This window comes from Bacillus sp. EKM206B (assembly GCF_011066015.1).
Classification (GTDB): Bacteria; Bacillota; Bacilli; order Bacillales; family Bacillaceae; genus Bacillus; species Bacillus velezensis.
This window is the reverse complement of record NZ_JAAMNL010000009.1, coordinates 1-56,467: the sequence shown is the minus strand read 5'-3', so window position 1 is coordinate 56,467 and position 56,467 is coordinate 1. Positions and strand designations below refer to the sequence as shown.

The 56,467-nt window shown below is 45.6% G+C and carries 63 protein-coding genes and 2 pseudogenes (1 of these 65 cut by a window edge); 25 read left to right on the top strand and 40 right to left on the bottom strand.

Annotation, left to right across the window (positions count from 1 at the left end; all coding sequences use genetic code 11):
* From G9F50_RS15820 to G9F50_RS15765, 12 genes are all read right to left on the bottom strand, one after another.
* Positions 1-385, bottom strand: the start of a protein-coding gene (locus tag G9F50_RS15820) for a phage major capsid protein (RefSeq protein WP_007407274.1). It extends 551 nt beyond the left edge of the window; only the first 385 of its 936 coding nucleotides appear in the window; the start codon lies at positions 383-385; its stop codon lies off the left edge, out of view.
* A gap of 26 nt (positions 386-411) precedes the next feature.
* Positions 412-1,257 (bottom strand): XkdF-like putative serine protease domain-containing protein, encoded by an 846-nt coding sequence (locus tag G9F50_RS15815; RefSeq protein ID WP_060561810.1) that lies wholly within the window; start codon positions 1,255-1,257, stop codon positions 412-414.
* A 19-nt stretch (positions 1,258-1,276) separates the two neighbouring features.
* Positions 1,277-2,668 carry a phage portal protein gene (locus G9F50_RS15810; RefSeq protein ID WP_094031916.1) on the bottom strand — a complete coding sequence of 464 codons (1,392 nt, stop codon included), beginning with the start codon at positions 2,666-2,668 and terminating at the stop codon, positions 1,277-1,279.
* Between the two features lie 48 nt (positions 2,669-2,716).
* Complete coding sequence (locus G9F50_RS15805) at positions 2,717-4,015, bottom strand: PBSX family phage terminase large subunit (RefSeq protein WP_060561811.1); 1,299 nt, start codon at positions 4,013-4,015, stop codon at positions 2,717-2,719.
* The gene (locus G9F50_RS15800; protein ID WP_007407278.1) at positions 4,012-4,809 is read right to left on the bottom strand and encodes a terminase small subunit; all 798 of its coding nucleotides are present in this window, start codon (positions 4,807-4,809) and stop codon (positions 4,012-4,014) included. Before G9F50_RS15800 ends, G9F50_RS15805 begins: the two co-directional genes overlap by 4 nt.
* A 112-nt stretch (positions 4,810-4,921) precedes the next feature.
* Positions 4,922-5,434: a sigma-70 family RNA polymerase sigma factor gene (locus G9F50_RS15795; RefSeq protein WP_012117362.1), complete on the bottom strand. Its 513-nt coding sequence runs from the start codon at positions 5,432-5,434 to the stop codon at positions 4,922-4,924.
* Between the two features lie 106 nt (positions 5,435-5,540).
* On the bottom strand, positions 5,541-5,744 hold the full coding sequence (locus tag G9F50_RS15790) for an XtrA/YqaO family protein (RefSeq protein WP_007407280.1): 204 nt from the start codon (positions 5,742-5,744) through the stop codon (positions 5,541-5,543).
* Positions 5,734-6,075, bottom strand: a complete 342-nt coding sequence (locus tag G9F50_RS15785; RefSeq protein WP_060561812.1) for a hypothetical protein — start codon at positions 6,073-6,075, stop codon at positions 5,734-5,736. The genes G9F50_RS15790 and G9F50_RS15785 overlap by 11 nt, the downstream gene beginning before the upstream one ends.
* A 97-nt stretch (positions 6,076-6,172) precedes the next feature.
* Positions 6,173-6,340, bottom strand: a complete 168-nt coding sequence (locus G9F50_RS15780) for a hypothetical protein (RefSeq protein ID WP_003154863.1) — start codon at positions 6,338-6,340, stop codon at positions 6,173-6,175.
* Entirely contained in the window at positions 6,340-7,140 is an 801-nt protein-coding gene (locus G9F50_RS15775) for an ATP-binding protein (RefSeq protein WP_060561813.1), read from the bottom strand. Before G9F50_RS15775 ends, G9F50_RS15780 begins: the two co-directional genes overlap by 1 nt.
* Positions 7,040-7,867 carry a hypothetical protein gene (locus tag G9F50_RS15770; RefSeq protein ID WP_060561814.1) on the bottom strand — a complete coding sequence of 276 codons (828 nt, stop codon included), beginning with the start codon at positions 7,865-7,867 and terminating at the stop codon, positions 7,040-7,042. The genes G9F50_RS15775 and G9F50_RS15770 overlap by 101 nt, the downstream gene beginning before the upstream one ends.
* Positions 7,857-8,036 carry a hypothetical protein gene (locus G9F50_RS15765; protein WP_007407285.1) on the bottom strand — a complete coding sequence of 60 codons (180 nt, stop codon included), beginning with the start codon at positions 8,034-8,036 and terminating at the stop codon, positions 7,857-7,859. Before G9F50_RS15765 ends, G9F50_RS15770 begins: the two co-directional genes overlap by 11 nt.
* Positions 8,037-8,226: 190 nt before the next feature.
* Between G9F50_RS15765 and xre the strand changes: the two genes are divergently transcribed.
* Positions 8,227-8,565, top strand: a complete 339-nt coding sequence (gene xre / locus G9F50_RS15760; RefSeq protein WP_060561815.1) for an HTH-type transcriptional regulator Xre — start codon at positions 8,227-8,229, stop codon at positions 8,563-8,565.
* Positions 8,566-8,713: 148 nt separating this feature from the next.
* The gene (locus G9F50_RS15755; RefSeq protein WP_007610775.1) at positions 8,714-9,304 is read left to right on the top strand and encodes an ImmA/IrrE family metallo-endopeptidase; all 591 of its coding nucleotides are present in this window, start codon (positions 8,714-8,716) and stop codon (positions 9,302-9,304) included.
* A 118-nt stretch (positions 9,305-9,422) separates the two neighbouring features.
* On the opposite strand, the gene G9F50_RS15750 is transcribed toward G9F50_RS15755, so the two are convergent.
* Positions 9,423-10,028, bottom strand: a complete 606-nt coding sequence (locus tag G9F50_RS15750) for a poly-gamma-glutamate hydrolase family protein (RefSeq protein WP_047935636.1) — start codon at positions 10,026-10,028, stop codon at positions 9,423-9,425.
* A 109-nt stretch (positions 10,029-10,137) separates the two neighbouring features.
* On the opposite strand from G9F50_RS15750, the gene G9F50_RS15745 reads away from it, so the two are divergent.
* Complete coding sequence (locus G9F50_RS15745) at positions 10,138-10,515, top strand: PH domain-containing protein (protein ID WP_007610770.1); 378 nt, start codon at positions 10,138-10,140, stop codon at positions 10,513-10,515.
* A 37-nt stretch (positions 10,516-10,552) separates the two neighbouring features.
* Here the strand turns inward: G9F50_RS15745 and G9F50_RS15740 are convergent, their stop codons facing one another.
* The 3 genes from G9F50_RS15740 to G9F50_RS15730 form a co-directional block, all read right to left on the bottom strand.
* Positions 10,553-11,506 carry an N-acetylmuramoyl-L-alanine amidase gene (locus tag G9F50_RS15740; protein WP_003154880.1) on the bottom strand — a complete coding sequence of 318 codons (954 nt, stop codon included), beginning with the start codon at positions 11,504-11,506 and terminating at the stop codon, positions 10,553-10,555.
* Positions 11,507-11,648: 142 nt separating this feature from the next.
* Positions 11,649-11,783 (bottom strand): PhrA family phosphatase inhibitor, encoded by a 135-nt coding sequence (locus G9F50_RS15735; RefSeq protein ID WP_003154881.1) that lies wholly within the window; start codon positions 11,781-11,783, stop codon positions 11,649-11,651.
* On the bottom strand, positions 11,773-12,909 hold the full coding sequence (locus G9F50_RS15730) for a Rap family tetratricopeptide repeat protein (protein WP_087920760.1): 1,137 nt from the start codon (positions 12,907-12,909) through the stop codon (positions 11,773-11,775). The genes G9F50_RS15735 and G9F50_RS15730 overlap by 11 nt, the downstream gene beginning before the upstream one ends.
* Before the next feature lie 205 nt (positions 12,910-13,114).
* Here G9F50_RS15730 and G9F50_RS15725 point away from each other — a divergent pair, with 205 nt between their 5' ends.
* Together G9F50_RS15725 and G9F50_RS15720 are read left to right on the top strand one after the other, a co-directional pair.
* The gene (locus G9F50_RS15725; RefSeq protein ID WP_025284602.1) at positions 13,115-13,582 is read left to right on the top strand and encodes a DinB family protein; all 468 of its coding nucleotides are present in this window, start codon (positions 13,115-13,117) and stop codon (positions 13,580-13,582) included.
* A 144-nt stretch (positions 13,583-13,726) separates the two neighbouring features.
* Positions 13,727-14,491, top strand: a complete 765-nt coding sequence (locus G9F50_RS15720) for a sulfite exporter TauE/SafE family protein (RefSeq protein ID WP_007610763.1) — start codon at positions 13,727-13,729, stop codon at positions 14,489-14,491.
* A 72-nt stretch (positions 14,492-14,563) separates the two neighbouring features.
* Here the strand turns inward: G9F50_RS15720 and G9F50_RS15715 are convergent, their stop codons facing one another.
* From G9F50_RS15715 to G9F50_RS15665, 12 genes and pseudogenes are all read right to left on the bottom strand, one after another.
* The gene (locus G9F50_RS15715; RefSeq protein WP_060561816.1) at positions 14,564-14,755 is read right to left on the bottom strand and encodes a hypothetical protein; all 192 of its coding nucleotides are present in this window, start codon (positions 14,753-14,755) and stop codon (positions 14,564-14,566) included.
* A gap of 89 nt (positions 14,756-14,844) precedes the next feature.
* Entirely contained in the window at positions 14,845-14,991 is a 147-nt protein-coding gene (locus G9F50_RS20475) for an ATP-binding cassette domain-containing protein (protein WP_231945421.1), read from the bottom strand.
* 112 nt (positions 14,992-15,103) lie between these two features.
* Complete coding sequence (locus G9F50_RS15705) at positions 15,104-16,462, bottom strand: sensor histidine kinase (RefSeq protein ID WP_060561817.1); 1,359 nt, start codon at positions 16,460-16,462, stop codon at positions 15,104-15,106.
* Positions 16,459-17,130, bottom strand: coding sequence for a response regulator transcription factor (locus tag G9F50_RS15700; RefSeq protein ID WP_060561818.1), 672 nt, complete (start codon positions 17,128-17,130; stop codon positions 16,459-16,461). The genes G9F50_RS15705 and G9F50_RS15700 overlap by 4 nt, the downstream gene beginning before the upstream one ends.
* A gap of 183 nt (positions 17,131-17,313) precedes the next feature.
* On the bottom strand, positions 17,314-18,807 hold the full coding sequence (locus G9F50_RS20635) for a UxaA family hydrolase (protein WP_060561845.1): 1,494 nt from the start codon (positions 18,805-18,807) through the stop codon (positions 17,314-17,316).
* A gap of 9 nt (positions 18,808-18,816) precedes the next feature.
* Positions 18,817-20,250 (bottom strand): annotated as a pseudogene (locus tag G9F50_RS20630) (tagaturonate reductase); the annotation flags it as partial.
* A 75-nt stretch (positions 20,251-20,325) separates the two neighbouring features.
* Positions 20,326-21,324 (bottom strand): LacI family DNA-binding transcriptional regulator, encoded by a 999-nt coding sequence (locus tag G9F50_RS15690; RefSeq protein WP_043021273.1) that lies wholly within the window; start codon positions 21,322-21,324, stop codon positions 20,326-20,328.
* Positions 21,325-21,394: 70 nt separating this feature from the next.
* Positions 21,395-22,786, bottom strand: a complete 1,392-nt coding sequence (locus tag G9F50_RS15685) for an MFS transporter (protein WP_014417510.1) — start codon at positions 22,784-22,786, stop codon at positions 21,395-21,397.
* A gap of 23 nt (positions 22,787-22,809) precedes the next feature.
* Positions 22,810-24,207 (bottom strand): glucuronate isomerase, encoded by a 1,398-nt coding sequence (gene uxaC / locus G9F50_RS15680; RefSeq protein ID WP_101536280.1) that lies wholly within the window; start codon positions 24,205-24,207, stop codon positions 22,810-22,812.
* Between the two features lie 185 nt (positions 24,208-24,392).
* Positions 24,393-25,571 (bottom strand): NAD(P)/FAD-dependent oxidoreductase, encoded by a 1,179-nt coding sequence (locus tag G9F50_RS15675; RefSeq protein WP_003154907.1) that lies wholly within the window; start codon positions 25,569-25,571, stop codon positions 24,393-24,395.
* A gap of 39 nt (positions 25,572-25,610) precedes the next feature.
* Positions 25,611-26,027, bottom strand: coding sequence for a DUF1641 domain-containing protein (locus tag G9F50_RS15670; RefSeq protein WP_003154908.1), 417 nt, complete (start codon positions 26,025-26,027; stop codon positions 25,611-25,613).
* A 386-nt stretch (positions 26,028-26,413) separates the two neighbouring features.
* A complete protein-coding gene (locus G9F50_RS15665; protein WP_060561819.1) occupies positions 26,414-26,911 on the bottom strand; it encodes a cupin domain-containing protein in 498 nt (165 codons plus the stop codon).
* Between the two features lie 129 nt (positions 26,912-27,040).
* On the opposite strand from G9F50_RS15665, the gene G9F50_RS15660 reads away from it, so the two are divergent.
* The 3 genes from G9F50_RS15660 to G9F50_RS15650 are packed head-to-tail and all read left to right on the top strand — an operon-like array spanning position 27,041 to position 29,551.
* Positions 27,041-28,024, top strand: coding sequence for a DMT family transporter (locus G9F50_RS15660; protein ID WP_033574552.1), 984 nt, complete (start codon positions 27,041-27,043; stop codon positions 28,022-28,024).
* A 26-nt stretch (positions 28,025-28,050) separates the two neighbouring features.
* On the top strand, positions 28,051-28,788 hold the full coding sequence (locus tag G9F50_RS15655; RefSeq protein WP_060561820.1) for an ABC transporter ATP-binding protein: 738 nt from the start codon (positions 28,051-28,053) through the stop codon (positions 28,786-28,788).
* A gap of 1 nt (position 28,789) precedes the next feature.
* On the top strand, positions 28,790-29,551 hold the full coding sequence (locus tag G9F50_RS15650; protein ID WP_060561821.1) for an ABC transporter permease: 762 nt from the start codon (positions 28,790-28,792) through the stop codon (positions 29,549-29,551).
* A 24-nt stretch (positions 29,552-29,575) separates the two neighbouring features.
* Here the strand turns inward: G9F50_RS15650 and G9F50_RS15645 are convergent, their stop codons facing one another.
* Positions 29,576-30,394, bottom strand: a complete 819-nt coding sequence (locus tag G9F50_RS15645) for a uroporphyrinogen-III synthase (protein ID WP_060561822.1) — start codon at positions 30,392-30,394, stop codon at positions 29,576-29,578.
* Between the two features lie 175 nt (positions 30,395-30,569).
* On the opposite strand from G9F50_RS15645, the gene G9F50_RS15640 reads away from it, so the two are divergent.
* A complete protein-coding gene (locus G9F50_RS15640) occupies positions 30,570-30,755 on the top strand; it encodes a DUF8096 family protein (protein WP_003154919.1) in 186 nt (61 codons plus the stop codon).
* A gap of 42 nt (positions 30,756-30,797) precedes the next feature.
* Here G9F50_RS15640 and G9F50_RS15635 read toward each other — a convergent pair whose 3' ends face one another.
* The 4 genes from G9F50_RS15635 to fdhF form a co-directional block, all read right to left on the bottom strand.
* On the bottom strand, positions 30,798-31,982 hold the full coding sequence (locus tag G9F50_RS15635; RefSeq protein ID WP_060561823.1) for a macrolide family glycosyltransferase: 1,185 nt from the start codon (positions 31,980-31,982) through the stop codon (positions 30,798-30,800).
* On the bottom strand, positions 31,979-33,199 hold the full coding sequence (locus G9F50_RS15630; RefSeq protein ID WP_060561824.1) for a cytochrome P450: 1,221 nt from the start codon (positions 33,197-33,199) through the stop codon (positions 31,979-31,981). The genes G9F50_RS15635 and G9F50_RS15630 overlap by 4 nt, the downstream gene beginning before the upstream one ends.
* Positions 33,200-33,406: 207 nt before the next feature.
* Entirely contained in the window at positions 33,407-33,949 is a 543-nt protein-coding gene (locus tag G9F50_RS15625) for a helical membrane plugin domain-containing protein (protein WP_012117344.1), read from the bottom strand.
* Positions 33,942-36,899 carry a formate dehydrogenase subunit alpha gene (gene fdhF / locus G9F50_RS15620; RefSeq protein ID WP_060561825.1) on the bottom strand — a complete coding sequence of 986 codons (2,958 nt, stop codon included), beginning with the start codon at positions 36,897-36,899 and terminating at the stop codon, positions 33,942-33,944. Before fdhF ends, G9F50_RS15625 begins: the two co-directional genes overlap by 8 nt.
* A 124-nt stretch (positions 36,900-37,023) precedes the next feature.
* Between fdhF and G9F50_RS15615 the strand changes: the two genes are divergently transcribed.
* The 4 genes from G9F50_RS15615 to G9F50_RS20835 all read left to right on the top strand — a co-directional run bounded on the left by G9F50_RS15615 (position 37,024) and on the right by G9F50_RS20835 (position 38,563).
* Entirely contained in the window at positions 37,024-37,593 is a 570-nt protein-coding gene (locus G9F50_RS15615) for a YjgB family protein (protein WP_015417262.1), read from the top strand.
* 97 nt (positions 37,594-37,690) lie between these two features.
* Positions 37,691-38,092, top strand: coding sequence for a ribosomal maturation YjgA family protein (locus G9F50_RS15610; RefSeq protein ID WP_020955665.1), 402 nt, complete (start codon positions 37,691-37,693; stop codon positions 38,090-38,092).
* Positions 38,093-38,135: 43 nt separating this feature from the next.
* A complete protein-coding gene (locus tag G9F50_RS15605; protein ID WP_012117340.1) occupies positions 38,136-38,309 on the top strand; it encodes a YjfB family protein in 174 nt (57 codons plus the stop codon).
* A gap of 113 nt (positions 38,310-38,422) precedes the next feature.
* A complete protein-coding gene (locus G9F50_RS20835; protein ID WP_373859653.1) occupies positions 38,423-38,563 on the top strand; it encodes a hypothetical protein in 141 nt (46 codons plus the stop codon).
* A gap of 283 nt (positions 38,564-38,846) precedes the next feature.
* On the opposite strand, the pseudogene G9F50_RS20830 reads toward G9F50_RS20835, so the two are convergent.
* A pseudogene (locus tag G9F50_RS20830) lies at positions 38,847-39,243 on the bottom strand (MgtC/SapB family protein); the annotation flags it as partial.
* A gap of 361 nt (positions 39,244-39,604) precedes the next feature.
* Here G9F50_RS20830 and G9F50_RS15595 point away from each other — a divergent pair.
* Both G9F50_RS15595 and G9F50_RS15590 read left to right on the top strand, forming a co-directional pair.
* Complete coding sequence (locus G9F50_RS15595; protein ID WP_060561826.1) at positions 39,605-40,030, top strand: MarR family winged helix-turn-helix transcriptional regulator; 426 nt, start codon at positions 39,605-39,607, stop codon at positions 40,028-40,030.
* On the top strand, positions 40,014-40,361 hold the full coding sequence (locus G9F50_RS15590; protein ID WP_060561827.1) for a DUF3147 family protein: 348 nt from the start codon (positions 40,014-40,016) through the stop codon (positions 40,359-40,361). The genes G9F50_RS15595 and G9F50_RS15590 overlap by 17 nt, the downstream gene beginning before the upstream one ends.
* Before the next feature lie 194 nt (positions 40,362-40,555).
* Here the strand turns inward: G9F50_RS15590 and G9F50_RS15585 are convergent, their stop codons facing one another.
* Positions 40,556-41,239, bottom strand: a complete 684-nt coding sequence (locus tag G9F50_RS15585; protein WP_015417259.1) for an HAD family hydrolase — start codon at positions 41,237-41,239, stop codon at positions 40,556-40,558.
* A 17-nt stretch (positions 41,240-41,256) separates the two neighbouring features.
* On the bottom strand, positions 41,257-42,018 hold the full coding sequence (locus tag G9F50_RS15580) for a DeoR/GlpR family DNA-binding transcription regulator (RefSeq protein WP_022553515.1): 762 nt from the start codon (positions 42,016-42,018) through the stop codon (positions 41,257-41,259).
* Positions 42,019-42,270: 252 nt separating this feature from the next.
* Between G9F50_RS15580 and lacG the strand changes: the two genes are divergently transcribed.
* The 9 genes from lacG to G9F50_RS15535 all read left to right on the top strand — a co-directional run bounded on the left by lacG (position 42,271) and on the right by G9F50_RS15535 (position 52,917).
* Positions 42,271-43,671 carry a 6-phospho-beta-galactosidase gene (gene lacG / locus G9F50_RS15575; RefSeq protein ID WP_060561828.1) on the top strand — a complete coding sequence of 467 codons (1,401 nt, stop codon included), beginning with the start codon at positions 42,271-42,273 and terminating at the stop codon, positions 43,669-43,671.
* Positions 43,672-43,734: 63 nt separating this feature from the next.
* Entirely contained in the window at positions 43,735-44,049 is a 315-nt protein-coding gene (locus G9F50_RS15570) for a PTS sugar transporter subunit IIA (protein WP_007407323.1), read from the top strand.
* A gap of 11 nt (positions 44,050-44,060) precedes the next feature.
* Complete coding sequence (locus G9F50_RS15565) at positions 44,061-45,758, top strand: PTS lactose transporter subunit IIBC (RefSeq protein ID WP_060561829.1); 1,698 nt, start codon at positions 44,061-44,063, stop codon at positions 45,756-45,758.
* A gap of 15 nt (positions 45,759-45,773) precedes the next feature.
* Positions 45,774-46,943: a galactokinase gene (locus tag G9F50_RS15560; RefSeq protein ID WP_060561830.1), complete on the top strand. Its 1,170-nt coding sequence runs from the start codon at positions 45,774-45,776 to the stop codon at positions 46,941-46,943.
* 3 nt (positions 46,944-46,946) lie between these two features.
* Positions 46,947-47,939, top strand: coding sequence for a UDP-glucose 4-epimerase GalE (gene galE / locus G9F50_RS15555; RefSeq protein WP_060561831.1), 993 nt, complete (start codon positions 46,947-46,949; stop codon positions 47,937-47,939).
* Position 47,940: 1 nt separating this feature from the next.
* Positions 47,941-49,440 (top strand): UDP-glucose--hexose-1-phosphate uridylyltransferase, encoded by a 1,500-nt coding sequence (gene galT / locus G9F50_RS15550; RefSeq protein ID WP_060561832.1) that lies wholly within the window; start codon positions 47,941-47,943, stop codon positions 49,438-49,440.
* A gap of 50 nt (positions 49,441-49,490) precedes the next feature.
* Positions 49,491-50,603: a glycoside hydrolase family 53 protein gene (locus G9F50_RS15545; RefSeq protein WP_060561833.1), complete on the top strand. Its 1,113-nt coding sequence runs from the start codon at positions 49,491-49,493 to the stop codon at positions 50,601-50,603.
* A 285-nt stretch (positions 50,604-50,888) separates the two neighbouring features.
* Positions 50,889-51,362, top strand: coding sequence for a MarR family transcriptional regulator (locus tag G9F50_RS15540; RefSeq protein ID WP_007407329.1), 474 nt, complete (start codon positions 50,889-50,891; stop codon positions 51,360-51,362).
* A 142-nt stretch (positions 51,363-51,504) separates the two neighbouring features.
* Entirely contained in the window at positions 51,505-52,917 is a 1,413-nt protein-coding gene (locus G9F50_RS15535; protein WP_060561834.1) for an MDR family MFS transporter, read from the top strand.
* Positions 52,918-53,016: 99 nt separating this feature from the next.
* Here G9F50_RS15535 and G9F50_RS15530 read toward each other — a convergent pair whose 3' ends face one another.
* The 4 genes from G9F50_RS15530 to G9F50_RS15515 form a co-directional block, all read right to left on the bottom strand.
* Positions 53,017-53,298 carry a putative quinol monooxygenase gene (locus G9F50_RS15530; RefSeq protein WP_007407331.1) on the bottom strand — a complete coding sequence of 94 codons (282 nt, stop codon included), beginning with the start codon at positions 53,296-53,298 and terminating at the stop codon, positions 53,017-53,019.
* 122 nt (positions 53,299-53,420) lie between these two features.
* Positions 53,421-54,341 (bottom strand): class A beta-lactamase, encoded by a 921-nt coding sequence (bla, locus tag G9F50_RS15525; protein WP_101536281.1) that lies wholly within the window; start codon positions 54,339-54,341, stop codon positions 53,421-53,423.
* A 339-nt stretch (positions 54,342-54,680) separates the two neighbouring features.
* Positions 54,681-55,067, bottom strand: a complete 387-nt coding sequence (locus G9F50_RS15520; protein WP_060561836.1) for a VOC family protein — start codon at positions 55,065-55,067, stop codon at positions 54,681-54,683.
* Positions 55,068-55,357: 290 nt separating this feature from the next.
* A complete protein-coding gene (locus G9F50_RS15515; protein WP_038457666.1) occupies positions 55,358-55,720 on the bottom strand; it encodes a hypothetical protein in 363 nt (120 codons plus the stop codon).
* A 517-nt stretch (positions 55,721-56,237) separates the two neighbouring features.
* Here G9F50_RS15515 and G9F50_RS15510 point away from each other — a divergent pair.
* Positions 56,238-56,467, top strand: a 230-nt coding sequence (locus G9F50_RS15510; protein WP_260397911.1) for a T7SS effector LXG polymorphic toxin, incomplete at its 3' end; no start/stop codon positions are given.

Below are 56,467 nucleotides of genomic sequence, written 5' to 3'. Positions count from 1 at the left end.
CCGCCCGCTCCGCCAAAATCTGCATGATCGTCTGCTGCAGGCCGTCTTTTTCAATATTATTTTCAAGCGTGTCATAGGTGATATTAATTTCCGCAATGACTTCTTTCGTATTCAGCTGCACCGTACTTGTTGCCGGGACGGTCAGCTGATCGTCAGTTAAGGCTTTTCCTTCCTCAGCGGCACGCAGAATACGCTGGCCGAAACCGATTTTTTCAAATTTCTGCGAGTCATTTTCCATTTGAATCACACGCGATTCGCTGAAAATGGTCGGCGTGTTCTGCACCATGCGGATAAATGCTGAAGCTTGTGCGGGGTTCATTAAACCGCCGCTTTTTAAAGCGGAAAGTGACATTTCCGCCTTTCTGATGATATCTTGATTTCTCACTCTACAGTTCCTCCTTCTGACTGGGCTTAAAGCAGTCCGCTCCAAATGGATTTTTTAACAGGCTCTTGGCCGCCCGTCTCTTCTTCCGGCTGCTTTGATGCGCCTCTTACTTTTTCAAGCGCTTCAATGCGTTTAATAATCGGCGCGAGCATGTCCTCAACAAGCGTTTTCAGCTTTTCTTCATCAGACGGCGCAGCCGCCCCGTCTTTGTCTTCCGTGTTTTGGTCCAAGCTGTCAAGCCGCTTTAAAAGCGGGTGCAGCGCGTGTTCAATCGATTCTCTTACGTCTTCTTTTCTCATCTTGTTCAAGTCCTCTCCCTTGCGGTTTCTTGATTTGCGGTCACGGTCGAGAAATTGCTTGACCGCACCGAATAAGCCGGCTTGCTTTTCTGCCGGCTCTTCGTAAACGTCAGCGGTTCCCGCCATGCTGTAGCCCGTAATGATACCGGCTTTAATCTGATCCCATACTTCATCGGAAGCTTTGGTGACAAGCACCCAAGATCCTTTCCGGATCACAGCATTCCCGATTTCAAAGTCATCCGGGGCGACGTACGACTCCACCACCTCGCCGGTCCCGCCTTCAAAATTATGATTAGTATCGATGTTGCGGGCGTCCGCCAAAAAACCGTGAGCGGCCTTTTCAATTTCTTCAGCCGTCATATAATCGCCATGGGCATCCGGGACATCCGGCTCGTAAACGATGCCGTAAACAAGTTTCTGCTCATCCGATTCGCTTTTTGTAAACACCTTCACCTTTTTTTCAAATGACGGAAGGCCTCCGGCTGATTTTGTAAAAAAGAATTCCGTTTGGTTCGCCGCCTTATCGACATAGCTCACAAAACTGATGACGGCATTTCTCAATTCTCTCGGCACGAGATGTTTTCACCCCCTTTCAGGATTGCTCCTTTTTCCCTTTCAGCACCGGCCGGCTGTAGTACTCTTCAGGCCACTCCTCAAGCGTCTTGCCGAGCACTCTTCCGGCCAGATCACGGAGGTCATTAGGAGAGACCGCGCCGGCGGAAATAAATGGCGTAAGCACCTTCGCAATTTCAAGCGGATCGCGAAAATCAGGCCCCTTCAATGTGAGCTGTACATCGTGGAGACCTAGTTCAGGCAAAAATAACGTGTTGAGCTTATTAATCAGCGTTTTCCGCTCCGGCTGAAACACCTGCTCCTCCGTTATTTTCCGTGCCGTATCGGCGGTGGCTTTGTTGTATTCCTGCGCCTCGCCCGTATAAAGCGGCGGGAGACGGAAAGCGGAACGGAGTTTATTTCTGCTTTTGTCGTCATATTCAAGAAACAGCGCATCATCCTGCAGAATTTCCGCAAGTGATTTAATTTCCACAGACACGGGCGTAATGTCTTCGCCTCCGTGAAGGTCTTTTTCCTTCGCAATGCCTTCCGCCTCAATCAGCAGAAATTTGTGGGCATTTTCCACCCCTTCCAGGTCATTCATATAATCCTGGAGTTCTTTGTACGATGCTTCTGACAGCATGCCGTTTTCAACCGTAATGGCGGCCGGCACGTGACGGCCCTGCTTGAAATACATAAAATTCAGTTCTTCCGCTTTCCGGGCGCCGTACAGATTGACGATATTGCCGACCCAGCGCGGAATTCCGTAAGTGCCGCTGCCGATTTTTAAGTGAATGGCTTCATTTGCCCGGTATTCTTCAGACAGGGTCTTTACGTATTCGCCGGTTCTCATGTCCATCATGCGGGGATCGCCGTATTCCTTAAAAAACACTTTCCGACCGTTCAGCATCTGAACATATTTACGGAACCGTTTTTGCCTTTTAATCGTTTTGGATGCGCCATTTTCTTCATAAGAAAATGTAACTTCAACGGGATCAGTCACACCGCAGACGCGCATATGTTTCACATCCAGATATTCAATCCCCGCCGGTTTTCCCGCCCCGTCCCGAAGCACTTCGAGAAAACCGTTGCCCGTTTTTTCACGGTCTTCTATCGCATATCCGAGGATCGTCTCGGCCGATTCATCAAAATGAAGACATTTGTAAAAGCTCTCCAGCTTCATCCAGTTTTTTTCGGCCCGGGCCTTTTTTGACGGGGAGCAATCTGGGCTATTTACATCAAAGGTGTATTCCACATCAAACCCAAAACCCGTAATATTGACCCGATACGCGTCAATACACTGCTGAAGAATCGTCGAGTATTCGGCGATTGTTTTCAGTTCAATGAGATTATAGGGCGGTGAAATGATGTCTTCGCCGTACAGATCGGCAAATTGATCTTCGTTCATCTGCCTTGCCTGCGGCGCGGCCATTTTTGATTTAAAGACGGTGGCTCTAACGTTTTGATAGTTCGGCAACGCCTACCTCCTCCTTTCCCGATTCGGACGTCTCCGTTTTTGTGATGCATCTTTCAAATCCGCCGCGTCATAGTCATCCAGCGCATACCAAATGGCTGAAAGTGTGTGGGGATCAATTGAAAACTCATCTTCCGACAGAACGCCGTTTTTGTTTTTTGCGTACGTTAAGTTCTGCAATTCGCGGATCGTATGTTGACAGCTGTCTGAGCAATAGATGTGTTTGAACCGTTTCAGTTTTTTTGTATACTGAAGTCTTGAGCCCGGAAACTTTTTGGCCGCAACCATGCAAAAGCCCTGCCTGCGAAAATATTGGATGCTTTTCGGCTCAGCCGAATCCGCTTTGATCAGCTCTTTTTGATCCGCCAATTCCTGAAGCTCCTCAGCTGTCTGATCATCGGTCATTTTGTTTTTGTAATACTCCCAGAAAATATAAAGCTCTTTTTGATCCGGATCGACGGCAAGCCGGATGACCGCATTGTATGACTCTTCGAAACCGAAATCCATGCCGGTCCGAAACAGGGGGCGTCTGATGGAAGCAATCCGCTCCGTTACTTCGTTGTGCTCCATGACCTGAAACTGCGGAAACACGCGGATGCCATTGACGCCGAACTGTCCTTTGCGGGCGATCCGGTATAAATCGGGATCGTAATGCCGTAAACTGTCCAGCTGCTTAATATAGCTTTTCGGCAAAAACAGATTATCGTACGCTGTGGAGTGGTGGTAATACGTATCTCCCTTAACGACGGTGCCTTTTTCATACAGCGTCTGATCATCCAATACGAAGCGTTTTTTTTGTTCATCACGAAAAAAATGCCGGTACGTCCAATTGGAGGTGCCGACGGGATTTGTGGTGCATATCATATGAAGCGAAAGCTCGGGATGGCGCAGACGGCCGATCAGCTCCTTAAAGCCTTCATACTTCACTTCAGAGCATTCTTCAATCCAAATCAGTGAAATATGATGAATGGATTTCAATTTGGCCGGGTTGTCCATCCCTTTAAACATAATCCGGCTTCCGTTTGAAAATCTCAGCTGCATCGGTGAAGACACGGCCTTTACGGCATGTCCCAGCTCAAGCTCCCCGATAATATCTTCAAACAAGGCAAAAGTAGAATCTCTGTGCGTATCGAAAACTTCCCGCACGACAAGCGCCGTCCGCTTTTCACGAAGCAGCTTCAGGATGATTTTCAGCGCGGTATGATAGCTTTTTGACGAGCCGTAGCCTCCGACGAGAAATTGGTACGTTTCATTCCAATTGAACAAATAATCTTCAAAGCGCGGGTTGACCGCTTTTTCAATCATGACCGTTCCTCTTTCCGCGTAATGACAATGTCAATCGGCTTTTGGCTGTCTTCTGTTTTTTCCATCTTCTGCTGTGCCAGCTTTAATTTTTCATTTTCGATTTTTTGTTTAAATTGATCAGGGAAAAGGTCAAAGTACAAGGACAGCTTTTCAAGAGCCTTCATCTTGTCGGCAAGCTTTATTGCAATGCCCTCTTTTCCGAGTTTTGCTTCTGTGACGATGGTTCCGTCCAGAAGGTGCGAATCTTTAACGTCAACGTAGCTGATTTCCTGCATAATCGGCTTATCATTTTCGTCAAAGAGCGGCCCTGATTTTCCGAAGGCCTGAACCTCTTTTTTTCCGAAGGTTACATAATCGGTAATGTCGGCGAAAGCGATTTTCACATAGACTTGAAGAACGTCCATCGCTTCGACAAACACTTTATTGACCATTTCCTTTTTCATGCGGCTGATTTCTTTGGCGACTTTTTCGTTTTTTAACAGCCTGCTTCCCGTCACATGCGCGCTTTCCGGTGAATAGCCGGCTTTTATCGCAGATTGGGTGGCGTTAAAGCTTTTCACATAATAAAGACAAAACAGCCGCTGGCGTTCGTTTAACTCATCACCTTCGCCCGGGTTGTTTTTTCCGCCGCTTTCCGCGTTCTTATGAAGCGCCTCGTCCCAGCGCCCTTCTTTTTTCCATCTGCCGATCGTTCTTGCGGATACGCCTGATTTGCCGGCAAGGGCGCGATTTGTGATGCGGCCTTTATGAGACTGATAGATTGTAAATGCCTGTTTTCTTTTTGCGTTTTTCATGCTACGGCATCACCGCCACCTCCGACATGATTGTCTATAATAAAAAGCGGCTTCTAATCGGGCCGCTTTTTGTGATCGTCTGTTCACTTCTAGGTGGCAAACGTATGACAACTTATGAAGCAGGCGATTGATTTCTTTGTTCCTGCTGTTTTTGTATTTTTAGAAGCGCCCGTTTGACCGTCGTCTGTACGGTTGATTTCTTTACATTCAGCAAGGCGGCAATCCGTTCATATGAAAAGCATTCCGCTTTGTGGAGCAGCAGCATTTCTTTTTCTCTATCCGTTAAAACGGCTAATGCGTCCCGCAGTCTGATTCTGTCTTCTTCAGTCACATTTGCGGAAGGTTCAAACATCAGCGCCTGCGAATAGGTTTCTATGATTCTCGGATCTTTAATCAGCATTCTCTGATAAGCGTCTCTGCGGTCTATCGCTCTTCTTATGCCGGGCTGCCGGCCTTTTTCAAGCCATTCGATGACATATTCCACATCTGTAATGATCGTTCTGATGATTTTTTTATCTTTCAGTTCTTCTGAAGTAAGCACCGTTTCATCGGCTTCCTCCAGCTGCTTGTACCACTTTTTCGTCTCTTTCAGCGTGCGTTTATATTCAAATAGTAAGTCTTCCATGCAGATCCTCCTCTTTTGCGGAACAAAAAAAGGACACCAACCAATGCGCAGCATGTACGCGATTGATCAGTGTCCGCAGGCTTTCCGTCTTGGACGTATTCTGTTTTTAATTCAATTTAAAGCCGATTTCATATTCGACCCGGGCCAGATCCCCTTTTCGCGTTTCGACAAGCGTTTTGCCGTGCTCCGGCGCTTCGGCGAGCCATGCTTCCTTCTTCAGTCCGTCTACAATGATGACCCGCACCTTGCCTTCTTCCAGCTGGCTTTGTAATGTTGTATGTTCAATGTCAGTCAGTTTTTTAGGATTCATGTTTTACGTCCTCCGTCTTTTTCAGGATGTTTACTTCATGTATGAGGTTTCCGAGCTCATTTATGAACGCTTCTTTTTCTTCAGAACTTTCTCCCCGGAGCAGGCGGAGAGCCGTTTCGGCCGCCTCAAAAAGTTCCGGAGCTTTTGCCATCAATGCCGCGTTGATCTGCTGAGAGTATGAACTTAAGTTGAAAACGGCCGCGATGAGCCTTCCGTTTGAATAAGGGAACTTCTCTTTATCCGCTTCGCTGTAAGCGGAATAAATGTAAATGGGTTTTTCTTCTCCGCTGTGTACGGCCCGCCATGGAGCGGGGCTGTGTTTTTCTTGCAATGGTTATCCTCACTTTCCATCAGCCTCATGCCATGCTTCAATTTGCTTTTCTATCCGTTTCGCCCTGAACAGCAGGCAAAAAAGCCATTTGATATATTTATACACGTGCATCAAGCCTCGCTTTTGCGTCTTGAACCATTCGTTCGAGACGTTTAATGACCGGCGTTAAATCAGTGCCTGTTTTGCAGTTCGGGCAAGGGTGAAAGACAGCGCCGAAACCCGTTTCCGTCACAATGACCTTCTTCGGCCCGCACAGCTTACACATTATCTCGCCCCCTCTAATCTGTGGTTTACGTCAAATGAATTGCCATTAATGATGACTAAATAATCGCTGCACATCTCATAAATTCTTGTGCCTAAGGCTTCATCAACCTGCACCAGTCCGTCACAGGCCAGCTCGCTCGAGATAAGAACCGGCTTATGATTTAAATAGCGGTAATTCACGACGGCGTACATTTGTTCAATCTGCCAATCGGTCGCCCGGGGTTTTCCGTTCAGCGGTTTGAACAGATCGTCGATAAAAAGCACATCCGCCTGTTTCATACGGCCAAGCTTTGCATCAAACAGATCAAAATCATTTTTTAAATCCGTAAAGCCCTCCACAAAAGGAAAATACAGCACGGGTGTCTGCTTCTGTCTCATGACATAATTGCTGAGAGCGGTCAAAAGATGGGTTTTTCCCGACCCCGGACGCCCTAAAAGGGCAATGCTGTTTTTCCGGCAGTTTTTAATCTTGTCGAAGTTTTCAACATATTCAAGGGCGCACTCATATGCGTCGACGACTGCCTGAGGCTTGCCCCGCGTGATAAATCCTTTGAAATCCAGCTTCCGAAAGGCGCCTGTAATCTCACTTGCGCTGAGGATGCGCTCTGCTTTTCGTTCGGCGGCGCAGCGGCACTTAACCCACACATCCAATCCCAGCTGGTTTTTGAGATAACCGCCCTGATCTTTACAGAGCGGACAGTCAAAGCGGCTTTCGTCTGATTCTTCCGGTCTGTCCGCCAGTAATGGACGTTTTCCGTTTTTCAGGTCGGCCAGTATCTGCTCGATCGTTCGTTTTGTCATGTATCGTATTCCTCTCTTTTTTTGTTGTGATTGTCCTTCCCGCAATTCGTGCATTCAGGCGGTCTTCCATATACTTGGCGCAATAGCTGAAAGCCTTGATCGTTTCAGCTGAAGATGTGCGCCGCTGTTCAAAAGCGGTAAAGCATTCGCCGAGCCATTTGATTGCTTCTTGTGCTGACGCACCGAGGGAAACAATACGGGCGATGGCCTGATAATCCCGGGGCGACGGGTATACGCTCCGCCCCTCCTGTGCAGACCTTAATCTGATAAAATGGGCGGCAATGTCGTTAATCGTTTCTTCAGCAGTATGATTTTTTGTTATATCTATTTCTCTCCGGACATTTTTGTCCCGGTGATCCGCCGATATTGTCCGGTCAGTTGCTTCCGGGCGGGTCAATGTCTTTTTCGGCGTGAATCTTTTCGAGTGCTTTACGGAGACGATGAGTCCGTAAGGGGCGCGGACGGTTTTGATATATTCATGCTGTTCCAAAACCTCAAGCCACCGTCTGACGGTTTTTTCGCTGACGGCAAATACATCGGCCATCTCTCTTGCTTTTACGGGCTTATGACCAAGGACGATCCCCCACTTTACACCGTCTTTTACGTGTTCCTTTGTCGTTGTGCTGATGAACCATAAAAACAGCCAAATGGCGGACCCGATTTTGTCATAATGTTCTGAATTCAATAATCCGGAATAGATGAAAAACGGGTAGCTTTTACGACTCATAAGGGACGTCTCCGTTTGTCTTCAGACCTATATAGCGTTCATACTGCAATCGGTTATCAAATCGGAATACCGGTAGTCCGCAAGCGGTAAAAGATATCGAACCGCCTGCTTTTCCTAAACATCTCTGGTCAGCCGGATTGCTGCTGAAACGGATGATTATCGGCTGCATCTCTCACCCTCCCGATCAATTTCTTATCGTATTTTGATACATTTCGTATCCCTACGATGTTGATTATATACGATACCTTTCGTATCATCAAGACCTTTTTGATACTTTTTTTATCATCCCTTTATTTTGATACATTTTGTATCTATAATCATAAGTAACTTAGGGTGTTGAAAAAAGAGAGGTCATTCGGATGATAGGCGGAAGATTAAAGAGTCTCAGAGGAAAGAAAACGCAGGAAGAAGTCGCAAATCATATCGGTGTCTCGCGCGCCAGATATTCTCATTATGAAAACGGCCGATCTGAACCCGATTACGACACGCTGCAAAAGCTTGCGGATTATTTCAAAGTGTCGACTGATTATTTGTTAACCGGAAAAGAACCTTCAGATGAAGACATGTTTGCCGATCCCGACCTGCAGATCGCATATCGGGACATGCAGGACTTTTCTCCGGAAAGCAAGCAGCAGGCAATTGAATTCATTAATTATTTAAAAGAAAAAGAGAAAAACCGCAGGCCGAAAAATAAATAATCCGCTCTTTTCCTTTAAACTGCTTAACGTTCAGCCGATATAAAAGCTGAATGTTTATTTTTAAAAGAAAAGGGAATTGATTCAAAGTCCGATCAGGGCTTTTCTTTCTCGCTTAAAAAAGAACATATGTTCGAAAGGGTGTATTCAATTGGGCGATTTTTTAACACATCTTGAGGAATACGTCAAAAACTTATATTGCCGCATGGGAATGACCGCCCCTCTCCATATTGATATGCAGATGATTGCCAAGGAGCTTGACATTTGGATTCATTTTGAAGATACGCACAGTATGATGCTGAAGCGGGACGGCATGTACAGCATCGTCTTGAATCAAAAAAAGTCACCCGAAGAGCAATGGCAGGATTTTGCGCACGAACTGTGCCATGTGCTGAAGCATACCGGCAACCATTTTCATATGAACAAGCTGTTCAGGGAACTGCAGGAATTTCAGGCCAACCATTTTATGTACCACTTCTGTGTGCCGACCTTTATGCTGTTAAACATGGAGCTTCCCCAACGGAGAAGCCACGCCGTCATTTTAATCGCTGCCGCTTTCCGGGTGACGGCATCATTTGCGGAAAAAAGGCTGGAGCTGTTTGAACGGCGTAAAGCAGGTATTCAATTTCAGAAGCGGCTCGCTTGTCTGTTATCCGACAAGCGGCCGAATGTGTATTATGAAAGCGGACAGACACACTTGCATGCCGCTGAAGAAAAAACGCCGTATTTTATTGAAAATTAGCGATACTCTGCCGGCTTGGAACGCAGCCGGCAGAATGTCATCATTCTCACCGTGCTGCCCGCCACGCACTTCTTGCGCCGCATAGCAGCTCCAGAAAATATAAGAACGGGCCCCCTGTTCATTTATCATAAAAACCGGCCTTCACGGCCTCTACATACCGAAAAAACAGATCGGTTGGCGTATATTTTTCTCCCCGGCAGCCAAAATTGCTGAACAGCGCGTGTCTCTGCGCCGTGCTCACTTCCAATTGCAGCCCCATTTTCCTTTTTGTCCGATTGACAATGTTGCGGGGATTTACACCTGCCAGCCGATCATTCTTCTCTGTCAGCTCGGCATCAAACCCCGCTTCACGCAGCAGATCACAAATCAGTCTTGCTTTTTCCAGATCCGCGCCCCCGACGAGTGTATTTGCCTTTTTCAGATCATGATACCCATGAAAAGCCAATCCGTAATGATGGGCAGTCACTTTTTCTAAAGCCAGGGGTTCGTCAAAGCGTGTGCTTGTCAAGTGGAGAGAACGGTTATCGCACCGCTTCGTTCCTTCAAATAAATAAATTGAGCTTTGGTCAGAAAATGCCCGCACCAGCTCACTGACACCCGGCTCAATCCTGCCGCCGTGGGGAGCGAGGACGATACATTTACTTCCCTCTTTTTCTTCATAAATAATTCTGTATTCCGATTCAGCAGCAGAAAGGGCTGCGAAATTGTCATATCTATCTTTCATGTGTAGCATGCTCTCCTTTTCCAGTCAGCACCAGTTTACTCTACTCATCTGGGAATGGAAACCTTTTTATAGTATGATTTGATAGAATACGTATCAGGGGGGATATATCATGGGGTTCATCAATGGATTGCTGGGCAATGCGTCGACAATATCGACGGCTGAAGCAAAAGCAGAACTGGCTCGTATTCTGCTGGAAGGTGAGAATGTCAATGCCGCATTTAAGCTTGTCCGAGATATCATTGTCTTTACGGATAAGCGTCTTATTCTTGTTGATAAACAGGGACTCACAGGGAAGAAAACGGAGATTCAATCCATTCCGTACAAGAGCATTTCCAGATTCAGCGTAGAAACCGCCGGCCGCTTTGACCTTGATTCAGAGCTGAAAATTTGGATTTCAGGCGCGGAACTTCCCGCTGTCTCAAAGCAGTTTAAAAAAGATGAAAGCATTTATGATATTCAAAAGGCCCTTGCCGCAGTTTGTATGTAAGAAGAAACGGAAGCCCGGGGGGCTTCCGTTTTATTGATTACAGTTTTTCTTCAATTTTCGCCTTCGTTTTCGGGCCGTAAATTCCGTCTGCCGTTAATCCGCTGACGGATTGAAAACGTTTTACGGCATTTGCCGTTTTCGGACCGTAAACGCCGTCCGCCCCATGATTTTTTGCTCCTTTATCGGGATAAAAATAAAGAGCGGATAAAGCGTTTTGCACTTGTTTTACGTTTGTCCCTTTCGTCAGCGGTTTCGTCACTTTGATCACACCGGATGGAAGCGGATAGGAAGACACAGCCTGACTTTTTGAAGAAGAACCCGTCTGAGCGAGCTTGATCACTTGTCCGACTGTAATGTGATTCGGATCTGTGATATGGTTGATGCTTTGCAGCGATTTTACGCTGACACCGTGCGATGCGGCGATTTCCGATAAGGTGTCGCCTTTTTTCACATGGTATTCAGACGCGGAAGAAGAAATAGAGGCTTTTTTCGCCGGCATACTTCCGCTTAATTTCTTTTCAATCTTCGCCTTCACTTCATCCCAGCGGCCTTCAGACAAAATGCGGTGCGGGCAGTACTTTCCGTTCCAGTCCTGATGCTTTCTGATTCTGTCAATCCCCCAGCCCCGTTCTTTCAAAAGCTGCGCCGCGAACGCAATCGCCAGTTCTTCTGCGGCTCTGTACCGTTCGCCGCCTGACTTACTGTAACAGATTTCTATAGCAATCGACTTTCGGTTTCCGGTACCGTTCGTGCCGTCTCCCGAATGCCAGGCATTCCGGTCCAACGGAATTCCCTGGATCACTTCTTTGTCATCAACCGCAAAATGATAGCTCGTTGATTCGCTGTTTCCCGTCATATAGCTGATTTCATTAGCGGCGGATGCGTCGTTTGCCGTGTTATGAATGGTAATATACTCCGGCGTCATCGGATTCGGACATTTTAACGCATATTTATCAGCCGATACGAGCCGTTTTTTCACTTCAATCCCCACTCTTCATCTCTCCTTATGCCTTTTTCATCAATAGGTGGCATTCGTAGGACAGATAACTTGAGCATATAGACCCTGCATTCGGATAAAAATGGAATGGATACGCATGCAAAAAATAAGACCCTTCCAAAGAAGGGTCTTTATGTTATGTTTGGTTGCGCGCGGCAATATGGAATGTGCCGTCCGCTTGGTTTTCCAAATGGCTTTCATGGCCGATCACCTGTGTAAAGCTGAACCCGACAGCAACAAGCAGCAATCCTGACAACAGTTTAGATTTCATATAGACAATCTCCTCTCTGGATTTGTTTTTGGGCGTGCACCATTTTTTCATAAAACGTGAGCGCTTTTTCAGGCTGTCCGTGTTTCATGTAAAATTTGGCAGCGTCATGCGCCAATTCTTCCACATACGGATACAGCATGTGTTCTTCCAGAAAATCAAACGTGTGCCTGACGGATGCGTTATCCATTTCCTTGCCGTATAACGCATGTAAAAATTGGAACAGATTCACAAACAATTCATCATTGTATTCGCGGGCGATACTGAGCCCGAGGCGGTATTGCTTCTCTGCTTCGGCTGTAGTGTTCTGTTTATAAAGAACCTGTGTTAATGAGTAAATAGAATGCGGAAGATTATCGAACTTTTCTGACCTGCAAATGGAAACGGATGTCTCAAAATATTCGGCTGCTTTAGAGAGGTCTCCCATTTTTTCGTAACAGTTTCCGAGATTATATAAGGCTGAACTGATAAGACGGGGATTGCCTTCTTGTTTTGCAAGATCTAAAGCAAGTTCTAAGTGGGGCAATGCTCTTTCTGGATACTGCATGTCATCATAATTCCCTGCAATAACGAATTCACATTGGATTCTGCGGACGTTGTACGTCTCATACGATTGGTACGTTTCAAGGGCTTGAACGGCATAACTCATGGAGACGTAGGTTTGTTTCAGGTTGTAAAATATCTCGGCCATTTTAAAAGCAAACTCAGCTTTCTCGATGTCATCAGAAACGAGTGCAAGGTTTTTTTCAGCCCGTTTGTAATACATCATGGCGTTTAGGAACATTTTCTGTTTAAATTCGTACATTCCTCGAAAAAAATTAAAGTAGTAATCAAGCAGTCCTGTCAGTTTATACTGGTTGCCTTCAATGTCTTCCAATAATTCTGAAAACTCAGGCTGAGAAGGGTCCTCCTTTAAGGGCTTGATGTAATCCAGCATGACACGGTGTCTGAATTCCATTAATGAATAATACAGCAGCAGATCCTGATCTTCTTCCATATCCTCGATCTCTCTCTCTACTTCACGTTTGACGCGCTCCGCCTCAAGGACGTGAAACTGCCGGATATGGGTATACCATTCATTAATTTTGAGCCCGACAAAAGAGGACGGAATAGTCTGCTTCATCCTCAATAAATCCCCCCTTTTGGAATGACCGAGATATGTCATATTTTATCATATTTGCTAGAAAAAGAAGAACGCAAAAAGACCGCAATTGTCGAATTTCGGATATCCGCAACGATTTATCTCCGTCACAAGCTTATTGCTTGTTTCTTCCGTGCCGTTGATATAGCATATCCTTGCAGCTTTTTATTCTGTATTAAATGGGGGTTTTCACATGACAGCACAAAATCAATTGGTCAGCCACTTTCTGTCACATCGAAACGTGACGATTGAGCTGGCGGAAAAAATCAGCCGCGAACATTACGATTACAAGCCGGCAGAGACATCAATGTCCGCTCAGGAACTTGTAAAACACATGGTTTATTCTTTTCTTATGTTTGCAAACGTCATTAACGACGGAAACGCATCAGCCATCCAGAACAAACCGAAAGAAGAAGCAGAAACAGACCTCGTCAAACTGGCTGAAACGTGTACTGAAAAAACGACAGACATCCTGTCACAGCTGACAGAAGAGCAGCTGAACCGCGAAATTGACCTGACCGCCTCTTTCGGCAGAAAAGTGACCGGCGCGGCTCTCCTTCAGCTTGCCATGGAGCATGAAATTCATCATAAAGGCAATCTTTTCGTGTATGTCAGAGAAATGGGCCACACGGAACTTCCGTTTTATCAGCAAAAATCATAATCCGGCCATCCGCCGGTCTGCGACATAACAGCAGGCTGGCGGATTTTTTGTTCTGTATAAAATTTTCCGAAAATTTAATTGATTACCGCCTCTTAATCATATATAATCTGATAAAAATAGTAGGATTATTCAGGAGGCACACAGATGACAGTAAGCATTGTGTTTATGGGTTTCTTTGTCGGAACGCTTGTCGGATTGACGGGTGTGGGAGGAGCGGCGCTTTTGACTCCTTTACTGATCGTTTTGGGGATCAACCCCTCAATCGCCGTCGGCACTGACCTTTTATATAACTCCATCACCAAACTGTTCGGTGTCGTTTCTCATTGGAAGCAGCGCACCGTTCAATTTAAACTTGTCGGTTACTTGGCGCTCGGAAGCATTCCCAGCGCAACAGCCGCCATCGGTGTTCTTCACTTGTTTCCCGCTTTTCACCAGCATCAGGAGCAGATTATCAAACAGGCGCTCGGCTACGTACTGACCCTTGTCGCCATTTCCATTATCGCCCGCCTTTTTTTCGATAAAAAACTGCGGCCGAACCGCTGGCAGCAAAAAACGCTTGAAGAAAAGCGGACACTCATGATACTGATCGGCGTCATTTTCGGCTTCATCGTCGGCCTGACATCTATTGGGTCCGGCTCATTATTTGCGATCGCCATGTTATACCTGTTCAGAATGAAAACGGCAGAAGTGGTGGGAACGGATATCGCACATGCCTTTCTGCTCGTAACTGCTGCCGGTCTGTTAAACGCAAGCTTCGGAAGCGTCGATTACCTGCTTGTATTGAATCTGTTGATCGGCTCTGTGCCGGGTGTGCTTCTCGGCAGCTTCTTTTCGCCGAAATTCTCACCGCGCCCCCTGCAGTTTGTGATGGCGGCGATTATTTTAATCAGCGGAATAAAACTAATATAAAAAAGCGTCCTTTACAGGATCGCTTTTTCGTTTAGGAAATCCCCCAATGAGCACCTCTATAAAAGTTCAATACTACCCTACACTTATTAAAATATAAACAGCAAACACAACAATGTACACCAGAAATGATCCAGCCATAAATTTTACGGGTTTTCTTGAGAAGTTTAATACTCCTCTTAATCCGTCATTCAAAATCATTCCGAAAAATGTCACCAGTGTAACTCCTAAAGCGAGCATTGAAATCACAAAAATAACCTGTTCCATGTCAAATCATCCTCTATTTACATTCTATTTTTTCAAATATGCCTATTAGTCTGGGAAAAAGATAAGACTATTGCGACCTGACATTTTCATTATTGGAAATGAAACGTTACCAAGTTCATAGCAGCAGAAATAATGTCGCTATTAATCGCTTGCCGGACTGAAGTTGGAGGAAATATGCCTAAAAGAACTTTAAGCAGTGTCGTTTTTCCTGCACCGTTGGGACCTAATAAACGCATCATTCCTTTCCGTCTTGTTCTGTTTATAATATAAACTTACGAGGTTAAAACGAAGTTATACTCAAGGTTAATTTACGTTTAAATTTCTCAACATAAAAAATACGTGAAGCCTCTACGGCTTCACGTATTCACTGCTGTTTTGATAAATCATAAAAACCGTTCCGTTTTGATTGCTCTTTATTTTATGTTCAAGTCCCATTTGTTTAAGCATCATATTAATGATTGATAAGCCAATCCCAGCGCCTTTTCTTTCAGATTTATTATTCATTCCCGGGCCCCTATCCTCAATGATGATTACGGATTTGTTTTCAATTAGCTTTGTTTGTACTGAAACGTATTTTCCTGAATGAGCATGGCGCAAAATATTTTGAAAAATGTTATCCAAAATTCTTTTCAGCCAAGTTTCGTCTATTTCCCATACGATGTTTTCCTTCAGATCAATATCTATTGTAAAGTGCTCTTTCTCAAAAATCGGATACCAAGCTGTTAACGAAGAACGTATAATCTTTAATATGTCACAACTCTTTTTATGAAGCGGCAATTTACCTGCGGCAAGAAGAGAAAATGATGACAAATTGTCAATCAGTTCCCCCATAAACGTTATTTTATCGTTTATGATGCCTAAAGAATGCTTTCCATTTTCACTGTTTACTTCATTCTTTAACGTAAATGTATGCCCTCTTATAACCGTAAGAGGGGTCCTTAAATCATGAGATAAATCAGCAATCAAGTTTTTGCGGATTTCACCTTCTTTGCGCTCTTTTTGTCTGCTGTTCCTTAGTTCTTCAACCATCTGGTTGAATGAATATTCCACTTGACCCAGTTCATCCTTCTGTTTAACTGTTACAAATTCCGGTATGCCGTCATTATCTTGTTTTTTCATATGATTCCCCAAAGAAATTAACCTTTTCTGTATTTTCGCAAAAAACATCCATGAATTAATGACAAAAAGTGAACAGACAAAAATCAAGGCGATAAACCATATATAGGAATACTTAGCCCTCATAACCTCCCATTGAGATCCTATAATTGAGCGCGGAGTTTCTAAAAATGCATATCCGCTGTCTTCACTCCCATTTACATAAGCGCTCAGCAATAAATATTTCTTTTGGTTTTGTTCCATCATTTTAATTAATTCGCTAACGTGAATAACCTCACCCTTTTTGGCCAACCGCTCTGAGTTCGAAAAAAGCACCTTTCCCTTATCATTTATCCATACGATATCAGAGTGTTTATATTGCTTCATGTGCGGGAAAGCAGACGCAATTTCCCGATTGGATTTCCCTGAAAAATCTTCCACATCAGACTTCCAATCACTTTCCAATTTGTTTGGTTCATAGTGTACTTGCCCCTGGTGATCAATCATGTATGTTAATGTGACATAGTATAGAAAATTCACGCCTAAAAAGGCTATCGGAAAAAACAAAATTGAGGCAACGATATTAATAAGGTATTTTGTTGATAATTTCATTGTTTAATCCTGTATCCAATCCCTCTGATTGTTTCAAGAATTTCCGGCTCATTTGGATTGATCTCGATTTTTTGCCGTAAATGCCGGATATGTACCATCAACGTCTTATCCCCTTCGATATAAGGCTGTTCCCAAATATTTTCATAAATTTGTTCCTTTGTTAATATTTGATTGGGATGTCTAAGCAAAAGCAAAAAAATCCTTAACTGCTTGTCAGTTAAAAATATTTCCTCATGACTTTGATGATTTAAAATTCTTTTTTCTTTCAAGTGAACACTTAAGTGTTTCAGCTTCAATTCATGAATGGCAGTCTTGTCAAATCTTCTTAATAATACTTCGATTCGTGCGGCAAGTTCATCGGGATGAAAGGGCTTTGTCACGTAATCATCCGCAAATCCTAAGCCTTTCAGTTTATCTTCCAGACCCGTTCTGGCTGTTAAAAGCAAGAGTGGGATCTGCGGATGTGTTTTTTTCATCCTTTGACCGATTGTAAATCCATCTAAACCGGGCATCATAATATCAAGCACGATCAGATCTGCCTTTTCTATATATGTTTCGTAATTATACGAAGAAGTGAGCCAGATCATCATATAGCCCCGATCTTCTAAGTCATCCTTTACAAATTGTCCAATTTCTTGATCATCTTCAATGTATAAAATGTTATTCATTAGGACCCCCTCTGAAATATGTGACTGAAAATCAATCTTCCATAATAATGATATATATTATAAAAATCTCCTTTATGTAAGGCACCATTCCATTATTATAACTTATAGATATTCACAATAATCAAAGGGCAAAACGATAAATCAACGGCGAAAAGGCGGTCTGTTGTCAGATCGCCTTTTCCCTTATAACGTCACACCGGACTTAAAGATTGCAAGCTCCCGAAAATCGTTTTTTTCGTTATTGACAAATTCTCCGCTTGCAACTTTAATAATGTATTGAATAAAATCTCTCACAATGTGATCTTCTGTTGTTTGGTCTTCCGCCAATCTGCCCGCGTTGTAATCAATCCAATGAGGCTTTGATTGAAATAAATCGGTATTTGTTGATACTTTCACAGTCGGGACAAATGTGCCGAACGGCGTGCCTCTTCCGGTTGTAAACAAAACGATGTGACAGCCCGCCGCGGCGAGCGCTGAAGAAGCGATTAAATCATTGCCGGGCGCACTGAGCAGTGTCAATCCCTTTGTCTTCAGTGTTTCACCGTATGTCAGCACATCAGAAACCGGTGAAAGACCGGCTTTTTGGGTGCAGCCGAGCGACTTGTCTTCGAGCGTTGAAATGCCGCCTTCCTTATTCCCTGGTGACGGGTTTTCATAAATCGGCTGCTCGTGCTTCATAAAATATTGCTTGAAATCATTGATCAATCGGACTGTTTTATGAAACACTTCTTCACTCGCCGCACGCTGCATGAGAATCGTCTCAGCGCCGAACATCTCAGGCACCTCCGTTAAGACCGTGCTCCCTCCCTGTGCAATCAAGTAATCTGAAAATCTCCCTAATAAAGGGTTTGCGGTGATGCCGGAAAAACCGTCCGACCCGCCGCATTTCAATCCGATGCTCAATTCTGACAGCGGAATCTCCTCACGTTTATCTCCCTTTGCCGCAAGGTGTATCTCTTTAAGAAGCGCAGTACCCGCTTCAATTTCATCTGTGACAGCTTGTGATTCGAGAAATTTCACCCGATCTCCATTCACTTCAGAAAGCGTTTCCTTAATCGCCGCAAGCTCATTATTTTCACAGCCGAGCCCTAAAACCAGCACACCGCCAGCATTTGGATGACGGATGGCGTTCATCAGCATTTGTTTCGTATTCTCATGATCATCGCCAAGCTGGGAGCAGCCGTATTGGTGCGTTAAAACCAGCACATTGTCAAAGGGCGCAATGTCTTTCGCCTCTTTTACGAAGCGCTGCAGGATTTTCTCAGCGACGCCGTTTACGCAGCCGACTGTAGGCACGATCCACAGTTCATTCCGGACGCCGGATGTACCATTTTCTCTTCTGTAGCCTTTAAATGTCCGGTTCTCATTTGTAAAAGGATTGTCCTCGAAGCGCGGTGAATACGTGTATTCTTGCACATCGGATAAATTCGTTTGCAGATTATGGGTATGAATATGCTCGCCGGCCGAAATCCGCCTTGTCGCACGCCCGATTGAAAAACCGTATTTAATGATGCTGCCGTTTTCTTCAATGGTTTGCAGCGCGATTTTATGCCCCCGCTTTACAGGGTCCTTCACTTCAATCGTCAGTCCGTCTGTATGCAGCCGCTCCCCTTTGTTAAAATGGCGCATGGCGAGAAGCACGTTATCGTTTTTATGGATTTTTATGACCTCTTTCATTTCACTTCCCCCTTTTTTTCCGCAGCATTCATGTAACGCATGCTTCATACCCCGCTTATGAATGACAGACAGAAAAAAAGCCGTTCGTTCAGTCAGCCCCGGAAGATGATTCAGATTCTTCCCCCACAATCGCTCTTCTCCTAATATGGCAGATGCCGCTTGAAACATATCATCTTTGCAACGGGACCGCGCCATTTGAAAACGGTTAAGAACCTCCTCGCCGTCTGCCGGTTTGTTCGGTCCGTTCCAGTATGAATAGATCATGGCGCTGAACGAAAATACCAGCTTCTCAGGTAGCCGGCCCTCCTGTTCGATATAAGCCTTCAGCGTCGGCAGATTTCTTGTTTTGAATTTCGCCGCGGCGTTAAGGGTAATGCTTTGCAGATAATGGTGGATATAAGGGTTTTTAAACCGCTGTAACACATCTGCCGCGTATTGGGTGACACCCTCCATTTGCAGCACAGGGAGGATTTCTTCATTGATCAGCTCTTCGATGAATCTGCCCGTCACCTCGTGCTCAGCCGCTTCCCGGACGGTTTGCAGTCCGTATAGTAAAGCCACTGGCGCCAATGCCGTGTGAGCGCCGTTTAAGATTCTCACCTTTTTTGTCCTGTAAGACGTAAGGTCAGACGTGATCAGTGCGTTCAGCCCGGCCTCAGCAAAAGGAAGCTCATTCTGAAGCTGTTCCGGCCCTTCTATCACCCACAAATAATAATGCTCACCAACCACAAGCAGACGGTCTTCGTATCCGAGAAAATCGGTAAGTTCTTCCGCGGTATCAACAGGAAATCCGGGAACAATCCGATCCACGAGGGTATTGCAGAAGATGTTCGCGTCATGAATCCATTGAGTAAAATCAGGTTCCAGCTCCCACAGCCCGGCATATTGAAGCACGGCCGCCTTCAGTTTCCGTCCGTTTTCTTCGACCAGTTCACATGGAAGCACAATGCACCCTTTCTCGGCGTCACCCGCAAATGCCTTATAGCGGAAATAAAGGAACGCCGCTAATTTCCCGGGGAATGTTTTTTGAGGTCTATCCTCAAGCCGGTCGCCTTTCTCAAACGTAATTCCCGCTTCTGTCGTATTGGAAATGATAAAACGAAGCTCCTCTTGTGCTGCCAGCCGTTTAAAGGAATCATAGTCAGAAAAAAGATCAATGCCGCGGCTGATGGATTTGACGATCATGTGTTCTTCAGCCGGTTTTCCGTCCTTTATCCCCTGCAAAAAAAGCGTGAATAAACCGTCCTGCTCGTTTAAACGTTTGATTTTCTCAGAGCCTCTCGGCTGTACGGCGACAACGCTTCCGTTAAAATCCGTCAATTGATTCAATTGATCGATCTGCCAGTCAGCGAAAGCCCGCAAAAAGTTGCCTTCACCGAACTGAAGGACTTTTTCAGGATATTGAATGTATTCGCCGCACATCTTTTTATTCAGCTGCTGCAAGCTGTCCACCTCCTTCTGTATTTATGCACACGTTAACATTTATCCGCGTGAAAACCCGGATAATCAGACGGGCCGTTATGTGAGGTTTTTAATTGAATCTCTTATCATCACCTCGGTGTTTTCGTATATTTTTTCCGCCGCCGTATCCGGGTCGGCGATTAGCGCCAAAATCTTCTCTGCGCCGAGAATGCTGATGTTTTCAACCGGGCGTTTTACTGTCGAAAGCCTCGGCGTCATGTATTGGGAAATGCCGATGTCATCAAACCCGATAACGGATATATCTTCCGGAACGTTCAGGCCTTTGGCGAAAATGGCGTTCATCGCCCCGATCGCCATATCATCGTTTGAACAAAAAACAGCCGTAGGCGGTGATTGAAGCGCCAAGAGTTTTTCCATCGCCTGACTGCCGCTTTCCATATCATAGCGGCCTTTTACACTGTATTCATGCTTAATCGGGATAGAATGATCAATTAAAGATGTCAAATAGCCTTCTTTCCGCTGAGAAGTTGACCTGAATCCTTCCTTTCCCTCAATGATCGCGATATCTCTGTGTCCGTTTGCGATCAGGCAGTCGACCGCCTGTCTGGAGCCCTCTTTATCGTTTGACAGGATATTCGTGATACTCCGGTCATCAATGTCCCTGTTCAGCACGACAAGCGGGATGTTTTTCTCGCGGATATGATAAATAAATGAATTATCACTGTCGCTTTGGCTCATTAAAATGATTCCGTCATATCTCATGGGCGTAATGGTTTCAAAGCTTTTCAGGTCGTCAATCGCGCGGACGAACAAATTGTATTCCTCACTGATTGTGCGGTTTACACCTTTGATGGTATCGGAAAAAAAGCTGTGTGAGGTTCCGTTTGTGATGCTTGTAAAAAACAGTCCGATCGTATGGGACTTTTGCATGGCAAGGCTTTTTGCATTTACATTCGGTGTGTAATTCAGCTGTGAAGCGAGCTCTAATATTTTCTGTTTTGTATGCTCTTTAATGTAGGGGCTGCCGTTAAGTGCCCGGGATACGGTTGTGTGGGATACGTTGGCGAGTTTTGCGATATCTTTTATGGTTACCATCGTTTTTCCTTTCTTTCTGTATGCTGTCATTTATTTCTATTGTACCATTAACGGACAGTCCATAAAATCACTAAAGTTGAGGTTTTGCATGATGTAAGTCCTGAACGAGCTCGGCATGCTGCCGGTCCGTCAGTTTATACATTAAACCGATAATCAGCATGGCGCACGCTAAAGCGAAAGCCGGGTACAGCAGCAGAAGCCCTTTAATCCCGATCAGCGTGCCTTTTGTCTGAGATGCATTCGGGATATAGCCGATAACGCTCAGCCCGATGCCTGAAAGAAAACCTGATAAAGATTGGGCGAGTTTTCTGGAGAAGTTGAAAAGCGAATATGTCGTCGCCTCCTTCCGTTCACCCGTCTTCCATTCTCCGTAATCAATAATGTCCGACACAAGCGCCCACGTAATGCCGTTTGGTATGCTGATCCCGATAAAAGCAATGCTCGCTAACGCCGTAAAGATATATACATTTGACGGCAGACAGAAATTCAGCGCATCAGCCGCGGCGCTGACGGCAAAACCGATCATCACCGTTTGCTTTTTTCCGAAACGTTTGACGAGTTTCGGCATAAACAAAACACCTAAAAATGAAGAACCGATGATGATAAAACTCATGTAGGACATCAGCTCCGCATTGTTGAGATTGTACTGGGCGAAGTAAACAAGCATAGCGGATTTAATGTTATATGCCGATATTGAGAAAATCGTCATGAAAACGACGGTCAGAAGCGGTTTGTTGCCGATAAAGCATTTGAAAACCGACATGACGGACAGCTTTTCTTTCGGCGCTTCACGGACGATAATTCTTTCTTTGCAGTTTCGGTAGCAGATCATAAATCCCGCGATTCCGATTACGGCCATCATTCCCATGACTGCCGGGTAGCCGATGTGAACGTTATCAAAATGAACAAGAATCGGGATGACGATGACACTTGTAATGAGCAGCGCGCCGAGGGAGCCGATCTGGCGGAACGCGGAAAGCGCCGTTCTGTCCTCCGCATCCTGTGTAATGGCCGCGCCGAGGGAGCCGTACGGAATATTGACGAAAGAATAAGCGACCCCCCACAACATGTAAGAAGCATAGGCGTACACAAGCTTCCAGGTGACGCTCACGTCCGGTGACACAAAAATCAATACGGTCATGACCGCAAGAATAATACTTCCGAATAATAAGTACGGCCTGAATTTCCCCCGGGGTCCGATCTTTTTTCTGTAGTCAATGGCCGAGCCGACAATCGGATCAGTCACAGCCGCAAACAGCTTGCTGACCAAAAAAATACTGCCGGCGAACGCTGCCGGAATGCCTGCGACATCTGTGAAAAACTTCAGCAAATAGATCTGCCCGAGATCAAACATAAATCCGTTACCAAAATCTCCAAAACCATAGGATACTTTTTCTTTCAGACTCAGCTTATGCTCCTTCACTTTTGCGGCAGGTGCTGTCACGACAGGCACATTACTCATAGGCCACCTCTTTCATTCCATTTTTAAAAGCGGAAATATTCCTCAGCATTCCGGTAACAAATTCCCTCGACAATCCTTCCTAAAAGCTCCATATCGTAAGGCGCTTCGCCTTGTTCCGCCCAGCCGCCGATCAGCGTGCAGACAAGCCGCCTGAAGTATTCATGGCGGGGGTAGGAGAGGAAACTTCTTGAATCCGTCAGCATCCCGATAAAACGGCTGAACAGGCCCATATTTGATAACGCTTTCATTTGCTGGAGCATTCCATCTTTCGTGTCATTGAACCACCAGGCTGTGCCGAATTGAATTTTCCCCGGTGTTTTCCCATCCTGAAAGCTGTTGATCATGCTGGCGATAATATAGTTGTCATTCGGATTCAAAGAATACAAAATCGTTTTAGGCAATTGCCGCTTTTTTTCGGCGGAATCTAACAGCCGGGCAAGCGGCTTTGCGATACGTTCATCATTAATTGAGTCATATCCCGTATCAGGGCCGAGGCTGCTGAACTTATTTGTATTGGTATTTCTTAACGCGTTAATATGGAACTGCATCGCCCAGTCCAATTCTGCGTAAAGACCGCAAAGATATTGCAGCGTCCGTGTTCTGAATTTCTTTTCATCTTCAAAAGATACATGCTCTCCGCTTAATCCGGCGGCAAAAATCCGGGCCGCTTCCTCTTCGGTCGTCTCGGCATAAACCATTTGATCTAACGCATGATCCGACACTCTTCCCCCGGCATTGTGAAAAAAGCGGACGCGGGATTCTAACGCATCTAAATACGATTGGTAGGTGGTGACAGCTATTCCGGAAGCGCTCTCCAGCGAACGGACCCAATCGGCAAAACCCGGGCTGCTGATGTCCAGTCCTTTGTCAGGCCGAAATCCGGGCAGCACTTGCACCGGAAAATCACTTTCTTTCAACAGTTCGTGGTATGTCAGCGCATCGGCAGGATCGTCGGTTGTGCAAATGACTTTAACATTTGATTTCAGAATGAGATCCCTTGCGCCAAACCCGTCTCCCTGCAGGAGCTCATTCGTTTTTTTCCAAATTGCCGCAGCCGTTTTTTCATTCAATACGTCATAAATGCCGAACCAGCGCTGCAGCTCTAAATGCGTCCAGCTGTACAGCGGATTGCCTATCGCCATCGGCACCGTTTTTGCCCAGGCGAAAAACTTCTCTTCATCTGAAGCGTTTCCGGTAATGCAGCGCTCTTCAATGCCGTTGGCCCTCATGATCCGCCACTTGTAGTGGTCACCGTAAAGCCATGCCTCCGTAATCGTTGCGAAGGTTTTATTTTCATAGATTTCCTTTGGGCTTAAGTGACAGTGATAATCAATGATCGGCATGTTTTCAGCGTATTCCCGGTACAGCTTTACGGCCGTTGTACTATCCAGTAAAAAATCATCACCCATAAAAGCTTTCACACTTTCATCCTCCCTCTTAAAAATGTTAACGTTAACAAAATGGTTCTTTTTTATTTTAGCTTCCTCTTTCTCACATATCAATCATTTTTATTTTTTTTTCAGAAAATTGTATCCGTTTACATTTTCATACAAAAAAAAGACACTGCCGAGAAAGTCCGGCAATGTCTTCTGTGTGATCTTAAGGATTAGTAAGCGAGGCTGAATAATCCTTTGATATGTGTTAAATAACGTACGTTACTTGCTTCTTTCATTAAAGATGCCGGAAGACCTTTTAGCGGAGTAGAGTTCGCTCCGATGATGGCAACCGCGTCTTTACGTCCGAGGCTTGCAAGCGTACCTGAGTTTACAGGCTTGAATGTTTCAAGCGTTTTTCCTTCTAAGTAAGCGAACAGGTTGTAACCGACAAGCTCACCCATCTGCCAAGCGATTTGCGCTGTCGGCGGGTACGGACGGCCGTCCGGCGCAAAGTATACTGCGCTGTCTCCGACAACGAATACATCTTCATGAGAAGTAGATTGTAAGAAATCGTTAACCGTCGCACGGCCGCGGTTCACTTCAAGGCCGGATTCGCCGACTAACGGGTTGCCTTGTACGCCGCCTGTCCATACAAATGTGTTGGCAACGACTTTTGAACCGTCTTTCAGATCAATAACGTTTCCTTCAACATTTGTAACAGGAAGACCTGTTAAGAACTCAACGCCGCGTTTTTCAAGACTTTTTGTCGCGCGTTCGATAAGGTCATCAGGAAGAACAGGAAGAATTTTCGGACCTGCTTCTACTAATTTCAGTTTGATTTCTTTCGGATCTACGCCGTATTTTTTCGTAAGGTTCGGCATGATGTCAGCAAGCTCACCGACAAGCTCAACGCCTGTTAAGCCGCCGCCGCCGATAAGGATCGTTGCATCAGCTTCGTTTTTCGTTTTAGAGTATTCACGCACACGGTCTTCCACGTGTTTGTATACTTTGTTGGCATCAGCAGCAGATTTCAGCACCATGCTGTTTTCTTCGAGTCCAGGAATGCCGAAATAAGCCGTAACAGAACCAAGTCCGACAACAAGCGCGTCATAAGTCAGCTTAGAACCGTCAGAAAGGGCAACTTCTTTCTTATCAACTGAGAAAGAATTGACTTCTGCGATTTTAATGTCGACGTCTTTTCCTTTCAGAAGTTTTTCAAGCGGCATAGCAACAGCCTGTTCAGACACGTTGCCGGCTGCAAGGCGGTGCAGTTCCGTAATGATTTGGTGAGTCGGGTATTTGTTCACAACGGTTACGCGTGCTTCATCTTTACTGTAATGTTTGCGAACGGTTAAAGCAGAAAGAACTCCGCCGTAACCAGCGCCTAAAATGACAATATGTTTTGACATCGTATATCCTCCGTCCTTTATATCAATTTGAATCTGAGATTATTTTTGTTTTTCGTTCATGATTTCAAGATAGCTGTTAGCAAAACGGAACAGCTTTTGAGCTTGAGGATCTTTCAGCATGCGCAGCAGGCCGAAAAGTCCGATCGTTTCATTGCTTGCATCCGCGCGGTCTTTTGCTTCGATCGCAGTAGCCGCCACTTCTTTCGCTGTTTCTTTCACCGGCTCAAGAATTTCTGTAAGCGCACCCACTGTATCGCTCTTCAATACTTCGTCTGTCGCTACAGACTGTGCAAAATCATAAGACTTCGTTAAAATATTTACTAACTCAGTCAGTTTTGGAAGCTGATCCACTAAAACAGTCAGTGATTCTTGAACTTCAGGTTTTAGCAGCTGATCAATAAGATCGCGTTGGCCTTGGCTGACAGATGCATTTGTTTGATCGATTGTTTCTGGCATATCCGATTCTCCTTTACTATAAGCAGTATGCTGATTTTTTTGGAAAGGGTAGCCTTTCCCCCTTCATGCAGAAAAGCATGAAAAAGCAAGATTGTGAATTCATGCACAATCATTTACAAAAATAAATGTTTACTACCCAGTTTTTCACTTTGCCATATCCAGTATTATTTTTATATCAACAAAAACAATTGAATAAGTCAAAATTTCTTTTTCCTCTCTGAAAATAGCAAACATAAAAAACCCCAATTTGATTTACTCTTATATAATAACACTTTTTGAACAAAATTTGAACGTGAATTGTTTCGTTTATGAAATTATTTATATGGCGGGGGTGTAATAACGTTTCTTTTAGGCTATTTTTTTACAGACCATCCGCTTTTCCCCTGTCATTTTTCCCACAATTTTAATAGCGGGCCCGTTTTTCCCGTAAAGGGGTCGCATTCCGGGAGGGGGACACGGCTGGTTTCTTCTGAAGTTCTATCATTTTTCTCCGTTTTTGTATCGTACTGCCGGCCGCCCGGATAAGCCCCGATCACGGTAAAATCAAAACTGCCCGACAGTTTTTTATGTCCGGTGCCGGCCGGAATGACCGCTGCGTCCCCCGTTTGAAGAACGGCATCCGCTCCTTGTTCCCCGCCGAACCTCAAAACCGCGTTTCCTTTTACCGCGACAAGAACTTCGTGCGTGGTGCTGTGAAAATGGTGATACGGAAATACTCCGCCCGTCCAGCTGTTCGACCAATCGTGCCGGCTGAGGACGGACTCTGCTTTCTGCACCGTTTCTTCATTAAATACCGCTTTATAAATAACAAGCGGAAGATTCGGGTTATTCGGAATGCGGCCGTCATCTTCAAAATAAAGCACTTGAATATCCTCTTTCTGCATTGTTTTCACCTCCGTATATGTCTGTTTCCCATTCATCATTTGTTAAAACGCTATTTTCTCATATTCCATTGCGAAGCCTGCCGGTGAATAGTATAGTATAAAAAAATATGTGTCAAAATGAGGGATTTAATGAAAGCCATCGTGATCGGAATATTGGCATCTCTGTTTTTTGCAGTCACATTTATTTTAAACAGGGCGATGGAGCTTTCCGGCGGAAGCTGGATGTGGAGCTCTTCCCTGCGTTTTCTTTTTATGGTTCCGTTTTTATTTTTGATCGTTTATGCGAAAGGAAAATGGGCGCCGCTCTGGCATGAAATCCGGAAAAAACCGTTTTTTTGGCTGAAGTGGAGTTTTACCGGGTTCGTGCTTTTTTATGCCCCGATTACGTTTGCGGCGGCATATGGGCCGGGCTGGCTGATCGCCGGCACGTGGCAGATTACAATTGTCGCGGGTGTGCTTCTGTCGCCGTTTTTCTACGAAACAAAAAATTCACCGGCGGGCCCGGTTTCCGTCAGACAAAAGATCCCGCTGATTTCGCTGGTTACTTCCGTCATCATCCTGATCGGAGCCGGTCTGATTCAGCTTCAGCATGCGGGTTCTCTGTCCGGCCGCACGATACTATTCAGCGTGGTGCCGGTCGTCATCGCCGCTTTTGCCTATCCGCTCGGCAACCGCAAAATGCTGGAACAATACGGCGGAAAACTCGATACATTTCAGCGGGTGCTCGGCATGACGCTCGCAAGCCTTCCGTTTTGGCTTTTGATCGCCGCTTTCGGCTGGCATAGAGACGGGCTTCCGTCAATGGGACAGACATTCCAATCCTTTATCGTCGCACTCAGCTCTGGCGTTATCGCAACAGTATTATTTTTCCGCGCCACCGATATGGTGAGGAATGAGCCGCAGAAGCTCGCTGCTGTTGAAGCGACGCAGTCCGGAGAGGTTCTTTTTGCACTGATCGGCGAAATCGTCTTTTTATCCGCGGCGTTTCCGTCACTTCTTTCATTTGCCGGACTGTTCATTATTATTGCGGGAATGGTCATGCATACATTCGCTTCCCGGCAGACAGACCAGAAAACGGCTGAGCAAACGTCAGCCAATCTCACCGGTTCCTGATTTTTTTACGAAAGGTGTCCTCCTGTATGAAAGAAGAAATTCCGGCAATATCTTTTCTGTCAGCCGGCAAACGCTTTGAACAAAACAATACGTCCTTTGATGTCCTCAGCCGTGTAACCGGACATATTCAAAAAGGTTCTATCACGGCGTTGATAGGGCCTTCCGGCGCGGGAAAAAGCACATTGCTGTCACTGTGCAATCTGATGAATACACCTGATGAAGGGGAAGTGCTTGTATTCGGAAAAGAAATAAGACACTGGGACATCAGAGAGCTCAGAAAAACCGCGGGCCTAGCATTTCAATCAGCTCCCGTCCTCGAGGGAACGGTGCGGGACAACCTTCTGCTCGCAGAAAAACTCCACGGGGCACAGCACTATACGCCTGAAGAGCTCGCAGTTTTTACAGACCTTCCGCGCGTGCTTCTGGATCGGAATGCAAAAGAATTATCCGGAGGTCAGCGGCAGAAGCTCTCATTAGCGCGAACTCTCGCCGGACTGCCGTCCATCCTGCTGCTGGATGAAATCACATCGGCGCTGGACCCGTCATCCGTTCTCATCATTGAGAAACTGATTACGAAACTCCATCGGCAAAAACAGCTGACGGTCCTGTGGATCACCCATAACCTTGAACAAGCGGAACGGTTATCCGATACGGTATGGTTTATGGCTGAGGGTCGGCTTTTAGAGACCGCGGAAACGAAAACGTTCTTTAAGGAACCGAAACACGAAAAGGCCCGGGCGCTTTTACAAGGGAGCGGGTGCTGATATGAATGATCTTTCTCTATTATTGACAAGTATATTTGTCATTATCGCTTTATTCCTGTCTAAATCTTTTAAAGCCGGCGTCGAAAAGGATATGATCGTCGCAACCGTCAGGGCCGTCATTCAGCTTCTCATCATCGGCTATGTGCTGTCGCTGATTTTTCGCGGTGATCACCCGATATTTATCATATTAATGGTGCTTCTCATGCTCACGGCCGCTTCGCACAATGTCTCCAAACGGAAAAAAATGCGGATCGGCTCATTTTGGCGCGTTTTTCTGACACTGGCGATCGCGGAAACCGTGACGCAGGGACTTTTACTGACCCTTCACATCATTCCGTTCACTTCAAGATATGTCATTCCGATAAGCGGCATGGTCATCGGAAACTCCATGGTGCTCTCAAGCCTGTTTTTAAACAAGCTCAGTTCGGAAGCGGATCTGCGGAAAGAAGAAATCCAGCTGATTCTCTCTCTCGGAGGAACGCCTAAGCAGGCCGTCCGGCAGATATTGACGTCCAGTATGAAGCTCAGTATGATCCCGACGCTTGAAAGCCAGAAAACATTGGGTCTCGTTCAGCTTCCCGGCATGATGACGGGGCAGATTTTAGCGGGGGCTGATCCGGTACAGGCGGTGCGCTTTCAGCTGCTGATCGTTTTTACAACGATGGCCTCCGCTCTTCTTACATGTATCATACTCAGCGCCTTGACATATCCTTCCCTTTTCACGGAACACTGGCAATTAAAAAAATTCAGCAGGGAAGCGTAGGCTTTTTCCCTGCTGAATGATTATTTATGACAAGGTCAGAGATTCATAGTAACGGGATAATTCAATAATCATCGCTCCCATCCGCTCAATGTCCGGAGCAAGGACCCTCTTTACCCCTTCATCCCGGATCGCTTCAGCCGTCACTTTGCCGACTGCGGCGGCAAGCACTTGTTTTTCGAATGCCTGCTGCAATTCTTTTGTGATCCCTTTTTCTTTTGCATAATCAAAGAGAGAACGCACTTGAATGGCTGTCGTAAAACATACGGCATCGACCTCTCCGTTTAACAGCTCTGCCAGCAGTTTATCGACCGTCTCCCTTTCAGGCGGAATATGCTGATACGGCAGAACAGGGAATACCTCCGCTCCGTTTTTCTCAAGGAACTCCATTAAGACCGGCGCTTTTTCGCCATGAAGCTGTATCATGACTTTTTTGTCTTTAAAGTCAAATCGTTCCAAGGAGCGGATCAGCCCTCTTGTTGTACCGTCTTCATCTGAGGCATGCGGCGTGATGCCGAGCTTTTTTAAGGCCGCATATGTTTTATAGCCTCTGCAGCCGATTTTCGCTTCATGAACGGCCGCTAAAAATTCTTCTTTCAGACCGATTTTTTCCGATACCGACAATAACGTTTCCGTACCGATGCCTGTGGTGAATATCACCCAGTCGGCTTTTTGCCCGGCAAATGTTCTTACGTCGGGTTCCATTTGATCCTCCGCCAGGTATACGGTTCCTTGGAGGGAACGGACGACCGCCGTTCCGCCCTGCTTTTCTATTAATCTTGTGATCTCTTCTGTTTTCCGCGAACCGCCGATGGCAATCCGTTTCCCGTTCAATCCTTTTCCCATTGCTGTTTTCTTCTTCCCTTCAGATGCCGGGCGCCCTATGGCAGGCCGTCATTTATTTCTATTATTGTTACGCAATCAGCCGGGAAAATCAAGCTATGCTCCCGTTGAATCCCCCGTGCAGTTGCTGTATCATTAACCGGGCAGAACGATTTGATTCGCGGAGGGATTTTCAATCATGGAAACAAAAAAAGAGTTCGAGACAAAAGGATACGATACTTCGGTCATTTATGAGTTCAATGAATATCCTGATGTTCACAGCGGCCGATGTGACAATTGCGACTACACGCTGTTTAAAAGCTCAGTGAAGGGCGGAAAATTTTTGAGGGAATGCCGGAGATGCGGCATGAAGAAAAACATATAACAAAACAGGCAGCCGTCTTCCGGTGCGCTGCCTGTTTCTCAATCAATTTTCGACGGCCGCCTTTTTCAAAAATTCTTCAATGGCACAAACAGCCTGTTTGGGGCCGCCGGTTTCTTCTATTTTCTGCTGCATGCTTTTCACGCGGCTGAGGATGTTTTTATCGCCGTATACGTTTTGAACGTCTTTTTGCAAACGGGCCACAGTGACTTCTTTCGGCGGCAGATGCACGCCAAGCCCCAATTCATCCACACGCTTTGCGGTGACCTCTTGTTCGTGCATTTGCGGAACGACAACGAGCGGGACACCCGCATTCATCGCTTCCATTGTACTGTTCATCCCGCCGTGAGATACGAACAGCTTTGCTTTCTCCAGCACATCAAGCTGAGGAACGTGCTGGCGGATGATAAAGTGATCGGGGACATCCGAAAAACTTTCCGGATCAATTGTTGTGCCGACTGACATAATAACCCGCCAGTCCGAGCCCCGAAACGCGTCAATACACATCTGGTAAAATTCAGGCCAGGCGTTAAACGCCGTTCCCAGTGAGATGAGCATAAGCGGACGGTCATCGGCTGCATCAATTTCCAGACTTCCCGTATTTGTGCGTTCTCCAAGAGACGGACCCGCAAAACAGAATCGTTCATCAAAGGTTTCCTGTTTCGGCTGAAAGGCCCTTGGCATAAAGACAATATTCAGTTTTTCAGGCATAAAAAATTCTTCCATTGTCATCCGTTTCAATTGTTCATTTTCAATCTGCTCCTGGTATTCTTCTATCGCCTGTTTGGCCGCTTCCAGTGTTTCTTCGTCTCTTCCTAATTGAAAATACTCATTCATTGCATAGCTCGGGCAGAACTTTACGGCCGGGATGCCGCCATTATCCGCAAACAATTTTCCGGCAAGAGCTAAAAAATCAAACAGGACGATGTCAGGAAGGTCGTCTTTGTACAGCTCTTCCAGCTGCGGAAGCACTTCAACCGCTTCTTGCAGAAACATCACAAACGCGTCATTTTTATTTACCCGTTCTTTTATCGTCTCCGGGTCCGCCTTTATGCTTGTGCGGTATAAAACGGGAATGGCGCCCGTTTTGGCAACGGAAGCTTCGAATTCCTCAGTCGTAGCGAATGTCACTTTATACCCGCGATTGACAAGTTCCTCGGCTACGGGCAGCGTGGGATTGACATGACCGTGAGCGGCCACATTAATAATGGCGATATGTGTTTTTCTCATCTTTTTTCTTCTCCCTCATTTTCGTTTATCTCCGCTTCTAAAGATTCCAGCCCGTACATGACACTGTTTCGGATCGGCTCAATCCGGACCGGCTCAAGGTGTGAAAAGGCTTTTACAATTCCTTTCAGCGCCACTTCCGCTTCAAGTCTGGCAAGCGGAGCGCCTAAGCAGAAGTGTACGCCGAATCCGAAGGAAAGGTGCGGATTCGATTGGCGATGAATATCAAATACGCCCGCCTTCTCAAATTTGTTTTCATCACGGTTGGCAGATGCAACGTAGCAGAGAACGATCTCCCCGCTTTTCAAGCGGCGTCCGCGCAGTTCAGTGTCGTGCCGGACCGTCCTTCTGACAAACGGAGCGGGAGCGCGAAAACGCAGCGTCTCTTCCACCGTTTGCGCGATGAGAGAAGGGTCCTGTCTCAGCTCTTCATAAAGGCCGGGCGTCTCTAATATGCTGTAAACCGCATTTGAAATGAGATTAGTCGTTGTTTCATTTCCCGCCACTAAAAGCAGGTTGCAAAACGGGATCAGATCTTCTGCCGTGAGCTTCTCTCCCTCTTCTTCCTCTTTTATCAAAATAGAAATAATGTCTTGGCCGGGCTGTTTTCGTTTGCTTTCTATTATTTCCGCAAAAAACGCCGCCAGCTCCGCCTCACATTGGTCACGTTCCTGCTGATTTTTCTCCGCCGCTTCAGGACTCGCATCTTTCGGCATGCTGACGAGAATGTCCGACCATTTTTTAAACTGATCCATACGTTCGGACGGAACGCCTAATAATTCTGAAATCACCATGACCGGCAAAGGGTAAGAGAGATCTTTAACGATATCAATCCGCCCTTTGTTCTTTGCCTGTTTCAGGAGATGATCGGTAATGTCTTTAATTCTCGGCTCCCATTCCTTCAAGACGCGGGGAGTGAAAGCGCGATTGACGGCGGATCTGATTTGGGTATGCTTCGGCGGGTCCATATTCAGCATGGACTTTGCAATCGAGCTTTTCACATCAGTCATGAGGCTTGAGAACGTCTCTTTATCACTGATGACTTTTTTGACATCATCGTATAAAAACACACTCCAAACCTTCGTTTCTTCATCAAAGTGTATAGGGCTTTCCCGTCTCATTTTTTCGTACCAAGGAAAAGGGTTGTATACGTCCAGGCCGTTTTTTCCTTTCATCAGGGTTCTTTGGATGGCTTGTCTCGTGCTCCTCAGCTTACTCATGTTTCATCACTCCTGATTGTTTCATATTTGAATAGTTGACGCACCTTGAATTTTATCCTAGCACATATTTTCAATTTTTTTCTATTCATAACCTGAACTATTAACATAACACAACAAAAGTCATGAATCCGGAGGTGAAATTTCTCCCAAGAAAACAGCAGAAGCGCACAAAAAACCCGAGCCTTCGGCCAGGCTCGGGAGATATTTTCACTCATTCGTCTGCGGTTTCTGGTGCTGCTTTTGGTCTTCAGGAGGCTGCGTATTTCTTTCCATATCGTCCGTATCAGCGCCCATGCCTTTCAGGAAAGAAAACAGCAGAGTGACGGCCTTGTTGATTTCCGGGTCTTTTAAAGCGCGGACGATATCAAAATACCCGGTCTTCCTGCCGCTGTCTTTTTCCTCGACGGCCTTTGTGACCCCCGCATTGATTTTAACGATAAACGGCTCAAGCTGTTTTACATCGAGCATGCCGAGAACGCCGCTTAACAGCAGGAGATTTTTCAGCATATTGGCCGTTTCCGGAGTATTCGCCTTCTTCACGAGAATATCCATCACTTTGTCTCCCTGGCCGAAGAGCCCGCGCAGAAGCGCCAAAACGCCGCGCTCGTTCATGTGCTGAAGAATGTGCAGAGATTCCAAAATCGCGTCTTTATTTCGTAAAAGAGCCGTCTCGATCTCTTCTAAGTCCTTTTTTCGTTTGTCTTCTTCTGTGACGGTCTGTTTTCGGATGCCGCTGATTGCTTTAGCCATTTTGCTGTTTCCCCCTTTTTACGGCGTCTCCCGGAAATACATAATCTTTACGCGCCCATTTCCGATCAACCCGGACACCGATCTGCGGCTGCGGGTTTCCGTAACGGAAATTGATTTTCGGAAGCGGATTAACGCCTTCTTTTTTCAAAATCTCCATCTTCGCTGATGTTTCTTTATAAGCTGGTGTATCGGTATCCTTATCGGCATAGCTGCTTGTCAAAAGGTTAATGGCGGCGTCTTTTGAATCGTTCATCGGAAGATAGACTTGTTTGCCTTTTACCCTGTCTGTGATGACGCATTTGACTTTCACATTTCCGTACGGTGATGTCAGACGGACAAGCGTTCCGTCTTCCAGCCCTCTTTCTTCGGCGAGTTCGGGCGAGACCTCAAGGAACACACTCGGTGTTTTTTCGGATATTCCTTTTGATCGGTAAGTCAGATTCCCTTCGTGAAAATGCTCGAGCAGCCGCCCATTATTCACATGGATATCATATTCTTCACCAAATTCTTTCGGCTCGGTCCACTGAACGGGATATAGAATCGCTTTGCCGTCTGAAAACGGGAACTTATCCGTAAATAAAAGCGGTGAATCGGTTCCGTCCGCTGCAACCGGCCATTGCAGTGAATTGTAGCCTTCGAGACGTTCGTAAGTGACGCCTGCATAGAGCGGCGAAAGCATTGCCGCTTCTTCCATAATGTCTGCCGGATGTTCATAGTGCCAATCAGCGCCCAGACGGTTGGCGATGTCCGTAATGATCTGCCAATCAGGCTTTGAATCGCCCAGCGGTTCAAACACTTCGTAAAGGCGCTGCACCCTCCGTTCCGTATTCGTAAACGTCCCTTCTTTTTCAAGGCTCGGGCTTGCCGGAAGCACGACATCGGCGAACTCGGCCGTACGCGAAAGAAAGATATCCTGCACAACGAAGAAATCGAGCTTTTCAAATGCGGCATGAACATGGTTAATATTGGAGTCGACAAGTCCCATTTCTTCTCCTTTTAAGTACATGGACTTCAGTTTTCCTGAGTGGATGCCTTCGATCATTTCATGATTTGTCATTCCGATTTCTTTCGGCAGGTCTGTTCCCCACCCCTGTTCATACTTTTTACGGGCTTTTTCATCCGTTACTTTTTCATAACCGGGGAAGCTGTCAGGCATACTGCCGAAATCACTGGCTCCCTGCACGTTATTATGGCCCCGAAGCGGATATGAGCCTGCGCCGGGCTTCCCGTAATTTCCGGTCACAAGAAGCATGTTGGAAATGGCCGTGCTCGTATCACTTCCTCCGATATGCTGGGTGACCCCCATCGCCCACAGTGCGCACACGCTGCCGGCTTCATGAATCATCCGGGCCACTTTGATTAAGGTATCCTTGTCCACACCGGTATGTTTCTCCGCATATTCCATCGTATAAGGTTCAAGGCTTTTCACGAATTCATCTAATCCGTTCACTCTCTCCTTCAGAAATGCAGTATCCGCCAAATCGTGATCAAGCAGATATTTCGATACGGCATTCAGCCAGACAATATCTGATCCGGCACGCGGCTGGAAAAACACGTCGGAGCGCTCGGCCATTTCATGTTTTCGCAAGTCAGCGACGACGAGCTTCTGTCCGTGCAGCTTATGAGAACGTTTAATGCGTGTGGACAAGACGGGGTGAGACTCAGATGTATTTGAACCGATAATCAGCACGAGCTCAGCTTTTTCTATATCTGTAATCGACCCTGAATCACCGCCGTATCCGACCGTTCTGAACAATCCGGCCGTGGCGGGAGACTGGCAGTAGCGTGAGCAGTTGTCAACATTATTTGTTCCGATAACGGCTCTTGCAAGCTTCTGCATCACGTATGATTCTTCATTCGTGCATTTGGAAGATGTGATAAAAGCAAGCGCGTCCGGGCCGAAATGTTCTTTTATATCGGTAAATTTATCAGCGATCAGCTGCAGCGCTTCATCCCATTCCGCCTCCCGAAACGAGTCTCCTTCCCGGATAAGCGGTTTGGTAAGGCGCTTTTCACTATTGACGAAATCCCAGCCGAATTTCCCTTTCACGCACGTCGAAATTCCATTTGCGGGCGCCTCAGCCTGAGGCTCGACCTTTAAAATGTCTCTTCCTTTCGTCCATATATCAAAACTGCAGCCGACACCGCAGTATGTGCATACGGTTTTCGTTTTTTTGATTCTTTCATCCCGCATGGCCGATTCCATATCCGATATGGCTAAAATTGATCCGTATCCGGTTTCGACGCCTTTTGTGATGTCAATCATCGGCCGAAGCGTCTCTTGGCTGATACCTGTTAAATACCCAGCTTCGCCTTCCATGCCTTTTTCCATCATGGCGTTGCACGGACATACCGTCGAACAATGTCCGCAGGAAACACATGATGATTCATTGATCGGCACATCCTGATCCCAAATGACCCGCGGGCGTTTCCGCTCCCAATCAATGCTTAACGTTTCGGTTACCTGTACGTCCTGACAGGCTTCGACGCAGCGTCCGCACAAAATGCACTGATCGGGATCATATCGGTAAAACGGATTTGATTCATCTTTAGGATACGGTTTTTGATCGAACGGAATGCTTTGATGATTGATTTTCATTTCCTTTACAGTATTATGTACTTCGCAGCTCCCATTGTTGTAATCACAGACCGTACAGTACAATTCATGGTTGTGCAAAATGTTGTCCATGCCGATAATCTGCGCTTTTTTTACATCGGACGAAAGCGTATCGATGACATCTCCGTCCTTTATTTGCGCGGAACACGAACGCACCAGTTCCCCGTTAACATTGACGATACAAGTATCGCACGTTTCAATCGGCCCGAGACTCGGGTGATAACACACGTGCGGCACGTCAATTGAACTATTGTTCAAAAGCTGCAAAACGGTTTGGCCGTCCGGCGCTTCCATTTCAACCCCATTGATTGTAACCTTCTTTGTATCAGCCATTTTCTTTTCCCCTTTCTGTCCCCCTCTATACATCCTCTATGATTCCCAGCCGGCCTTTCACTAAAACATCTCGTTTATCTCAGGAAACATACGGGTATGAGCGGTAAAAAGGAGGCGTTCACATATGTTGAAGAAAAAAACACTCGCCACGGGATTATCGGCAGTGATGCTCACGGGATGCGCATTCGGCGCAGAAGCATTTTCGGTTACACAGCCCGTCCATGCCGCAGCCGCTTCAAAAACGGAAAACCAACGTGCACAAGAACTGGTGAACAGCCTTTACCAATCGGCGTTTAAAGGGGAAATGCCGCAAAATGTGAAAGGCCTGAAAATCAACCAAAGCACAAGACAGGACGTTTACGATAAAATCGGCGAGCCGGAACAAAAAGCAGACAGCCGCAATCCATTTGATTTATACAGCTGGAACATGGGAAACCCCGGTTATGGATTTTCCTATCATAAAAACGGAAAAATCTCGGAAATACGCTATTTCGGAACAGGGGTCGAGCGGCGCTTAAACCTCGGAAGCGTCACACCTGACGTCTTAAGCAAACAAATCGGCAGCGCTGACAAAATCCTGACAGTGCCAAAAACGGGCGAAACAGATTACGTCTACCATACGGGGCAGTATGAGCTCCGCTTCGTCATCGGCAGTGACCAAAAAGCAGACCACGTCAACCTAAAAGCCAGATAACGCAAAAAAAGCGGCCTCCCGGGCCGTTTTTTCATAGACAGCTTTTCCGTCGTTCCTTACAATACATGGGAGTACAAAAAAAGGGGAACAGTGTGAAGTGAATAGACATCCATTGACATACGGAATATGTACCGTTTTTATCATCGCCCTCGGTTTGCTGTCCAGAACCGCATACATCACCGCCCTATTGCCCGGCATCATAAACGCTTATTTAGGAGATGCCTTGTGGGCGGCAATGATTTTTACAGGATTCGGGCTTCTGTTTCGGAACATACGGACTGAAACAGCCGCATTTTTGAGCCTCTCGTTTTGCTGTCTGATTGAATGCAGCCAGCTGTATCACGCGCCTTGGATTGACGCAATCAGAAGCAGCACGCTCGGCGGGCTGATCCTCGGCTGGCAATTTGTCTGGAGTGACATTTTCGCCTATACCCTCGGGGTATGCGCTGCCGCATTTTTAGAATGGGCCGTAAAAAGAAACCGCCAGTCCCCTTCATAATCAAAGCATGCCGCCGATATGAAGGGATAAGGAGGTGGAAGCTATGGATATCCCTGCGTTATCAATCGCTATGCATCAAGCATCTCTGGCGCAGAATGTAAATATCGCTTTAACAAAAACGGTCATGCAGCATGCACAGGCTGCGGCGGAAGAAACTGTGAAAATGCTGCCGTCCCAGCACCCGACTGCCGGACATTCAATTGATGTGAAAGTGTAAAAAAAGATGCCGGATGATAACCGGCGTCTTTTTTTTGCCCGTTGTACGTACACCATACCGGGCATACAGGAATAAGGTAAACGGAACCAACATTTGAAAAGGAGGTTTTCCTCTTGTACGATCCTTTCTATCATGAATACACAGCCGAGAGCCACGAACGGGTGCCATATCATTATCCGCGGCCGCCTTATTATTTCCCAAGACCGTATCCATACTATCCGCGGCCGTATATCCCGTTCTATCCCTGGTATTAATGTTTGAAAAGAAATGACTGCAGACAGGAGGCTTCCCCTGTCTGCTATTCAACTTTGACCGACAGAATATACGGGAGAGCTTGAACTTTTTCCATTACCGCCGCTTTCCCGCTTTTGCTTTTCACCCTTCCCTTCACTTCAAGCACCGCCTTATTCAATTCATAGGACGTAATAAGAATTCCTTTTTCCTCAAGAGAAGTTAAAATATCATGCATGACGGCTTTCTCCTCAATCCTGAAACTGACAGACAAAGAATGCGCCGCCGGTTTAAACAGAAAATTTAACAGTTCAAGCCCGATTAACGCCAAAATCGTGCCGCTGATGCCGATGACATACATACCTGCCCCGATCGTCAGCCCGATCCCCGACGTAGCCCAAATCCCCGCGGCCGTCGTAAGCCCCCGCACGACATGCCGCTGCAAAATAATCGTGCCGGCTCCTAAAAATCCGACGCCGCTGACGACCTGCGCCGCCACCCGGCTCGGATCAAAGGACGTATGGCTGTTGGATAACAAATCAAAAAAGCCGTATTTGGAAACGATCATCATCAAGGCGCTGCCGACGGCCACTAAAAAATGCGTCCTCAAACCGGCTTCCTTCGCCCTGAATTCTCTCTCCAATCCAATAAGAGCCCCAAGCAGACCCGCAACCGCCAGACGAATCACAAAATCAAGTTCCATCCGTCTCTCTCCTTTCCTTATCTTCTTACCCGCTTTTTATCCCCCGTATCTTTTTCTATCAGCACAAGACTGCCCTGCTGAAAAAAACTGCATTTGAATATATACTTTGGTTCTTTATCATATTGTCAGCGTCCTTATTTATATGCGGAAGGTATTAAGCTGACGTTTCCAAAATAAGGGAAATAACTTATTGAGAGTATATGAAACAAGTTTATTCGTTGAAGCTGCGGCCGCTTGTCTCTTCCAATCTTCTAAAAACAGAACGAATGCCGCTCCCTCATGCTCAAAAATTGCTTTCAATCCGCAAAAATATATCGTAATATAAGATATAATCTTAATAAACGATAGAAGGTGGATGATGATGTCAAACGAAATCATGCGATTAAATGACCTCTGGACAGATATTTACTACCGGCTCCGTTATCAGCACCATGAAAAAATTACTCACCAAGGTGTACGGATTCTGCAAGTCATTCAAAAAGAGAAGGCAGTCGGAATAAAAGACATTGCCGAAGCGATTCAAGTATCACATAATACCGCTTCGGAACATATAAAGCGGTTACTGCAGAAAAAGTACGTTTATAAAACCAGAAGTGTTGAGGATGAGCGGAAAGTCATTTTAAAACTTACCAGTTTGGGGGCGGATATCCTTTACCGGCATTCCGGGCTTGATGAAGAAAAGCTTAAACAGCTTCTTTTTGACAGCATGAATAATGAAGAAAGAACACTTGTCTTAAAAGCATTCAGTTTGATGAAGGAGCGTGCTGAAGATGTTTACGATCGTTAAAATCATTGTCTCCGCTGCTATTATTGGGATTATCACTGAAATATCAAGAAGAAGCCCGAGTTATGGAGGTATTATAGCGGCTTTACCAATTGTCAGTATGCTGAGCATGGTGTGGCTGTACATCCAAGGCGAAACGAAGGAGACATTAAGTCATTTTGCATTCAGCGTGGCTTCCGGCATCCCCTCCACAGTCATTATGCTGGTCATTATGGGCATCGCCCTTCGCCATTCACTGTCTTTCATTGCCGCATCAGGGCTTGGACTTACAGGATGGCTGGTTTTCTTGTATGCTCAGGATTTTATCGTAAAACATATAAACAGTCAGCAATAAGCACCTTAGCGCTTGTTTGTAAATACGAGGAATTAAAAAAACAGGGATACCCCTGTCTTAAAAGTGACTCCGATTAAAAAGCGAAACCCCTTTCTTCACGAGAAGCAGACACCGCCGAACACAAAAACATCCCGTGTTGCGAACGGAGTCCGCAGCCTGTACAGCCATATCGGCATGAAGAACCGGCTGATCTCTCAAACAGAATGTCCGGCAATCACTTCAAAAAACGAGGTGAAATCTGTCAGTATCCCGTCATCCGCCAGCTGTTTTTCTTCAAATAGCGCGCGGTTTTTTCCGAGTGGGTCAATGGCCATAATCTTGCCTGCACCTGCTTTTTTCGCCGCTGTGAGCCCCGAAAAGGCATCTTCAATGACTAAGCAATCTTCAGGCCTGAGGCCTAACTTTTCCGATGCGATGAGAAAAATATCCGGCGCCGGTTTTCCGGGGAAGCTCCCGTCATCAAACGTGACTTTGTCAAAATCAAACCACCGATCCAACTGAAAGACGTCAAAGTAAAACTCGACATTTTCCTTTACCGTAGCCGTGGCAATGGTCATTGGCGTTTCTGATTTTTTCAGATGGTTCAATACGCCGGTCAGTCCCTTCGTCAGCTTTAACTCATCTTTGTTTTCAAGGCATAATTCTCTGTAGTAGGCTTCTTTTTCAAAAGACAGCTTCTTGATTTCTTCATTTGTTAAATCGCCGGAAATAAAATACGTCAGGATTTCACTGTTTGTTCTCCCGTGAATGTTAACGAAAATGTCTTCATCAGAAATGGTTTTCGGCGCGTATTTTTTCACCATGAAAAACCATGCTTTTTCGTGCAGATGCGAATCTTGAAACATCGTGCCGTTGAAATCAAAAATAACCCCTTTCATCGAACCGCCCGCCTTTTTTATTTTTTTGCGATTTTGACATCTACATATTGCTCGTAATGAATTTGAACATCTTTCATCACTTTATCATCCGTAATCAGATAATCCATATCATGTAAGTTATAGAACACGTAAAAATCTTCCCGGTTGAATTTTTTATTATCCGCCAGCAAAAATTTCGTCCGCGAATTATTCAGCGCGATTTGATGGGCTTCCCCTTCTTCAATGCTGTAAGAAGAAATCTCATCATTATGTATGCCGTTGGCGCTGATGAAGGCTTTCGTAAAATTGAATTTCTGCAGATTGCCGTTCACGATGGGCCCGACGAAGGCACCGGTGTTTTTCCGGAAATCGCCGCCAATCAGGATGGTATCCGCAGTGTCACCATGCTTTAAAATATCAAATACGGGATAGTTGTTTGTGATAATCCTGATTCGCTTATGCAGCAGGTGTTTGGCTAAAAGTTCAATCGTCGTGCCGGGCCCTAAAAAAACGGTATCGCCGTCATTTACATATGAAGCTGCGAGTTCCGCGATTTTCTCCTTCTCATCCATTTGAACACCCAGTTTTTCATTATGCGATAATTCGTGATCAATGGAATAAGATATGCTCTGTGCGCCTCCGTGAATACGTACGATTTTTCCGGCCTTATCCAGCTCATCCAGATCTCTTCTCACTGTCATATCAGAAACATCCAGTTCATCGATAATATCACTCACCGTAATAAACCCCCGCGAGTTTACGATGTCGATGATTTTTAAAAGACGCTCTTTTTTTAACATGTTCAATCATCCCCTCAACTTTACACACAATCTAACACACCGCGGCACTCCGGTCAACAAAAACAAACACTAACAAACAACATAATCAACATATAAAACAACAAAAAACTTATATAACCCCTATGAAAACAGATGTTATTTCTTTATGAAGCTATTGACAACAAAAATGTATGCGTTTACTATTAAACAAAAGATAACAATTACAAACATTAACAAACTTCAATTCACACATTGGCGAAGGAGGATTCAGTAATGCTCAAATTACCTCATGACTTTATTTTCGGCGGGGCGACTGCGGCATATCAAGCGGAAGGCGCCACAAAAGAAGGCGGCAAAGGGCCTGTGGCCTGGGATGAATTTCTTGAAAAACAGGGAAGATTCAGCCCTGATCCGGCAAGTGATTTTTACCGCCAGTTTCCGGAAGATATTAAACTATGTGAAAAATTCGGAATAAACGGCATCCGCCTTTCTATAGCCTGGACGAGAATTTTCCCTGACGGCACGGGCAAAATCAATCAGGAAGGTGTTGATTACTATCATCGTATTTTCTCAGAGTGCCATAAACGCAACGTCACCCCTTTTGTCACACTGCATCATTTCGATACACCGAAAAGATTATTTGACCAGGGAGATTTCCTCAACCGCGCTTCAATAGAAGCGTTCGTCAGCTATGCGGAGTTTTGCTTTAAAGAATTCAGCGAAATCAGATATTGGAGCACGTTTAACGAAATTTATCCCACAGCCACCAACCAGTATTTACTCGGGGTTTTCCCGCCATCAATTAAAAGTGATATCACAAAAGTCATTCAATGCCTCCATCACATGATGGTAGCGCATGCGATGACCGTCAATCTTTTTAAAGACGGCGGCTATCCGGGAGAAATCGGTGTCGTCCACTCATTGGAAACAAAATATCCCGCCAGCGACTCAGAAGAAGACCGCCACGCCTGTTTTCTGGATGACGCGTTATCAGTGAGATTTCTCCTCGACGCCACCTACCTCGGCTATTATTCTGAGGAAACCATGCGTGCTCTGGATGAAATCTGTGAGGCAAACGGCGCTTCATACGAGTTTTCAGACAGTGACTTTGACGTGATGAAAAAAGCTTCAACGCGCAATGATTATCTCGGCATCAATCATTATCAATGCCATTTCGTCAAAGCGTACGACGGAGAAACCGTTATTCACCATAACGGAACGGGCGATAAGGGCACTTCGGTCTATAAAGTAAAAGGAATCGGCGAAAGAATTTACAAAGAAGGCCTGAAACGGACCGATTGGGACTGGCTCATTTATCCTGAAGGCATGTATGACATGCTGATGCGCATCAAACGGGACTATCCGCAATATAACAAAATGTACATTACCGAAAACGGCATGGGCTATAAAGATGAGTTTGAAGACGGCATCATTATGGATAAGGCAAGAATCGACTATTTAAAAGTCTATTTAGAAGCCGTCAGTAAAGCGATTACCGACGGAGTCAATGTAAAGGGGTACTTCTTATGGTCCTTAATGGATTTATTTTCATGGACCAACGGCTACAACAAACGTTACGGTCTTTTTTACGTCGACTTTGACACCCAAAAACGGTATCCGAAAGAATCGGCCTACTGGTACAAACTTGTAAGTGAAACAAAAACAATCATTTAACGATCATACATGATGAAAAGAGTCTCTTTTCATCATGTGTGCCGTCTTTAGGAGGTTTTTTTCATGACAAAGGAAGAATTGCAGATGCTCGGTTTTGAAATCGTCGCCTATGCCGGCGACGCCAGAAGCACTTTATTGAAAGTCCTGAAAGAAGTCCGTGCCGGAAACTTCGAAAACACGGAAGCAGCATTGAAAAGCGCCGATGAAAATTTAACCCTCGCCCACAATGCGCAAACGAAAATGTTAGCTGAAGAAGCTGACGGCAAGGACATGGAATTAGGATTTATTTTCGTTCACGGTCAGGACCACTTGATGACAACCCTTTTGCTCCGTGATCTTATTCAGGATTTTATAGAACTCTACCGAAGCCGCCGATAAGGAGTGGAAAAATGAACGGTATCATCAAGCAAATCGAAAAGGGAAAACCGTTTTTTGAAAAAATCTCAAGAAACATTTATTTAGGCGCGATCCGCGACGGCTTCTTAACGGCCATGCCTGTTATTTTATTCGCCAGCATTTTCATCCTCACCGCCGCTGTGCCGGAAGTGTTGGGTTTCACTTGGCCTAAAAGTGTTTCTGAATGGCTTTGGAAAGTTTATAACTATTCAATGGGCGCCCTCGGTCTGATCGTTGCGGCAACAAGTGCGAAATGCCTGAGTGAATCAATGAACCGAAAAATGCCGAAAAACAAAGGGATCAACCCCGTTTCAGCGATGCTTGCTTCAGTCGTCGGGTTTCTCATTTTAAGCGTCACTCAAATCGACGGCGGATTCTCCACGGAATACCTCGGCACAAAAGGTCTTTTAGCCGCTTTTGTATCCGCTTTCACAACAGTGAACGTTTACAGATTCTGCGTGCTGAAAAATATTACGATTAAAATGCCTAAAGAAGTACCGGGTACCATTTCACAAACATTTAAAGATGTTTTCCCGTTCGCTTTTTCCGTTTTGGCCATGGTGATCGTTGATTTATTGATCAGGAACACGCTGAACGTATCGTTTGCAGAGGCTCTCTCCTCTCTCTTATCGCCGTTTTTTTCCGCCGCAGACGGTTATCTGGGGATTTGTGTCATTTGGGGAATGATGGCGCTGTTCTGGTTTGTCGGCGTTCACGGGCCTTCTATTGTGGAACCGGCCATCGCAGCTATTATTTACGCAAATGTGGAGGCGAACCTTCAGCTCCATAATGCCGGTGAGCAGGCGTCCAACGTGCTGACCGTCGGACTCGGGAACTTCGTCGGCACAATGGGAGGAACCGGCGCAACCCTTGTTGTTCCGTTTATCTTTCTTCTTTTCGCGAAATCCAAGCAATTGAAAGCAGTCGGAAAAGCATCCGCGGTTCCGGTGTCTTTCGCAGTAAACGAACCTCTTCTCTTTGCTGCGCCGATCATTTTAAATCCTTATTTTTTCATTCCGTTTGTTGTAACGCCGATGGTGAATGTCTGTCTGTTTAAATTTTTCGTGGATGTCATCGGAATGAACAGTTTTATGTATGTTCTTCCGTGGGCCACCCCGGCGCCCGCCGGCTTGATTCTCGGAACCGGCATGGGGCTCTCGGCTTTTGTGCTGACGGCTGTATTAATCATTGTCGATTTCCTGATATACCTGCCATTCTGTAAAGCTTATGACAAAGTATTAGCGGCGAAAGAAGCCCAACACACCGAGCCTGAAACCGCGCCGCAAACATTACAGCCCGCCATGGCCGGCGCCTCCGAAGACGCGTCCTCCGTCATCAGCACAAATCTTCAGGAATCCTCATCCGCCTTGGAACACAGCACCAATGTGTTAGTGCTGTGCGCCGGAGCGGGAACGAGCGCCATGCTTGCGAACGCACTGACAGAAGGAGCCGAAGAATATAACGTGCCGATTACCGCCTCAGCAGGCGCCTACGGATCCCATTACGACATCATGAAAGACTTCGATATGATCATTTTGGCTCCGCAGGTCGGCTCTTATTATGATGACATTAAAGAAGATGCGGACCGCCTGCAAGTGAAACTCATCGCAACGAAAGGAGCAGAATATATCAGCCTCACCAGAAATTCACAAAAAGCCATTCAGTTCATACTGGAGCATACCTCAAAATAGAATCGGGGGTTTATCATGGATGCAAAACTTTTAAAATCAAGATTCGAAGACATTTTCAAGAGAAGTAACGGAGAACTGTTTTTCGCACCCGGCCGGATCAACCTGATCGGGGAACATACGGATTATATAGGCGGCCACGTTCTTCCATGCGCGATCACGATCGGAACTTATGCCGTATGCGCAAAACGCGGAGATCACCAGATCCGGTTATACTCAGAAAACTTTCCTGACAGCGGCATTGTCTGCCTTGATCTTTCCGCCACAGCATACAAAAAAGAAGACGGCTGGGCCAATTATCCGAAGGGGATGATCCATTACCTTCTTAAAGCCGGCGGCCAAATAGACAGCGGAATGGATATTCTTTTTCACGGTACGATTCCAAACGGAGCCGGTTTAAGCTCCTCCGCTTCCATTGAAATGTTAACAGGTTCCATTTTAAGAAAGTTATTCAGCCTGGATGTTTCCGATACTGAACTGGCGCTTATCGGAAAAAGAGTCGAAAATGAATTTATCGGCGTGAATTCAGGCATTATGGATCAATTCGCAGTGCAAAAAGGCAAAAAGAACATGGCCATTCTGTTAAACTGCGATAAGCTTGAGCACGAAATGATTCCGGCTGCTTTTAACGGATATAAAATCGTCATTATGAATACGAACAAGCGCCGTGAGCTGGCCGCTTCAAAATATAATGAACGCCGCAGCGAATGCGACGCAGCTCTCTCGGAACTGCGGCAATATCGGAATATCGCATCACTTGCAGAATTGACGTCAGAAGAATTCAACGAACTCGAATCCCTTCTCTCCTGTGAAACTTTGCGTAAAAGAGCCCGGCACGCGGTCAATGAAAACGAGCGGACCCTCTCAGCCGCGGAAGCTCTCAAATCGAATGATTTGAAAACGTTCGGCGAGCTGATGAATGCGTCCCACCGTTCGTTACGCGATGATTATGAAGTGACCGGTGACGAATTAGACGCGCTCGCTGAAGCAGCCTGGAAAGAAGGAGCACTCGGAGCGCGGATGACGGGCGCGGGGTTCGGCGGCTGCGCCATAGCCATTGTGGAAAGTGAAGAAACCGCCGGCTTTATCCGGGCCGTTTCATCTCACTACCGCAGCAGGACAGGTCTTGAAGCTTCTTTCTACATCGCGGATATAAGCGATGGCGCGGCTGAATGGAGGGAAAAATAAATCATGGCGATTCTCGTTCTCGGCGGAGCCGGCTATATCGGTTCTCATGCGGTTGATCAATTATTAAACAAAGGATTTAAAACGATAGCTGTGGATCATCTGCAGACAGGCCACCGGAAAGCTGTTCATGAAAAAGCAGTTTTTTACCATGGAGATATCCGTGACAAACCGTTTCTTCGCTCTGTGTTTGCGAAGGAGAACGTAACAGGCGTTCTCCATTTTGCCGCTCAATCCCTTGTCGGCGAATCAATGAAAGACCCTCTTTCATATTTCAATAATAATGTGTACGGTACGCAAATTACACTGGAGGTCATGCAGGAATTCGGGGTGAAACACATTGTGTTTTCTTCATCCGCCGCTGTATACGGCGAACCTGAAAAAGTGCCCATCACAGAAGACATGCCGGAAAAGCCGGAAAGCGCATACGGCGAATCAAAACTCATGGCAGAAAAAATGCTGAAGTGGTGTGAAACCGCCTGCGGCATAAAATATGTCTCGCTTCGGTATTTTAACGTTGCCGGCGCGAAAACGGACGGTTCCATCGGAGAAGATCATCATCCGGAAACCCACCTTATCCCTATCCTTTTACAAACCGCGCTCGGTCTGCGCGAGGAAGTTTTGATATTCGGCACTGACTATGATACAAAAGACGGCACGTGCATCCGCGATTATGTCCATGTTTCCGATTTAATCGATGCCCATATTCTCGCTCTGGAATATTTGCAAAACGGCGGAGACAGCGGCATTTTCAATTTAGGATCAAGCAGCGGGTTTTCCGTATCAGAAATGGCGGAAGCGGCCCGGCAAGTGACCGAAAGAGACATAAAAGTAAGAGCGGCCGCAAGAAGACCCGGTGATCCAAGCACCCTCATCGCTTCCAGCGATAAAGCGCGGAACATTCTGGGCTGGAATCCGAAACAAACGGACATATCGGAAATCATTGCGTCAGCATGGAATTGGCATCGGCAACATCCAAACGGATACAAGGACAAATGAAATGGAGGCGGCGGTCATTGAAGTTTTTGAATCAGTGGCAGGGTTTCTGAAAGAAAGCACTGTCTTAGGCGACATAAATGAAACAGATGTGATTTACACAAGAAACAGACTTCTCGATCTGCTCGGACTGACGGATTATGCAGAACCGAAGCATATCAAGAAACAAAACAGGCTTTACTATTTGGACGAAATGGTGAAAGACGCGGTAAAACGGTCAATCATAAACGATACGCCGGCTGAAAGAGACATGCTGGGAAGCAGAATCATGGACGTGATCACACCGGCCCCTTCTCTGATCAATGCCGCGTTCAGCGAATTGTTATCAGATTGCCCGAAAAAAGCAACAGATTATTTTTATAGACTGAGCCAAAACAACGACTATATTAAGACGCGGGCCATTCGAAAAAATATCGTGTACCGCTCATCAACACCTTTTGGAGAATTGGACATCACCATTAATTTATCAAAGCCCGAAAAAGACCCTAAAGACATCGCCGCGGTAAAAAACAGTCCGGAAAACCGGTATCCGACATGCCTGCTCTGTATGGAAAACGAGGGGTATGCCGGAACACCGCATCACCCCGCCCGTTCAAATCATCGCATCATCAGGCTTGACTTAGCGGGAGAACAGTGGGGGTTTCAATACTCTCCTTATGCGTATTACAGCGAGCACGCCATCTTTCTTTCAAGCGTGCACAAGCCGATGAACATCAGCCGTGACAGCTTCAGAAGGCTTCTGGCCATTACGGAAATCTTCCCGCATTATTTTGCGGGATCAAACGCAGACTTGCCGATCGTAGGAGGTTCCATTCTTTCACACGATCATTATCAAGGCGGCGCCCATGAGTTTCCGATGGCAAAAGCGGGTTCCCTCTACCCTTTTCATATGCGTCATTTTCCAGACGTTCAGGCCGAAGCCGTGAAGTGGCCGGTATCAGTGATCCGCCTTCGCGCAAAAGATCCGGATTTGCTGACAGATGCCGCTGCGTATGTTTTTGAAAAGTGGCGGGAATATTCAGACGAAACCGTCAGCATCATCGCAAAGACAAATGAACCCCATAATACCGTCACTCCAATTGCCAGACGCAGGGGAACGGACTTCGAAATGGATCTCGCTCTCAGAAACAACCGCACCTCCGAAGATTATCCGGATGGCATTTTTCACCCGCATCAAGATGTCCATCACATCAAAAAAGAAAATATCGGTCTGATTGAAGTGATGGGACTCGCCGTTTTACCTCCCCGCCTGAAAGATGAGCTGGCAGAAGTGAAAAAGTATTTACTGAATGAACCTCATGACATCAAAGATATTCATCTTCCGTGGGCTGAAAACATCAAAGCGGATAAAGACGTGACATCGGAGAATGCAGCCGCTGTTTTACAAAAAGAAACCGCGAATGTATTTTTACGCGCGCTGACCGATGCAGGCGTTTTTAAAATGACACCCGAAGGAATTCAGGCGTTTCAGCGTTTCACGACGTTATTGGAGAATGGCAGCTGAAACATTCAGAGTGAAATCAATCAACAATCTTTTTATCAGGAGGTATTATGATGTTCAAAAACCGATTGAAACGTGTATTTGTAAACGCAATCTGTCTTTCTCTCATTTTCACTGCTTTTACATTCTTTGAGAAGTCTCCTAAAGCAAAAGCGGAAGCCCCGTTTGCCTATGGCGCTGATATAGGATGGCTGAAACAAATGGAGGACGAAGGTGTGCGCTGGCTGGATGACGGCGGAAAACAGAAAGATGCCTTGCAGATTCTTAAAGATCACGGAATAAATGCCGTGAGACTGAGAGTGTTTGTGAATCCGCCAAGCAGCTATTATTGGCTGAAAGACGGCACAACATGGACAATGCTCGGCTATAGTGACAAAACGGGCGTACTTGCGGCGGCCAATAGGGCAAAAGCGTTAGGAATGAAGGTAATGGTTGACTTCCATTACAGTGATGTGTTCGCTGATCCCGGCCACCAGATCAAGCCGAACCAATGGAACGGCTATTCAAACAGCCAGCTGCAGGCAGCCGTTTATAACCATACGTACGATGTCATGAAAGAACTTAAAAATCACGGCATCTCCCCTGATTGGGTGCAAGTAGGGAATGAAATGAATTCAGGAATTTTACTGCCCGACGGCAGCACGAACGATTTCAGCAAATTGACCGCCTTACTGAACAAAGGCTATGACGCCGTGAAATCCGTCAGCCCGGCCACCAAGGTCATCAGCCATTTGGCACACGGCACGGACAACAGCCTATTCAGATGGTGGTTTGATCAATTCTTTAAAAATGGAGGAAAAACCGACATCATCGGCGTTTCATTCTATCCCTATTGGGAAGGCAAGCCGTACTGGGAGCTCACCGGCCATTTATCATCTAATTTGAATGATATCGCCTCACGCTACAACAAGGAAGTCATGGTGGTTGAACTAGGCGGAGATGAAAATAATCCGAAAGATTCCTACTGGACCATAAAAGACACCATAAAACTGGTGAAAGCGGTTCCGAACGGAAAAGGAACCGGCGTATTTTACTGGGAACCCGAAGCTCACTCCAGCGTTCTGTCAGACGCGTATCCATTAGGCGCAACCGCCAAAGTGTCTAAAAACGTCTTGAAATACACAACCGCAATCGACGCTTTTCATGATGCCGCAACAGGAAAATGATTGATGCGAATCTCAAGCAGGCTCATTGCGCAGCCTGCTTTTTTATAAGGCTGTAGTGTTGGCCTGTTATGTAACAGAGCAAGTAACGAATACGGAAAGAAAAATACCCGAAAACCCACGTTTCGGTTAAAAAGCCGCTTTTTAAATAGAATACTTCTTCTGTTCCCCCTCCTTCTTATTTCTGCGCACTATCTCTCAGTTCCTAAATAATAACTTTACGATTGTTGAAAAAGAAACAAACATTTTATAATATTGTGTAAGCACCACCGAGCAGGAGGACGAGACATGGACAAAAAAGAACAGCTCCTCACGGATTTCAGGGACTTTTTTAACAAGATGGTGTGGCTGAATAGGCTGAAGATGGAAGAAAGCCTTAAGGGGCATAAACCTTCTGAAGTGCATTGCATCGAATTCATCGAAAAAATTGAAGACGCCAATGTGACAAAACTTGCGGAGTCCCTTTATATGACAAGAGGCGCCATAAGTAAATTAACGAAGAAGCTTATCAATAAAGGCCTTATCGAAAGCTATCAGAAGCCGCTTAACAAGAAAGAAATCTATTTCAGGCTTACTGAGCAAGGAAAAGTCATTTATAAAATTCACGAGGAATTGCACAAAGAGTTTCAAGAACGGGACAAAATCGTGTTTGAACAAGTAACTGATGAACAATTTGACACGATGCTGAACTTCGTGGAAACATACAGCAGGCATTTGGATTCAGAAATAAAGAAACTTGGTGCAGACATGAAATCGGAATAAATATGAATAAAACCATAGGCAGCCCTTCTCCATGAAAACAGGCTGCCTTTTTATATCCCTCTTATTGTTGACAAAGAAACAAAATCACTCTATTATTTTGTTGACAAGGAAACAAAGACAGCAATTTTGAGAGGAGAGTAATATGTCAACACATAAAAGAAAGGAACTTCGGGTGCCAAAAGAAGTTCTCACAGCCGCCTGGGCTATTGCACTGGGAGCAATCGCTCCAATGCTTGACTCTACGATGGTAAACATCGCCATCGACAAACTGACCAAAGACTTCAACACGACATTGGATACCATTCAGTGGTCCGTTACAGGCTATGTCTTAGCACTTGCGATTGCAGTACCCGTATCCGGCTGGCTTATGAATAAATATAACGGTAAGAAAATCTTCATCGGCTCAGTCATCGCCTTTGGTGTCATTTCTGTTTTTGCGGGAATGAGCCGTGACGTTTCCAGCTTCATCTTCTTCCGTTTGCTTCAAGGATTCAGCGCCGGCATTATGACTCCGCTTATGTCAACACTCTTGGTTAAAACGGCAGGTCCGGAAAACCTGGGAAAAGTGATGGCAATCGTCAGCACCCCTATGATCTTCGGCCCGATCTTAGGACCTGTCATTGGAGGCTTCATCGTCCAAGGCGCTTCATGGCATTGGATTTTTTACATCAACGTGTTCATCGTTTTGATTGCTGCACCGCTTATGATGAAAACCATTCCAGACTTTGAACCATTCAACAAAGATCGTAAACTCGATATTTTCGGGATTATCAATTTGTCATTAATGAGCGCGGCATTGATGTACGGTATTACAAAAGCGGCGGATCATGCATCATTTAACAATAGCGACACCATTTTATGGACGGGCATCGGTCTTGTTTCAGCAGCTATTTATCTTGTATATAATCAGATCAAGAAAAACCAAACCGTGCTGCCTATGAATTTGTTTGCAAACAAGAGCTTCTTAGCATCTTCGATCGGGTTGTTCTTAGCGAATGTTGCCATCATGGGGCCGATGTTAATACTTCCGCTGTTTTTTCAAAACATTCGTCATTTCACGGCAGTCGGAGCAGCACTCGCTTTAATCCCTCAAGGAGTCGGAATGCTCGTGACTCGTCCGCTGATCGGAAAAATGATTGATAAGATCGGTGCGAAATACGTGGTTACGGTCAGTCTTGTTCTTTCGCTGATCGGATCTATCCCGCTTATTTTTATCACCGATAACACAAGTATGATTTGGATTTCCGTCGTATTATTTATCCGCGGCACCAGTTTTGGAGGAATTATGCTCCCATTGATGAGTGACGCTTATACAGGTCTTGACAGCAAACAGCTTCCGGAAGCGGGTGTCGGTATTCATATGATTGAAAACCTCGGTTCCAGCTTTGGGTCATCTGTGATCGCAACCGTTACCGCAACTGTCATACAAGGATTGCAGCCGACGATTCCGAACAGTTTAAAAGGCTACCATGCCGGATTCTTAGTATCCGTCATCATCCTTGCCGCCATCTTCATTCCAAGTCTGTTCCTTACCCATAAAAAGACTGCGATATAAAGAACTTTTTAAAGTAAAAAACCCTTGCGCAGCAAGGGTTTTAGTGAACGAAACTGATGATGATTGTCGGCAAAGGCAGCCAACAATAGACAAAGCCTTTTACTCATTCACATTGCTTTTCATTAACCATTCTACTTCCGTTAATTCTTGTTTTTGAACGTCTTTTGTATGTTTTTTCGTAAAATGGACTTTAACAGCTTCTTCGTTTTCCCAAATCTCCCAAAGCATGATTTTGCGCTCTGATGGTTCGAGCGGATAAGCATGGAATTGAATACAGCCTTCTTCTTTGTTCGTTTCTTCCTCAAGTTTTTTGAACTCTTTCATTATTTCATTAAGGTCTTTATCACTGATGATTTTTAAGCATGCCGTTATGTAATGCATCGAAATTCCCCCTCTTCCCATCTCTTTATGGCTTTACATTATAACATGTATCGAAAAACGAAACCGGCATACCGCATTCTCAACATATAAAAAAACCGTCCATAAAAAATGAACGGCAATGTTTATTTAAGAGCATTTAGAGCGACTTTTGCAGCCTCAGCGATAAGAGCATTATTATAATTGGCATCTTCCGTAAACCGGTTTGACAGGATTGCCAAAACAATTGGGGCTCTGTCAGGCGGCCAAACGATCGCAATGTCGTTTCGTGTGCCGTAGCTTCCGGCTCCGGATTTATCGCCGACTTCCCATCCTGCAGGAGCGCCTGCCCGAATCAGTTCGTCGCCGGTAGCGTTGCCCCGCATCCAATCTGTTAAAATCGTGCGCTTGTCAGCCGTGAGAGTGTTACCCAAAGCGAAAGTCTTAAGGTCAGTTGCCAGTGCTTTTGCGGTGCTTGTGTCACGACGATCCCCGGGAATCGCCGAGTTTAGATCCGTCTCGAATCGATCAGCTTTCGTTACATGATCCCCGATCTGTTTCAATGACTTTTCAAAACCTTTGGGGCCGCCAAGCTGCTGCAGCAATAGGTTCCCGGCGGTATTATCGCTGTAACGGACAGCGGCTTCTGAGATTTCTTTCAGGCTCATGCCTGTATCCAGGTGTTTTTCTGTGATTGGAGAATATGTAACAAGATCATCTTTGGTGTAGCGGATGATGTCATTAAGTTTTTCATTTGAGCTTGTCTTCAGAACAGCAGCTGCGGCCAAAACTTTATAGGTTGATGCGTAAGCAAACCGTTCATTCGGCCGATAGGCGATTGTCTTGTTTGAACCTGTATCAATCGCATAAACGCCGAGCCTGGCATCAAATTTTTTCTCAAGCTGAACAAATTTTTGATTCGTTATACAGCTTGTCATTTTTGTGTTTTCTATAGACTTCGCTTCTGCATGCGCTGAGCCGAATAAAGGGTTGAAACCGGTAAAGCTTAAACATAAAAGTCCAATGCATATTCCAACTTGTATTCTCGCTTTATTTTTCACATCCAGACCTCCTCATTATAATGATTTTGTATACATCTTCTAATTAACATTACAAACAGGATGAAAGTCAATATAATTCCTGTGTGATGATTAAATCCTGCATTCTGATTCCCCTTATTAAATGCGCCGCCCTCGCCGCGTCTGAATGTTTGCATGTCCGCTTCGTGTTCATCATCTATTTGTTATCCCTCCGTGCAAATAAAAACGGACACCAATCACAGCACAGTGAGCTGTGATTGGTGTCCGCAGGCTTTCCGTCTTGGACCTATATATGTTTCTCTTGCAGACTATAAAAATCATAAGTAAGTTAACAAACGCATTACCTTAATCCTGCCAGTCAAAAAATTATATCATTTTATATATTTCAATAAGATTATTATCTGGATCTCTAAAATGAGCCACTCGTGCACGCCATTCCTGACGATCATGTGGTTCATTGACGCATTTAATCCCTTGCTTGTGCAGATAGTCATACGTTTTATCAACATCTTCTACCTTAAACTGAAGCAAAAATCTTGATTGCTCATCTCCGTCTAAAGATTTTCTTTCTTCTCCAACTATTTCAGCCATATTTTCTCGAGATAAAAGCTCTATTTTCGTTTCTCCATTATCGAAGAGTGCATATTCCATTTCCTTCTCTAACCAACTGATTGGAAGTCCTAATGAATCTTTATAAAACTCGACGCTTTTCTTAAAGTCATTAACCAATAGTCTAATTTGCAGCAATTTCATATTGAACGCCTCCTATCATTTTACTGGCCATTCATTTAATCATACAATAGGGACCTGACAGCATTATGTCAAGTTTCCATAAATTTTTTTCCATACTGCACCCAAATTTCGGATGAAAGCCTTCGGAGATTCATGAAACTGCGTTTGATCAATTCACATTCTTGGTTTGAATTTTCCTTCACTTCACCGTGGAGGCTCCGGCCGTGTAAGTCGCGCATCCGTAAACATCCGGCCGCCGCTCCTGTAAGTAACACAACTGATAAATGATTGACTGAATCGTTTTTTCACCGTCATTGCTTCCCCTGCTTTTTATATTCTGCGATTTCCTTAGGGGTAGCCTTTCGGACTCCGTCTGTGTCTGTCCTGTTTGCCACTTGAACGCCTTCCATGTTTTTTATCTCGCTGACTACTCCCAAATGCTCTAAATACACATGATCACCAATCTTGAAACGATTCAGTTTAGCCCGCTCCTCAGTCATGCTCCTGTATTCAGTCGCGGCTTTCATTTTTAATTCAGCCAGACACATTTGACAAAGGGTTACTGTTACAGAATTGCCGTTAAAATCAGTAAACGAAACCGCTCTGACAGATTCCTTTTCCGGGTGCATCGTGCATGTTTTCTTCATAGGTGATGGCCGTGTAAATTCAATCATTCCGCTTCCTCCTCCATAAAAGTCTTTTCGTCCCTCTGACGTAACAGCAGATGAATGGGAAGTTCCATGCACCCGCATTCAAACCGTCACAATACATGGAGATTGCCTTCCCTTCGCCGTCTGACGGATATTCATCCATCCTGCATAGCTGTAAGCCTATATTCCTTTATATTCCCAATGCTTGCCGCACTTCCCTGTTAAGATGAAGTTTCTAAAGCTGTTGACCAGTTGCCGCATGGGTTCCATGCGAAAAGCCGTTTGGACCGCCGTATCCAATTCATATGGGTAAATTTCAGCCCTCTAATATGTGTGTATGCTTTTTAAAGGAGGTGCGTCACACGATGTTCTAACAACCGATTCAACTTAAAGCTAACTCTTCCCCATCCCGATCATAAAATAAGTAAATTTACCCAGAACAAATTAATCATTTTGCACTTTCAAAATTCTTATTTGTCTTTCCCTTCATTCTTCCATGGTAATATCTTGTTGAAGTATTTCGAATGAAAGGATTATGGTAATGAAAGTTTTCGAAGCAACCACCCTGCTGGCCGCCGCCAAACAGCGCGCGAGTGAATACAAAGAACTGCGCGGCCAGATGGTCAACTTAAAAAAAGCGTTTCAAGGTATGGCTGATCTCGGTGACAATGATTTCTCAGGCCGGGGCGCAAATAACATCAAAGCCTTTTTCCAAGACCACGCCGGCGTCACAGACAGCTGGCTTGATCTGATCGACATGAAAATCGCATT

Coding starts and splice junctions, on each gene's coding strand:
- G9F50_RS15810 (WP_094031916.1), bottom strand. CDS start 2,668: ATGGCCGCGCCGCAGGCAAGGCAGATGAACGAAGATCAATTTGCCGAT.
- G9F50_RS15805 (WP_060561811.1), bottom strand. CDS start 4,015: ATGATTGAAAAAGCGGTCAACCCGCGCTTTGAAGATTATTTGTTCAAT.
- G9F50_RS15800 (WP_007407278.1), bottom strand. CDS start 4,809: ATGAAAAACGCAAAAAGAAAACAGGCATTTACAATCTATCAGTCTCAT.
- G9F50_RS15795 (WP_012117362.1), bottom strand. CDS start 5,434: ATGGAAGACTTACTATTTGAATATAAACGCACGCTGAAAGAGACGAAA.
- G9F50_RS15790 (WP_007407280.1), bottom strand. CDS start 5,744: ATGAATCCTAAAAAACTGACTGACATTGAACATACAACATTACAAAGC.
- G9F50_RS15780 (WP_003154863.1), bottom strand. CDS start 6,340: ATGTGTAAGCTGTGCGGGCCGAAGAAGGTCATTGTGACGGAAACGGGT.
- G9F50_RS15775 (WP_060561813.1), bottom strand. CDS start 7,140: ATGACAAAACGAACGATCGAGCAGATACTGGCCGACCTGAAAAACGGA.
- G9F50_RS15770 (WP_060561814.1), bottom strand. CDS start 7,867: ATGAGTCGTAAAAGCTACCCGTTTTTCATCTATTCCGGATTATTGAAT.
- G9F50_RS15765 (WP_007407285.1), bottom strand. CDS start 8,036: ATGCAGCCGATAATCATCCGTTTCAGCAGCAATCCGGCTGACCAGAGA.
- xre (WP_060561815.1), top strand. CDS start 8,227: ATGATAGGCGGAAGATTAAAGAGTCTCAGAGGAAAGAAAACGCAGGAA.
- G9F50_RS15750 (WP_047935636.1), bottom strand. CDS start 10,028: ATGAAAGATAGATATGACAATTTCGCAGCCCTTTCTGCTGCTGAATCG.
- G9F50_RS15745 (WP_007610770.1), top strand. CDS start 10,138: ATGGGGTTCATCAATGGATTGCTGGGCAATGCGTCGACAATATCGACG.
- G9F50_RS15735 (WP_003154881.1), bottom strand. CDS start 11,783: ATGAAATCTAAACTGTTGTCAGGATTGCTGCTTGTTGCTGTCGGGTTC.
- G9F50_RS15725 (WP_025284602.1), top strand. CDS start 13,115: ATGACAGCACAAAATCAATTGGTCAGCCACTTTCTGTCACATCGAAAC.
- G9F50_RS15720 (WP_007610763.1), top strand. CDS start 13,727: ATGACAGTAAGCATTGTGTTTATGGGTTTCTTTGTCGGAACGCTTGTC.
- G9F50_RS15715 (WP_060561816.1), bottom strand. CDS start 14,755: ATGGAACAGGTTATTTTTGTGATTTCAATGCTCGCTTTAGGAGTTACA.
- G9F50_RS20475 (WP_231945421.1), bottom strand. CDS start 14,991: ATGCGTTTATTAGGTCCCAACGGTGCAGGAAAAACGACACTGCTTAAA.
- G9F50_RS15705 (WP_060561817.1), bottom strand. CDS start 16,462: ATGAAATTATCAACAAAATACCTTATTAATATCGTTGCCTCAATTTTG.
- G9F50_RS15700 (WP_060561818.1), bottom strand. CDS start 17,130: ATGAATAACATTTTATACATTGAAGATGATCAAGAAATTGGACAATTT.
- G9F50_RS20635 (WP_060561845.1), bottom strand. CDS start 18,807: ATGAAAGAGGTCATAAAAATCCATAAAAACGATAACGTGCTTCTCGCC.
- G9F50_RS15690 (WP_043021273.1), bottom strand. CDS start 21,324: ATGGTAACCATAAAAGATATCGCAAAACTCGCCAACGTATCCCACACA.
- G9F50_RS15685 (WP_014417510.1), bottom strand. CDS start 22,786: ATGAGTAATGTGCCTGTCGTGACAGCACCTGCCGCAAAAGTGAAGGAG.
- G9F50_RS15675 (WP_003154907.1), bottom strand. CDS start 25,571: ATGTCAAAACATATTGTCATTTTAGGCGCTGGTTACGGCGGAGTTCTT.
- G9F50_RS15670 (WP_003154908.1), bottom strand. CDS start 26,027: ATGCCAGAAACAATCGATCAAACAAATGCATCTGTCAGCCAAGGCCAA.
- G9F50_RS15665 (WP_060561819.1), bottom strand. CDS start 26,911: ATGCAGAAAGAGGATATTCAAGTGCTTTATTTTGAAGATGACGGCCGC.
- G9F50_RS15660 (WP_033574552.1), top strand. CDS start 27,041: ATGAAAGCCATCGTGATCGGAATATTGGCATCTCTGTTTTTTGCAGTC.
- G9F50_RS15655 (WP_060561820.1), top strand. CDS start 28,051: ATGAAAGAAGAAATTCCGGCAATATCTTTTCTGTCAGCCGGCAAACGC.
- G9F50_RS15650 (WP_060561821.1), top strand. CDS start 28,790: ATGAATGATCTTTCTCTATTATTGACAAGTATATTTGTCATTATCGCT.
- G9F50_RS15645 (WP_060561822.1), bottom strand. CDS start 30,394: ATGGGAAAAGGATTGAACGGGAAACGGATTGCCATCGGCGGTTCGCGG.
- G9F50_RS15640 (WP_003154919.1), top strand. CDS start 30,570: ATGGAAACAAAAAAAGAGTTCGAGACAAAAGGATACGATACTTCGGTC.
- G9F50_RS15635 (WP_060561823.1), bottom strand. CDS start 31,982: ATGAGAAAAACACATATCGCCATTATTAATGTGGCCGCTCACGGTCAT.
- G9F50_RS15630 (WP_060561824.1), bottom strand. CDS start 33,199: ATGAGTAAGCTGAGGAGCACGAGACAAGCCATCCAAAGAACCCTGATG.
- G9F50_RS15625 (WP_012117344.1), bottom strand. CDS start 33,949: ATGGCTAAAGCAATCAGCGGCATCCGAAAACAGACCGTCACAGAAGAA.
- fdhF (WP_060561825.1), bottom strand. CDS start 36,899: ATGGCTGATACAAAGAAGGTTACAATCAATGGGGTTGAAATGGAAGCG.
- G9F50_RS15615 (WP_015417262.1), top strand. CDS start 37,024: ATGTTGAAGAAAAAAACACTCGCCACGGGATTATCGGCAGTGATGCTC.
- G9F50_RS15605 (WP_012117340.1), top strand. CDS start 38,136: ATGGATATCCCTGCGTTATCAATCGCTATGCATCAAGCATCTCTGGCG.
- G9F50_RS15595 (WP_060561826.1), top strand. CDS start 39,605: ATGTCAAACGAAATCATGCGATTAAATGACCTCTGGACAGATATTTAC.
- G9F50_RS15590 (WP_060561827.1), top strand. CDS start 40,014: ATGTTTACGATCGTTAAAATCATTGTCTCCGCTGCTATTATTGGGATT.
- G9F50_RS15585 (WP_015417259.1), bottom strand. CDS start 41,239: ATGAAAGGGGTTATTTTTGATTTCAACGGCACGATGTTTCAAGATTCG.
- G9F50_RS15580 (WP_022553515.1), bottom strand. CDS start 42,018: ATGTTAAAAAAAGAGCGTCTTTTAAAAATCATCGACATCGTAAACTCG.
- lacG (WP_060561828.1), top strand. CDS start 42,271: ATGCTCAAATTACCTCATGACTTTATTTTCGGCGGGGCGACTGCGGCA.
- G9F50_RS15570 (WP_007407323.1), top strand. CDS start 43,735: ATGACAAAGGAAGAATTGCAGATGCTCGGTTTTGAAATCGTCGCCTAT.
- G9F50_RS15565 (WP_060561829.1), top strand. CDS start 44,061: ATGAACGGTATCATCAAGCAAATCGAAAAGGGAAAACCGTTTTTTGAA.
- G9F50_RS15560 (WP_060561830.1), top strand. CDS start 45,774: ATGGATGCAAAACTTTTAAAATCAAGATTCGAAGACATTTTCAAGAGA.
- galE (WP_060561831.1), top strand. CDS start 46,947: ATGGCGATTCTCGTTCTCGGCGGAGCCGGCTATATCGGTTCTCATGCG.
- galT (WP_060561832.1), top strand. CDS start 47,941: ATGGAGGCGGCGGTCATTGAAGTTTTTGAATCAGTGGCAGGGTTTCTG.
- G9F50_RS15545 (WP_060561833.1), top strand. CDS start 49,491: ATGTTCAAAAACCGATTGAAACGTGTATTTGTAAACGCAATCTGTCTT.
- G9F50_RS15540 (WP_007407329.1), top strand. CDS start 50,889: ATGGACAAAAAAGAACAGCTCCTCACGGATTTCAGGGACTTTTTTAAC.
- G9F50_RS15535 (WP_060561834.1), top strand. CDS start 51,505: ATGTCAACACATAAAAGAAAGGAACTTCGGGTGCCAAAAGAAGTTCTC.
- G9F50_RS15530 (WP_007407331.1), bottom strand. CDS start 53,298: ATGCATTACATAACGGCATGCTTAAAAATCATCAGTGATAAAGACCTT.
- G9F50_RS15520 (WP_060561836.1), bottom strand. CDS start 55,067: ATGAAATTGCTGCAAATTAGACTATTGGTTAATGACTTTAAGAAAAGC.
- G9F50_RS15515 (WP_038457666.1), bottom strand. CDS start 55,720: ATGATTGAATTTACACGGCCATCACCTATGAAGAAAACATGCACGATG.